The organism is Dehalococcoidia bacterium (assembly GCA_030018455.1).
GTDB lineage: Bacteria > Chloroflexota > Dehalococcoidia > DSTF01 > JALHUB01 > JASEFU01.
The window spans coordinates 1-52,263 of sequence record JASEFU010000011.1 but is presented as its reverse complement, the minus strand read 5'-3'; the positions used below and the strand labels follow the sequence as shown (position 1 = coordinate 52,263).

45 protein-coding genes, 1 other RNA gene and 2 riboswitches are annotated in these 52,263 nt (G+C 65.0%); of the genes, 17 read left to right on the top strand and 29 right to left on the bottom strand.

Annotated elements, in window-relative coordinates; translation table 11 throughout:
* Positions 1 to 199 precede the first annotated feature (199 nt).
* Positions 200 to 1,786: an AAA family ATPase gene (locus tag QME71_10740; protein MDI6858776.1), complete on the top strand. Its 1,587-nt coding sequence runs from the start codon at positions 200 to 202 to the stop codon at positions 1,784 to 1,786.
* A 19-nt stretch (positions 1,787 to 1,805) separates the two neighbouring features.
* Here QME71_10740 and QME71_10735 read toward each other — a convergent pair whose 3' ends face one another.
* The 10 genes from QME71_10735 to QME71_10690 all read right to left on the bottom strand — a co-directional run bounded on the left by QME71_10735 (position 1,806) and on the right by QME71_10690 (position 13,835).
* Positions 1,806 to 3,119, bottom strand: coding sequence for a heterodisulfide reductase-related iron-sulfur binding cluster (locus tag QME71_10735; protein MDI6858775.1), 1,314 nt, complete (start codon positions 3,117 to 3,119; stop codon positions 1,806 to 1,808).
* Positions 3,120 to 4,457, bottom strand: coding sequence for an FAD-binding oxidoreductase (locus QME71_10730; GenBank protein MDI6858774.1), 1,338 nt, complete (start codon positions 4,455 to 4,457; stop codon positions 3,120 to 3,122).
* A complete protein-coding gene (locus tag QME71_10725) occupies positions 4,457 to 5,836 on the bottom strand; it encodes an FAD-binding protein (protein MDI6858773.1) in 1,380 nt (459 codons plus the stop codon). Before QME71_10725 ends, QME71_10730 begins: the two co-directional genes overlap by 1 nt.
* Positions 5,837 to 6,130: 294 nt before the next feature.
* Positions 6,131 to 6,388 (bottom strand): zinc-ribbon domain-containing protein, encoded by a 258-nt coding sequence (locus QME71_10720; GenBank protein ID MDI6858772.1) that lies wholly within the window; start codon positions 6,386 to 6,388, stop codon positions 6,131 to 6,133.
* Between the two features lie 271 nt (positions 6,389 to 6,659).
* Entirely contained in the window at positions 6,660 to 8,018 is a 1,359-nt protein-coding gene (locus QME71_10715; GenBank protein ID MDI6858771.1) for an aminotransferase class III-fold pyridoxal phosphate-dependent enzyme, read from the bottom strand.
* A gap of 35 nt (positions 8,019 to 8,053) precedes the next feature.
* On the bottom strand, positions 8,054 to 9,034 hold the full coding sequence (locus QME71_10710; GenBank protein ID MDI6858770.1) for a dihydrodipicolinate reductase: 981 nt from the start codon (positions 9,032 to 9,034) through the stop codon (positions 8,054 to 8,056).
* Between the two features lie 315 nt (positions 9,035 to 9,349).
* Positions 9,350 to 9,571, bottom strand: a complete 222-nt coding sequence (locus QME71_10705; protein ID MDI6858769.1) for a hypothetical protein — start codon at positions 9,569 to 9,571, stop codon at positions 9,350 to 9,352.
* Positions 9,572 to 9,658: 87 nt separating this feature from the next.
* On the bottom strand, positions 9,659 to 11,119 hold the full coding sequence (locus tag QME71_10700) for a hypothetical protein (protein MDI6858768.1): 1,461 nt from the start codon (positions 11,117 to 11,119) through the stop codon (positions 9,659 to 9,661).
* A 100-nt stretch (positions 11,120 to 11,219) separates the two neighbouring features.
* Entirely contained in the window at positions 11,220 to 12,965 is a 1,746-nt protein-coding gene (locus tag QME71_10695) for an N-acetylmuramoyl-L-alanine amidase (protein MDI6858767.1), read from the bottom strand.
* Positions 12,966 to 13,061: 96 nt separating this feature from the next.
* Positions 13,062 to 13,835, bottom strand: a complete 774-nt coding sequence (locus tag QME71_10690) for a GDSL-type esterase/lipase family protein (protein MDI6858766.1) — start codon at positions 13,833 to 13,835, stop codon at positions 13,062 to 13,064.
* Positions 13,836 to 14,018: 183 nt separating this feature from the next.
* Here QME71_10690 and QME71_10685 point away from each other — a divergent pair, with 183 nt between their 5' ends.
* From QME71_10685 to ssrA, 6 genes are all read left to right on the top strand, one after another.
* Positions 14,019 to 14,213, top strand: a complete 195-nt coding sequence (locus QME71_10685; GenBank protein ID MDI6858765.1) for an Rdx family protein — start codon at positions 14,019 to 14,021, stop codon at positions 14,211 to 14,213.
* A gap of 108 nt (positions 14,214 to 14,321) precedes the next feature.
* Positions 14,322 to 14,948, top strand: coding sequence for a DnaJ domain-containing protein (locus QME71_10680; protein ID MDI6858764.1), 627 nt, complete (start codon positions 14,322 to 14,324; stop codon positions 14,946 to 14,948).
* A 351-nt stretch (positions 14,949 to 15,299) separates the two neighbouring features.
* Complete coding sequence (locus tag QME71_10675) at positions 15,300 to 16,145, top strand: GGDEF domain-containing protein (GenBank protein ID MDI6858763.1); 846 nt, start codon at positions 15,300 to 15,302, stop codon at positions 16,143 to 16,145.
* A gap of 243 nt (positions 16,146 to 16,388) precedes the next feature.
* Positions 16,389 to 17,609, top strand: coding sequence for a S41 family peptidase (locus QME71_10670; protein ID MDI6858762.1), 1,221 nt, complete (start codon positions 16,389 to 16,391; stop codon positions 17,607 to 17,609).
* A gap of 27 nt (positions 17,610 to 17,636) precedes the next feature.
* Positions 17,637 to 18,089 carry an SsrA-binding protein SmpB gene (gene smpB / locus QME71_10665; GenBank protein ID MDI6858761.1) on the top strand — a complete coding sequence of 151 codons (453 nt, stop codon included), beginning with the start codon at positions 17,637 to 17,639 and terminating at the stop codon, positions 18,087 to 18,089.
* 32 nt (positions 18,090 to 18,121) lie between these two features.
* Positions 18,122 to 18,475, top strand: a transfer-messenger RNA (tmRNA) gene (ssrA, locus tag QME71_10660).
* Positions 18,476 to 18,572: 97 nt separating this feature from the next.
* Here the strand turns inward: ssrA and QME71_10655 are convergent.
* Together QME71_10655 and QME71_10650 are read right to left on the bottom strand one after the other, a co-directional pair.
* Entirely contained in the window at positions 18,573 to 18,938 is a 366-nt protein-coding gene (locus tag QME71_10655) for a four-helix bundle copper-binding protein (GenBank protein ID MDI6858760.1), read from the bottom strand.
* Positions 18,939 to 19,102: 164 nt separating this feature from the next.
* Complete coding sequence (locus tag QME71_10650) at positions 19,103 to 19,525, bottom strand: cyclic nucleotide-binding domain-containing protein (GenBank protein ID MDI6858759.1); 423 nt, start codon at positions 19,523 to 19,525, stop codon at positions 19,103 to 19,105.
* A 362-nt stretch (positions 19,526 to 19,887) separates the two neighbouring features.
* Here QME71_10650 and QME71_10645 point away from each other — a divergent pair, with 362 nt between their 5' ends.
* From QME71_10645 to QME71_10625, 5 genes are all read left to right on the top strand, one after another.
* Positions 19,888 to 20,565 (top strand): Crp/Fnr family transcriptional regulator, encoded by a 678-nt coding sequence (locus tag QME71_10645; GenBank protein ID MDI6858758.1) that lies wholly within the window; start codon positions 19,888 to 19,890, stop codon positions 20,563 to 20,565.
* A 19-nt stretch (positions 20,566 to 20,584) separates the two neighbouring features.
* Positions 20,585 to 21,820, top strand: a complete 1,236-nt coding sequence (locus QME71_10640) for an acyl-CoA dehydrogenase family protein (GenBank protein ID MDI6858757.1) — start codon at positions 20,585 to 20,587, stop codon at positions 21,818 to 21,820.
* 131 nt (positions 21,821 to 21,951) lie between these two features.
* Positions 21,952 to 22,149 carry a hypothetical protein gene (locus tag QME71_10635; GenBank protein ID MDI6858756.1) on the top strand — a complete coding sequence of 66 codons (198 nt, stop codon included), beginning with the start codon at positions 21,952 to 21,954 and terminating at the stop codon, positions 22,147 to 22,149.
* Between the two features lie 44 nt (positions 22,150 to 22,193).
* Complete coding sequence (locus QME71_10630) at positions 22,194 to 23,603, top strand: OB-fold domain-containing protein (protein MDI6858755.1); 1,410 nt, start codon at positions 22,194 to 22,196, stop codon at positions 23,601 to 23,603.
* 37 nt (positions 23,604 to 23,640) lie between these two features.
* Positions 23,641 to 24,807: an acetyl-CoA acetyltransferase gene (locus QME71_10625; protein ID MDI6858754.1), complete on the top strand. Its 1,167-nt coding sequence runs from the start codon at positions 23,641 to 23,643 to the stop codon at positions 24,805 to 24,807.
* A 92-nt stretch (positions 24,808 to 24,899) separates the two neighbouring features.
* Here the strand turns inward: QME71_10625 and QME71_10620 are convergent, their stop codons facing one another.
* The 12 genes from QME71_10620 to QME71_10565 all read right to left on the bottom strand — a co-directional run bounded on the left by QME71_10620 (position 24,900) and on the right by QME71_10565 (position 35,909).
* A complete protein-coding gene (locus QME71_10620) occupies positions 24,900 to 25,271 on the bottom strand; it encodes a DUF192 domain-containing protein (protein MDI6858753.1) in 372 nt (123 codons plus the stop codon).
* Entirely contained in the window at positions 25,268 to 26,167 is a 900-nt protein-coding gene (locus QME71_10615) for a type II secretion system F family protein (GenBank protein MDI6858752.1), read from the bottom strand. The genes QME71_10620 and QME71_10615 overlap by 4 nt, the downstream gene beginning before the upstream one ends.
* Before the next feature lie 11 nt (positions 26,168 to 26,178).
* Entirely contained in the window at positions 26,179 to 27,174 is a 996-nt protein-coding gene (locus QME71_10610; GenBank protein MDI6858751.1) for a type II secretion system F family protein, read from the bottom strand.
* A gap of 3 nt (positions 27,175 to 27,177) precedes the next feature.
* Positions 27,178 to 28,539 carry a CpaF family protein gene (locus QME71_10605; GenBank protein MDI6858750.1) on the bottom strand — a complete coding sequence of 454 codons (1,362 nt, stop codon included), beginning with the start codon at positions 28,537 to 28,539 and terminating at the stop codon, positions 27,178 to 27,180.
* A gap of 36 nt (positions 28,540 to 28,575) precedes the next feature.
* The gene (locus QME71_10600) at positions 28,576 to 29,763 is read right to left on the bottom strand and encodes an AAA family ATPase (GenBank protein ID MDI6858749.1); all 1,188 of its coding nucleotides are present in this window, start codon (positions 29,761 to 29,763) and stop codon (positions 28,576 to 28,578) included.
* Positions 29,764 to 29,821: 58 nt separating this feature from the next.
* Positions 29,822 to 30,682 carry a Flp pilus assembly protein CpaB gene (cpaB, locus tag QME71_10595; GenBank protein ID MDI6858748.1) on the bottom strand — a complete coding sequence of 287 codons (861 nt, stop codon included), beginning with the start codon at positions 30,680 to 30,682 and terminating at the stop codon, positions 29,822 to 29,824.
* Between the two features lie 303 nt (positions 30,683 to 30,985).
* A complete protein-coding gene (locus tag QME71_10590; GenBank protein MDI6858747.1) occupies positions 30,986 to 32,143 on the bottom strand; it encodes a hypothetical protein in 1,158 nt (385 codons plus the stop codon).
* 10 nt (positions 32,144 to 32,153) lie between these two features.
* Positions 32,154 to 32,621: a TadE/TadG family type IV pilus assembly protein gene (locus QME71_10585; protein MDI6858746.1), complete on the bottom strand. Its 468-nt coding sequence runs from the start codon at positions 32,619 to 32,621 to the stop codon at positions 32,154 to 32,156.
* Positions 32,622 to 32,731: 110 nt separating this feature from the next.
* Entirely contained in the window at positions 32,732 to 32,911 is a 180-nt protein-coding gene (locus QME71_10580; GenBank protein ID MDI6858745.1) for a Flp family type IVb pilin, read from the bottom strand.
* A 138-nt stretch (positions 32,912 to 33,049) separates the two neighbouring features.
* Positions 33,050 to 33,313: a hypothetical protein gene (locus tag QME71_10575; protein ID MDI6858744.1), complete on the bottom strand. Its 264-nt coding sequence runs from the start codon at positions 33,311 to 33,313 to the stop codon at positions 33,050 to 33,052.
* Positions 33,306 to 33,872 carry a sigma-70 family RNA polymerase sigma factor gene (locus QME71_10570; GenBank protein MDI6858743.1) on the bottom strand — a complete coding sequence of 189 codons (567 nt, stop codon included), beginning with the start codon at positions 33,870 to 33,872 and terminating at the stop codon, positions 33,306 to 33,308. The genes QME71_10575 and QME71_10570 overlap by 8 nt, the downstream gene beginning before the upstream one ends.
* Before the next feature lie 201 nt (positions 33,873 to 34,073).
* Positions 34,074 to 35,909: a VWA domain-containing protein gene (locus tag QME71_10565; GenBank protein ID MDI6858742.1), complete on the bottom strand. Its 1,836-nt coding sequence runs from the start codon at positions 35,907 to 35,909 to the stop codon at positions 34,074 to 34,076.
* 597 nt (positions 35,910 to 36,506) lie between these two features.
* Positions 36,507 to 36,640, top strand: a riboswitch (cyclic di-GMP riboswitch).
* Positions 36,641 to 36,776: 136 nt separating this feature from the next.
* Positions 36,777 to 36,939, top strand: a riboswitch (cyclic di-GMP riboswitch).
* Between the two features lie 96 nt (positions 36,940 to 37,035).
* Between QME71_10565 and QME71_10560 the strand changes: the two genes are divergently transcribed.
* The 4 genes from QME71_10560 (at position 37,036) to QME71_10545 (ending at position 42,599) form a co-directional block, all read left to right on the top strand.
* The gene (locus QME71_10560) at positions 37,036 to 38,454 is read left to right on the top strand and encodes a hypothetical protein (GenBank protein ID MDI6858741.1); all 1,419 of its coding nucleotides are present in this window, start codon (positions 37,036 to 37,038) and stop codon (positions 38,452 to 38,454) included.
* Positions 38,455 to 38,620: 166 nt separating this feature from the next.
* Entirely contained in the window at positions 38,621 to 40,432 is a 1,812-nt protein-coding gene (locus QME71_10555) for a vWA domain-containing protein (protein MDI6858740.1), read from the top strand.
* Positions 40,433 to 40,637: 205 nt separating this feature from the next.
* Entirely contained in the window at positions 40,638 to 41,078 is a 441-nt protein-coding gene (locus QME71_10550) for a hypothetical protein (GenBank protein MDI6858739.1), read from the top strand.
* A 168-nt stretch (positions 41,079 to 41,246) separates the two neighbouring features.
* A complete protein-coding gene (locus tag QME71_10545; GenBank protein ID MDI6858738.1) occupies positions 41,247 to 42,599 on the top strand; it encodes an ATP-binding protein in 1,353 nt (450 codons plus the stop codon).
* Positions 42,600 to 42,677: 78 nt separating this feature from the next.
* Here the strand turns inward: QME71_10545 and QME71_10540 are convergent, their stop codons facing one another.
* Positions 42,678 to 43,634: a CAP domain-containing protein gene (locus tag QME71_10540; GenBank protein ID MDI6858737.1), complete on the bottom strand. Its 957-nt coding sequence runs from the start codon at positions 43,632 to 43,634 to the stop codon at positions 42,678 to 42,680.
* A 197-nt stretch (positions 43,635 to 43,831) separates the two neighbouring features.
* Positions 43,832 to 45,571, bottom strand: coding sequence for a DNA mismatch repair endonuclease MutL (gene mutL / locus QME71_10535; protein MDI6858736.1), 1,740 nt, complete (start codon positions 45,569 to 45,571; stop codon positions 43,832 to 43,834).
* A gap of 70 nt (positions 45,572 to 45,641) precedes the next feature.
* Between mutL and QME71_10530 the strand changes: the two genes are divergently transcribed.
* Positions 45,642 to 47,057: a S8 family serine peptidase gene (locus tag QME71_10530; protein MDI6858735.1), complete on the top strand. Its 1,416-nt coding sequence runs from the start codon at positions 45,642 to 45,644 to the stop codon at positions 47,055 to 47,057.
* Between the two features lie 41 nt (positions 47,058 to 47,098).
* On the opposite strand, the gene mutS is transcribed toward QME71_10530, so the two are convergent.
* The 3 genes from mutS to QME71_10515 all read right to left on the bottom strand — a co-directional run bounded on the left by mutS (position 47,099) and on the right by QME71_10515 (position 52,141).
* Positions 47,099 to 49,711, bottom strand: a complete 2,613-nt coding sequence (mutS, locus tag QME71_10525) for a DNA mismatch repair protein MutS (protein ID MDI6858734.1) — start codon at positions 49,709 to 49,711, stop codon at positions 47,099 to 47,101.
* A gap of 64 nt (positions 49,712 to 49,775) precedes the next feature.
* Positions 49,776 to 51,638 (bottom strand): NADH-ubiquinone oxidoreductase-F iron-sulfur binding region domain-containing protein, encoded by a 1,863-nt coding sequence (locus QME71_10520; GenBank protein ID MDI6858733.1) that lies wholly within the window; start codon positions 51,636 to 51,638, stop codon positions 49,776 to 49,778.
* Positions 51,638 to 52,141: an NAD(P)H-dependent oxidoreductase subunit E gene (locus tag QME71_10515; GenBank protein MDI6858732.1), complete on the bottom strand. Its 504-nt coding sequence runs from the start codon at positions 52,139 to 52,141 to the stop codon at positions 51,638 to 51,640. Before QME71_10515 ends, QME71_10520 begins: the two co-directional genes overlap by 1 nt.
* Between the last annotated feature and the right edge of the window lie 122 nt (positions 52,142 to 52,263).

Sequence of the window (52,263 nt, the reverse complement as noted above, 5' to 3'; positions counted from 1 at the left end):
CGCATTTACAACACCGTGCGCCCTCATCAGGCGCTGAACTACAAGACGCCATGGCAGGTAGTGTGTGAAGAACGACAACTACGGACGGCATAGTGTCACCAATGTACTGAACGAGTACAGCTCCTGGACGCCTCGGCCCGCTGTCACTATCATGGTGGGAGACTGCGTAGCTCCATCTCAGTGAGGCGAAGGACGAATGATGACGCAAGGAAGCCTTCCCCGGCTCATCGAATCCCTCCTGTTGCCGTCCGCGTATCCGCACCCGGTGAAGCAAGTCGATCTCATCCAGACTCATATTTCCTACGTCCTTTTCGCCGGGGAGTACGTCTACAAGGTCAAGAAGCCCGTGAATTTCGGCTTCCTCGACTACTCGACCCTCGAAAAGCGCCGCCTGTACTGTCAGGAAGAGGTTCGCCTCAACCGCCGCCTCTGCCCCGACACCTACCTTGGGGTCGAGCCGATCGCCGCTTCCGGCGATCGCGTCATCATCGGAGGAGGCGGCGAAGCCGTAGAGTACGCGGTCAAGATGCGCCGTTTGCCGCAGCAACGGATGATGGACGTCCTGCTCGATGAGGGCGCCGTGAGCAGCGAGATGCTGACGCGTCTCACGGGCAAGCTCGTCGAGTTTCATCGCACGTCGGAGCGCAGCGGCTACATAGACTCGTTCGGCAGCGAAGAGACGATCAGGTTCAACTGGCGTGAGAACTTCGATCAGACGGGGCCGTACGTAGGCCGCACGATATCGAGGGAGCGCTGGCAGGCGATAAGAGATTGGGTCGAGTCGTTCCTGGGGCGGGAAAGGCGCCTGCTCGAGCGCCGCGTACGGGAGGGGCGCATCCGCGACTGTCACGGCGACCTGCGGACGAACGCCGTCTGCTTCGTCGACGGCGTCTGCGTCTTCGACTGCATCGAGTTCAACGAGCGCTTCCGCTACTCCGACGTCGCCTCCGACGTGGCGTTTCTTGCCATGGACATGGACTTCAAGGGGAACCGCGCGCTCTCGGATGAGATGGTGGGCCTGTATCTCGCCCAGTCGCGCGACACGACGCTTCCCCTCGTGCTCAACTTCTACAAGTGCTACCGCGCGTTCGTCCGGGGGAAGGTGGACGGCTTCCAGATCGACGAGCCGGAGATTCCGGCGTCGCAGCGGGAGGAAGCGGCAGCAGCGGCGGGCCGCTACTTTGACCTGGCGGCAGAGTACTGCGGGCGGTCCTGTCCGCCGCTGCTCATGATGATGGTGGGCGCGACGGGAAGCGGAAAAAGCTATCTGGCGCACGCCTTTGCCGGCCGCCTGGGCGCTGCCGTGATATCGTCCGACGTCATCCGCAAGGAGCTGGCGGGAATCGACCCCTCGCTGCCCCGGATCGAGCCGGTCGGCTCCGGCATCTACTCGCCCGAGTCCACTGCCCGGACGTACGACGAGATGCTGCGGCGCGCCCGCGCCTTCCTGGAACACGGCCACCCGGTAATCCTCGATGCCACGTACCTGCGGCGCGAGCAGCGGGAGGGCCCGCGGAGGATGGCAGAGGACATGGGCGTGCCGTTCCTGGCGATCGAGTGCCTGCTGCCGGAAGCGCTGGTCCATGAGAGGCTGCGGCAGCGGGAGACGCAGCCGTGGAGCCCCTCAGACGGACGTTGGGAGATATACGAGGCGCAACGGTCGCGGGCGGAACCCCCGTCGGAGCTGGGGGACAAGGCGCGCCTCACGGTCGACACCAGCCTGCCGCTCTCGCGGCAACTCGACATGGCGGAAGAGCGGGCGGCGGAGCTGTGTTCCAAGAGGTAAGCGGCGGAAGAGAGCCTGGCTAGTCCCCGTCGAGAGCGCGGTACGCCTCGTCCAGCAGCTCGACGACATGCGCAACGTGCGCCCCTTTCGGTCCGTAGCGGCGGATTCCCGCCTCGAGTTGCATCATGCAGCCCGTGTTCGCCGTCGCGATGATTCTTGCCTTCGTCCCGGCGATGTCCGCCATCTTCTCCTTCAGCAAACGCCACGACATCTCCGGCTGGACGATGTTGTACACACCGCCGCTGCCGCAACAGCGTTCCGGCGTCTCCATCTCCACCAGCTCCAGGCCGGGGATCGCTTGCAGGACCGCCCGCGGCTGCGCCTTCGCGCCCTGCGCATGCGTCAGGTGGCACGAGTCCTGGTAAGTGACGCGTCCCTTCACCTGTCCCATCTTTGAGTCGAAAGGTAGAGAGACGAGGAACTCGTTGATGTCCTTAACGAGGGCCGAAAACTGCGCCGCCTTCTCCGCGTACGCGGGGTCGTCCTTCAGCAGATGGGCGTAGTCCTTCATCGCAGCGCTACAGCCGGCCGCGTTCACGACCACCGCCTCGACGCTCAGAGGCAAGAAGGCGTCGATGTTGCGGCGGGCGAGCTCCCGCGCGCCGTTGAGGTCGCCGGCGTGGACGTGGAGGGCGCCGCAGCACGTCTGCTCCGGCGGCACGATGACCTCGCAGCCGTTCCGCTGGAGAACGCGCACGGTCGCCTCGTTAAGGTTGGGATAAAGGTGCGGCGTAACGCATCCTACGAGCAGCGCCACCCGGTGCGCGGGCGCGCTCGAGTGCGCCGGGGTATACGAAGGCTGCATCTCGGCGGAGCTATCGGCAAGCGGCGGCAGGAAGAGCTCGATGTCGTACAGGTGGCAGGGGAACAACTTGAGGAGGCGGGTGCTGCGGACGAGCCTCTGCAGCCCCACACGCTGGTACAGTCGGAGGAGGCGGACGGCGAAGCGAAGCCGCTGCGGGCGGGCCAGGAAGAACGCCGCGAGGCGCTTTCGCAGGCGCCAGCTCCAGGGCGCCGCTCCCTTCTGCTCGAGCACCATGGCCCGGCTGCGTTCCATGACCCTGCCGAAGGGGACGCCGGACGGGCAGGCGGGCTCGCAGGCGCGGCACTGTATACAGAGGTCTAGGTGCGCGAGCAGGCCCGCGGTCGCCGGCATGCGCCCGTCGGCGACGGCCTGGATGAGTTGGATGCGGCCGCGCGGTGATTCCATCTCGAGGCCCGACATGACGAACGTCGGGCATTCAGTGAGGCAGTAGCCGCAGCGGGTGCATCGCCCCATGTCCTGCGGGTCGGGAGCGTCGACGAAGCTCTTGCCCGGTCCGAAAACGCTCACCTACATCCTCCCCAGGAAACGGCCCGGCGACAGGACGCCCTTCGGGTCGAGCTGGCCCTTGACGTTGCGCATCAGGGGGAAATCGCCTCGCGGCTCCCCCCACACGTCGACCTCGCCCTTGAGCGCAACCGGGCAGCGCTCGATGACGAGGGGCGCGTCCCACTCCCAGGCAGCACTCCGCAGCTCGGCCAGGAGGCGGGCACCGCGCTCCGAGAGGCTCCGCTTGCCGGCCTGCCAGAGAATGTACACGCCGCCGACTCCCGCATGCGCCACCGACTGCCCTTTCACGCGATGACGCGCCGCCAGCGCCTCGACCTCGTCGAGGAAAGCGTCCGTCTGCGAAGGCAGGAGCGCCGCGCGCGTGAGAAGCCCGTCGCCGTTTGCGGGCGGTGCGATGAAGGCGCGCACGTTGCGCCACAGACACTCCTCGCCCTCGCCCTCGAGCCGTTCGGTCGAGGCCGCGCCGTTGTCGCTCGCGAGTTGCGTGGCCTCCCTGAGCGAGCGCTCGACCGCGGCCGGGACACCCGCAGCCGCCGCGAGCACCGCCCATCCCTTCTGTCGGACGCCCGTCCCTTCGAACAAGTCAACGGGGCCGGGACCGGCGACCTCCAGCGCCTCGATCGCGAGATTCCGCTGGTACAGCGCTAGGGCGGCCTTGCAGGCAGCGCCGTGCCCGCGGAAGAAGGCGGCGAGCGTGGCCCTGCTCTCAGGGAGGACGGTAACCTTGAAGGCGGCCTCGACGATCACCCCCAGCGTGCCGAAGGAGCCGAGGTAGAGCTTCGTCATGTCGTAGCCGGCGACGTTCTTGACCACTCGCCCGCCCGTCTTCGTAACGCTGCCGTCGGCGAGGGCGACCCGCAGCCCCAGCGTCCAGTCGCGCGGCCAGCCGTAAGCGTGACGCGACGGCCCGCCCGCGTTGGACGCCAGTATGCCGCCGATGGTCGCCGTCTCCGGCTGCGGCGGGTCGAACGGGAGGTACTGGCCGCTCTTCGCCAGGTGGTCCTGAAGGTCGCCCAGCCGCATGCCTGCCTGGACGACGACGGTGAGGTCTTCCGGCGCGTGGTCGACGATGGCATTGAGGCGGGTGACGTCGAGGGCGATATCGTAGCGGCGGGGGACGTTGCCCAGCGCCATCGACGTGCCGCCGCCCCAGGGGATGACCGCCGCGTCCAGGCGCGTCGCTTCCGCGAGCACCGACGCGACTCCGTGGTCGTCGCGCGCCAGGACGGCGAGCTGCGGCGTCACGCCGTCGACCGCGTACCGTTCGAGCCCCCCCGTCAGCACGTCGTCGGCGGGCAGGAGCGAGCGCATAGCATCGAGCAGCGATTCTTCGGCCATCACTCAGCCGCCGCTTTCGTGGGGAATATCTTGCCCGGGTTGAACATCTCGGCGCCGAACGCTTTGCGCATCCGCAGCATGGGCGAGAGGTCGGCGTCGTCGAACAGGAAGCGCATGAACTCGCGCTTTTCCAGGCCCACGCCGTGCTCGCCGGTGATGCTGCCGCCCGCCTCGACGCATAGGCGCATGATCTCTTCGCCGGCGGCCATCACCTTCTGCACCGTCTCCGGCTGCGAGCCGTCGAAGACGAAGGTGGGGTGAAGGTTGCCGTCACCGGCGTGGAAGGAGCTGGAGTGCATCAGCCCGTACTTCTGGCTGATCTCGCCCACCTGCCGCAGCACCTGTGGCAGTTTCGAGCGGGGGCTGACGCCGTCGAGGACGTAGTAGTTGCGGGCGATGCGCCCCACGGTCCCGAGGGCGGCGCGGCGTCCCTCCCAGATGACCGCTCGCTCCGCCGCCTCGGTGGCGACGGTTATCGCCGCCGGGCCGCTCGCTTCCAGCACCTCGCGTATCGCCGGGCCGCGCACGGCCACGTTCTCCTCCAGCCCTTCGACCTCGACGATGAGGCTAGCGGTGACCGCGGGCTCGCCGCCTCCGGCCAGCAGGCGCGCCAGCGCCTCGAAGTGGCTCATCTCCATGCACTGGGGCACGATCCCCTTCGCGATCATCTGTGAGACGGCGCCCGCCGCGTCGACCACGTCCTTGAACTGGGCCACGAGCGTATAGCCGGTCTCGGGGACGGGCATGAGGCGCACAGTGGCCTTAGTGACCATCGCCAGGGTGCCCTCGGAGCCGGTGACCAGGCCCGTGAGGTCGTAGCCGGGGATGTCGCGCGTCTTGCCGCCGACCTCGACGATAGAGCCGTCGGCGAGGACGAGTTCGAGGCCGAGGATGTGGTTCGTGGTGACGCCGTACGCGAGGCAGTGCGGCCCGCCCGCGTTCTCGGCGACGTTGCCGCCGATGGTGCAGACGCGGTAGCTTGACGGGTCGGGCGCGAAGAAGAGGCCGCGCTTGCGGGCAGCGCGGTCGAGCTGGAAGTTGATGACGCCCGCTTCGACGACGGCGAGGCGGTTGACGGCGTCGAGCTCGAGGATGCGGTTCATGCGGGTGAGCACGATAACGATACCGCCCTCGACGGGGACGCAGCCGCCGCTAAGCCCGGTGCCGGCGCCGCGGGGCACGATGGGAACATTGAGCCGGGCGGCGAGCCGGATAATAGCGGCGACCTGCTGCGGCGTCTTGGGGAGGACGACGACGTCGGGGAGGGCGGTCTCGATAGTGGCGTCGTACTCGAAGGTGATGAGGTCTTCGGGCGCGTGGAAGACGGCGTCGTCGCCGACGATCTGCTTCAGTTCTTTGACGGCCTGCTTATCGAGCATGACGCCCCTCGACCCGTTTCGCGGTCCTGGGGCCAGTCTAGCACGGGGGAACGTTAGCTTCTATTCGCGTAGCGGCGGCCACGTCGCACGCTGCCTGCGGCGGCGGCTCGCGGCCTTTCTTTTGGGGTTGGGGGACACCCCCAGACCCCCGGCAGGGGGCGCTGCCCCCTGCACCCCCGGCGGCCGGCGCTACGCCTCTTTGCGAAGTATCTCGACGCCGCAGTGGGGGCAGAAGCGCGCGCCCTTCACATCACGTAGCCAGGGCTTCCAGCCCCGGCGCCGCCATCGATGGCGCTACCCCTCCGCGCGCGGTATCTCCACCCCGCAGTGGGGGCAGAAGCGCGCGCCCGTCGGCGGCAGGGGCTGCCCGCAGCCGGGGCACTGGGTTGAGAGCCGGGCGCCGCAATTGGCGCAGAACTGCCAGTGCGCTGGCGCCTCCGACTGGCATTCGGCGCACTCTTGGATGAAGCGGTGGAACTCGTCGAGGCGCTCGATGAGGCGCTGCCTGTCGGCCCGCGACGAGGGTTTGCGTGTGCGCCGTCTCTCCGTCATCTCTCTCCTCCCGCCTCTATTGTAGGATGCGGGGCGAGACGCGCAATAGTCGGCGCTGCCGCTGCTGGCAACATGAGCGCTCTTCTTCCCACCCGCCCACCCAGAACGGTTGTTTGGAGTCAGGGTTATGGGGTGCTTGACGGCCAATACTCGCTGACACGGTATGGCCCCACTTTGCGCGTACTAGTTCTTGGTTTGCTAGTGGTTGAATCAATGATCGCAGACCATTACTCGGTGCTCTAGACGTCCGCGTGCCAGCCACTTGGGTGTACTAAGGCCGCCTTTCGAGTCGCAGATTTCCCAAAGTCGCCTCCAGGGCGGAGAGGGTGGCGTCGATGTCTGACTCCGTGTGCACCGCCGACATCATGCCCCCCGTCCGCATGAAATCGACCCCTCGATTGATCATCTCCTGACGGAACGCCGTCGCCACCGGCCCCGGCGTCTGCGGCACCGTCGCGCCCGGGCGTTCCTCCCAGTTCCACAGGTACCCGTCGATGGGCTCCGGACAGTCCACGCCTATCGTAATGTGGAACATCGATGAGAACGTGTAGGCGACGCCCTTCGCGCCCGCCTGCCGCATGATGTGGTTCGCCTCCTGACACAGCCGCTTCGCCAGGTCGGCCGCCCGCTGCTGGGCGTCCCCATCGCAGATGTGCGACAGCATTGCGACGCCCGCCGCCGCCGACAAAGGGTTCGCATTGAACGTGCCCGGATGACTGATGCGACGCCGCAGGTTCCACTCCGGGTCGTCGCGGAACTCGATGCGCGCCAGGATGTCCTCGCGGCCGACGACGGCGGCCCCCGGAATGCCCCCGCTGACTATCTTCCCCAGGGTCGTCAGGTCGGGCGTGACGCCGAAGTAGGCCTGGGCGCCGCCGGGGCAGACGCGGAAGCCGGTCACCACCTCGTCGAAGATGAGAACGACGTTGTGTTGCTGCGTCTGCTCGCGCAGGAAGGGGAGGAAGTCGGGGTCGATGGGTATCGTGCCCGCGGAGGCGCCCGTGGGCTCGAGGATGACGGCGGCGATATCGGGGTCGGAGGCGAGCGTCCGCTCCAGCTCCTCGCGTCCGTTCTGGGGCAGGATGACCTGCTGTCCGAGGAAGGCGTCGGGCACGCCGGGCGAGCGGGGCACCGTCTCCTCCGGCGACGTGAGGCCGACGACGCTGTCGTTCCAGCCGTGGAAGTTGAGGGCGAACCGCACCAACTTGTTTCGTCCCGTGAAGGCGCGGGCGAGTCGCACGGCCATCATGGTGGCCTCCGTGCCGCATGTGGTGAAGCGGACCGTCTCCGCGGAGGGAACGAGGCGCTTGATCCAGCCCGCCCACTCCATCTCCAGCTCGTGACAGGCGCCGTAGTGGGTGCCCCTCTGCACCTGGCGCGTGACGGCCTCGACGAGCACGGGATGGGCGTGGCCGAGGAGCAGGGCGCCATGGCCCATCACGTAGTCGATGAGCTCGTTGCCGTCGACGTCCCACTTGCGGGAGCCGGCGGCGCGCTCGACGTAGATGGGGAACGGCTCGAAGTAGCGGATGTCGTGGGTGACGCCGTTGGGGAACTCGCGCAGCGCCTGCTCGTGCAGGGCGGCGGAACGCGGGTGCAGCGCGCGGTAACGTTCGACAGTGCTCGTCATGCGCCCCTCTCTTTCGCTAACGTCGGGCGGGCCGGTCATTCCGGCGGCGTATCGAAGGCCGTCACCAGCGCCAGCTCGGCCATGGTGACGAGGCCGGGCGCGGAGCGAACGACAGCGGGAATAGCATTGACGACGACGCCCGCGGTGGCGAGGTCGCCCTGGACGCCGCCGGGAAGGACGGCGCGCACGGGCGGGCGGCCGTCGATGATTATCTCGTCGCGGGCGTTCAGCGCGTCCTTCGCCATCTGCAGGTCGAGATGGATCACTTCGCGGCCCTTGACCCAGGCGCTCACTACCTGGTGGACGCCGGCGGCGAGGCCGTTGGGGGCGATGACAGGCTCCAGCGTCTGCTCGACGACATCGAGCTGCCAACCGAGGCCGCGGGCGATGAGCTGCGCCGACTCGCGGAGGCCGGCGTGCCCGAAGTGTCCGGCTTCCTGTCGACGGCGGAACTCGTCGAGCGTAATGCCCACGCCGACCTTCCGCTGGAGTTGCAGCCGGCGCTTGCTGACGTCGACGACGCGCCACGCCTCGATGCGGCGCACCTCCTGGCAGGCGGCCGTGAGGGCTAGGACCAGCGTGTCCATGACGAAGCCGGGGTTGACGCCGCTGCCGACGACGGTGACGCCGTTCGCCTTCGCTTCACTGTCGAGCTCGGCGGCGAGGCCGGGGTAGTTGTCCCAGGGGCAGGCAAGCTCCTCGCAGGTGGAGATGCAGTTCTTGCCCGCGCGAACGATGTCGAGCAGCTGCGGGCGCACCTCTTCCAGCCAAGACGCGGTCGAGTGCAGGACGACGTCCGCGGGCGTGGACGCAAGGACGGACGGGGCATCGGGCGCGACGGTGATGCCGAGAGGCGAGTCGAGGCCGGCCAGCGCGGCGATGTCCTTGCCGACGAGACCGTCGGCGATATCGATGGCGCCCACCGGCCGCAGCGAGGGGCGTCGCGCGGTCAGGCGCAGTATCTCCAGTCCGATGGGTCCCAGCCCGAAGTGGATAGTGCGGTACTGCTCGGTCAAGGGGGCTCCCGTTTCTAGGCGGACTCCTGCCGCGTCCTCAAGACAGGGCCGATGGCTTCATGATATGTGTGGGCGCGGCAGTGTCAAGGGCAGGGGAGGCTGTTGACATAACACGGCACCCCTTTGGGGGAGTCCAGAGGGGTGCCCCCTCTGGCGGGGTTCAAGGGGTGTCCCCTTGAGATTCCAGATTGACTCGTCTAGGGTGGGAGGGTGGGAAGAATCACGGCTGCTTGCCCGTCGGAACAAGGGGAGCGCCTCGAAGCTGGGATGGTGCTGTCGATGCCGTTGGAGGCGAAAGTGGATCAAACCCGAGGCTCAGCCAGCGCGGGCGGCCACCGGACAATCGAAGTGCGTCAGGTCATCGATGAGCTCTTCGTCGCAGTACTCGCCCGCCGTCTCGCCGGGGTCGGGAAGACGGAGCCCGAGCTCCGCGAAGTCGCGCCGCGTGAGAGGACGTTGGCAGGCGCGGCAGCAAAACAGGGGAAGTCCCCGTGCGTCGAGGAGAATGCCTTCTGATCGATAGTCGCGGACGGGCATCGTGTCTCCTCCTCAAGAACCGCCGCTGCCTGCCAAGATCAAAACGCGCGTCGGGCGGGAATCTTGCACCGCGTTGGGGGGAGCATTTCACGGCCCGCGAATCCTCACGTACCGACCGCTGGAGTATTTCAGGACGCAGTCGTCGGTCGAGACGTCGGGGGGGATGGGATCTCGCCGCTCGAGGAGATGGACGGCGACGTCATCGTACAGCAGGTTCAGCGTCATCCTGGTCGAACTGCCGTGGTAGTCGAAGAGAGGGCTTTCGATCAGGTAGATCTGTCCCGGCGAGGAGCGCCCACACAGTAGGGGCGTTTCGTGGAACAGTTTGCTGTACTCGTTCGCCTGCCTGCCGATCCAGGCCTGGTTGTTGCGGACTTCGCCCGCCAGGAAGACGCCCCCAACAATCAGGACTCCGGCTGCAAAGGTGAACGACGGCAGCGGCCCGAGACGGTCCCTCATCTCCCCGAACACGGGCGATAGCATGAGGACGGCGAACCCGGCGAGGGGAATGGAGGCGGCATAGGTGTAGCGCGCCTCGATGCCCGACTCGAAGAAGGAGTATGGCAGCAGGGCGACGATGACCCAGGTGAAGAAGAGGGCGCGGACACGCTTTCGGGCAGCTAGCGTCCAGACGCCGAGCGCAATGAACGCCAACGCGGTTGCCACCTGCAACTCCCGCGCCCACTCGATCTCAGCCTCCGGGAAGGGAAACGTAATCCAGCGCAGGTAGCCCCACATGTTCTCAAAGAAATGCCACCCGAAACGGTACAGCCCGCCCTCTGCCGCAGCCTCGTACTCTTGGACGTAGAGGAACACGAAGTACGCGGCGGCGAGGCTGACGAATGGCCCTAACTCCCAGAGCCGGCGCCGAAGGTCGCCAACGGACCGCGGCGGACGCAGCGCCAGCGCCAGACCCGCAAGTATCGCCGGAAGAGTGACGCACGACTCCTTCGAGAGCAGCGCGAGGAGGAACGCCAGCAGAGCGGCCGCATAGAATAGCGCCGCCCTTTGCGTGCCGCGCAGATAGGCGACAAACGCCACGAGGGAAATGAGGTAGAAGCACGCCGCCAGCAACTCCGTCACCCCCGATATCCACGTCACTGCAAAACCGTAGGCGGGAAGGACGAGGAACAGGAGGGCAGCCGTCAGGCCCGTCGCCCGCGAGGCGCCGATCTGCCGCATCAGCACGATCAGCAGGGCAGCGTTCGTCGCGTGGAGGACGATGTTGACGGCGTGATAGGGCTCCGGACCAAGGCCGAAGAGACGCCAGGCGACAAGAAAGTACACGTCGATAAGGGGCCGCCAGAAGGGCGTCGGATAGTCAAGAACCGTGCCCGCGGGAAAGGAAAACGCCTGCTTGAGGAATTGGGGAACGTTCCCGGTGTCCGCAGCCTGAAGCCAGACGTAGTCGTCCAGGGCAAAGAAGTCGTCGATGTGCGGCCAGTAAGTGGCGAGGGCAACGGCGAAGAACAGCGCCGGGGAGAAAAGGAAAGCGCGCCTGCCCCAGACAACGGCCGCTGTCTCCGGTGTTCGCTGCAGCTTCTTCATGTGATGTCCCGTTGCCTTGCTGCGACAATGGTGGGCGCAATTCGACCTTCGCGCAACTCAAGTGTTCAACGTGACGCGGGGGTATGCGGGATACGCGGGGCTAGTTCTTGGTGACGCCGGGCACGCCGATAATCCGCTTCGTAGGCGGCGTTACCGAAGAGACGAAAGTGTGGTTGCTCTCGAAGGCGCCCTCGTTGCCGGTGCGTGGGTCCTTCGCGCGCACGTGGAAGGTGTAGCGGCCCGGTTTGGTCAGCCTGAAGGTGGCGGAGGTATCGGAAGAAAATGCGGACCAATCGGGGCGCTTGTCGGACGTGAACCCGCTGATGTAGTACACCTCATCAGTGTCGAGATTGGGGACCCACCCTTCGAGATAGTAGGAGAAGACCGCCGAGGAAGCCTCGTAGGGCTTCCAGGTGAAAGAGACGCTGCCGCTCTCTATCTCCGCGGCGGTGGGCACCCGCGTTATCTGTGCCAGCGGCGGCACCTTCGCCTGCGACGCGATCTCGCTCGCCACCGTCTCGCGCCATTCTGGCAGCCGCGCGTACGCGTAGCGTCCGGGACAGGCCGTCTGGCCACACTCGCAGTGGCCGGCGATGTTCGGCATGTTCACGACCTTACCGTAATTCACCATAAGGAAATCCGACCGCTCGGTGGGGAAAATGTAGTGGCGCCGGCACGACCAGACGAGGAAGTCGATAAGCGCTTTCACCATGTTCTGCTCTTCCGTCGTCCCAAAGGCGTTAACGTCGAAGTTGCCGATAAGGGACACGCCAGCCGAGCCCTCATTGACGTTATAGGCATGGCCCGCGACCACGTCAGGACTGATTATCTCCCTTCCGTCGCCTATGCCGCTGTCGCGGCCGCGCCGCCCTTCATACACGCGCCCAAAGCGGTCGATAAGCGCGTTGTAACCGATGTCGCCCCAACCACGCGTAATCGCATGGTAGTAGTAGATGGCGCGCACATCCTGCACAGCCTGGTCGGGCGTGTAGACGGGGTAAGGATAATTAGGGTCCTGCGTGCCGGTAGCGAGCGTTGCCGTATGATGTACGACGATTTTCTTGGTGGGGACGTACATGCGGGGCCAGACCTCGGTGCCGTAGCGGTCGAAGCGGTAGCCGTCGTACGCTCCCCATTCCTCTCGCGAGAGGAGCTGTTCGGCGTCGAATGGCGCCTCCAGCTTCCAGGCTTCGCTGCTGGTCGCGGGCGCGCGCGTCGTGGGTGTGGGGGTGCGGGTGCGCAAGGCCGCGATGCTGTACTCCGGCGACGACGACACGTCGATGGCGGTGATGACGACGCGATTCAGAACGGGGGGCGACGCGCTGCTCGGGTCGAAGCGGGCGCGGTATTGGAGATAACGGGCCCGGTCGACGGAGGCGAGGGCGAGGAATGTCTCGCCCCGCGGGTTTTCCTCCGGCGTGGCCTCGATCCACAGCGGTTGCCAGGGCGACCAGTCGCTTCCGTTCGAGGAGCTCCTGATCTCGAAGCTGAGGGCCTGCGGATCGCCTTCGCCTTTCCAGTGAATGCCCACGTGCGTCGGCGCTATGTTCGTCCTTGCGATTGGGGAAGTCAGAGTGCCTTCGACGGAAGCTGCTGCGGCCCTCAGGACGGGGGCCCCCTGCGCGCTCGACCACTTGAGGGCGCGCAAGTCCCCCTGGGCAAGCTGAGAGGGGGAGTGGACCACGTCTTCGGCAACAACCGGAGCGCTCGAGGGGCTGCCTGCTCCGGCGGGGCTGCGGCGCCAGGGGAGCATGAGGGCCGTCCCTCCGCCGACGGCCACCGCAGATGCAGCACCCCCCAACAGACGGCGCCGCGAGACTTTCCTCTGCCAGAACCCCTCAGTCACCTCAGCCTCCGCAGCGCTTCCCTGTCTCAGCCTCCTGCTAGTCGCCGTTACCTTAGCCGCCCGACCATCGAATGTCAACCCAGGAGGGGCCTGTTTCTACTTTTCCAGCGCCCGCTCCAACAGGGACGCGATCAGGGCGTGACCGGCCTCATTTGGGGCGCGGCCGCCTCCCTCATCGAGCGGCGCCGTCAGTTCCTGCGTTCTTCCCCTGAATTCGCCGGCGATGTCGACAAGCGTGGCATCGACGCCCGGCATACGCGCTGCCTCTTCGAGGATTTCGTTGAGAGCCGAATAAAGTTCCTCTCCCGTCTCACTACGCTCTGCCGTCGGGAAGGGGTAGAAGTAGTTGATGACCAGGACGTCCGTTTCCGGACCGGCGGCCACGCGCAGGGCTCTCAGGACTGCGGGGACGTTCAGGCGCGCTTCGTTCAACATCCCGTGGAAGGCCGCCTCGCACTCACGGTCGTCCAGGGTCGCGGGCGGGCGGCAGGGCCCATCTTCCAGCAGAAGCGACATCGCCTCCTCGCCGCCGATCTGGAGCGTGATGGCAATGGTGTCATTGTCTGGCGATTCATCCTGATTGCGGAACCTCAGCTCCGCCAGAGCCTTGGCGAGCTGTCCATCGCCGATCATCGACGCCGTGGTCTCGTTCTCGACGGCGAGGCTACGCAGGGACAGTTGCTCTTCCGTCTCTTCTTGAAGAAAGGCGTGGAAGAGGGAGGCATAGCTCTTTTCATAATCGCCGCCCCCAGCGCCCGCGGCGTAGCTGCCGCCCAGCGCCACGTAAGCGCGCCTTTCGGTCGTAGGACAGCCGGCCAAGATGGGGACAGAGATAATAAGCAGCAGGAGCGGCAGCACAGGATGTTTCAAGAAACGCTCTCCCTGCATTTCGCCGACGATGCGGCCCCGATTGACAAGGCCCCTCTCCGGCCTATCATTTCCTGCGAGAGGACTCAGCCTATTAACACACAGAGAGGAGAAATGGACAAGATGACGGCCGAAAAGGAGAGACTGACGATCGAAATCGAGTATTGCAGACCTTGAAACTATTTGTTGCGGGCCGCCTGGATGGCGGCGGAACTGCTGGCGGAGATGGGCGAATGGGTGGACTCGCTGCGGCTGGTGCCGTCGGGAGGAGGCAGGTTCGAGGTGTCGGTGAACGGAGAAGTGGTGTACTCGAAGGCGGCCACGGGGCGGTTCCCCGAGCTTTCCGAGATCCAGGGGAAAGTGCGGCCGTTGTTGACATAACGCTGTATGCCCTCTAATGGGGTCTCTTCTCCGCCAGGGCTGAAACTTTCCGCTCCAGCGCACGTTCTTCTCTTTTGAGAAGCGAACGTGACCCTTGGGAGCGAGGAAATGAGCGGGGAAGACTACTACGCAGTTATGCGGCTGGCGCCCAGCGCCGACCACGTGATGGTAGGGCAGACGTATTGGCACCTGGCGCGCAAGTACCAGTCGGAGATGGACGAAGACCCCAGCGCGAAGAGACGTCTGGAGGAGCTCAACAGGGCATTTGCGGTGCTCGGCAATCCGCTCGAGAGGGCAGCGTATGACGCCGCACGCGCCGCCGAGGCAAGACGCGACAGGGAACGCATAACGCACCAGAAGCGGGTGAGCATCGAGGTATCCTACTGGCGTCTGCCGGCGTGGCAGGGTGTGATGGCAGCCACCGGAGGTATCGCGCTCGCAGCACTGGCCTTTCTCGCCGGCGCTTCGCCCGCGGCGACACTGGCCCTGGCGGCAGTGACGGTGACGGCCGCTTTGCTCCCCATGAGAGACGAGTGGAAGCCGTCTGCCAGCAAGCACGAAGCCTGGTCCTCACGAGGGGAGCGTGAACTCATAGCGCTCGAGCTGGAGAGGTCTACGGCGGCAGTAGTCGCGCGCTGGAGGGAGACGGCCTCGCGTCCGCAAGACCCGCTCACACCGTCGCGTCTCGGCCTCGACCAAGCCTCCGCCAATCCGCGCGATCACATAGACCTTTAGAAGAGGCGACCTCTGTGCCCCGGAGAAGGGGCCGGGGAAATCGCTCGCCTTTCGTGTTCAGGTGATCGCACTATTGTAGTTATGTCTGATTGACGCTGCATGTAAGTCTACATAACGCTCCATACCGATCATTAGACTCCCGCTGAAAGCCCCTCCCGCCGTCAAGGTGAGGGGTCGCGCGGTCGATACTCTATTGGGAGCGGAACCTGCGGAGGGCGTCAACAAAGCGTCTCCGTCCAGGAGCGAGACAATCGTTGGGCCTGCATTCCAGGACCGACGGCGGCCGAGCGGCGAAGACTCTCCTCCATACGTCCGCGGACCGCTCAAGATGAACCCCCGGGGGGCGAAACGATGACGATTTCAGGCAGCAAAGACGAGTGGCGCTCGCAACCGCTGCCTGCCGAAGCCGACCTTCCTGAGAGCAATTTTCCGGCGCCGGCGGCCGCCTGGGCGACAAAGGCCGGCGGCCTGCTGGTGTTCGCGCTCCTCCTCGTCTGGTCACAGCTCGGAGGCCATTACTTTTCGGGCGTCGTCGACCACGCGGTCGAAGCGGCGCTGGTGCTCACGGCGGCCGCCTTCACCGCGATGCTCGCGGCGCGCTCGGGCAGAGCGAACGTGACGTTGGAGAGAGCCTATTCTGAACATCTAGAAAAGCTCAGCGACAGCCTTCGGCACATTGCCTACCATGACAGCCTCACCGGCCTCTACAACCACCGCTATTTCCACGAACAGCTCCCCCATGAGCTCGAACGAGCGTCGAGATACGGCCACGAGCTGTCGATCGTGATGCTTGACGTCAACCACTTCAAGGAGGTCAACGACCGCTACGGCCATTTGATGGGCGACCAGCTTCTGACCTTCCTTGGGCGCCTGATCCTGGAAAACGTGAGGGTCTCGGACACGGCGGCTCGGTATGGAGGGGACGAGTTCGCCATCATCCTTCCCGAGACTGATGGCCCGTCGGCCCGGATGACGGCCGCAAAGCTCGCCGAGATGATATCCAAACGCCGCGACTGGGGTGGCGGACTGCTGCAGAAGGTGGCGCTACAGGTCTCCTACGGCGTCGCCACCTACCCCGGAGACGCTACCACCGTAGAAGGCCTCCTCGTCCACGCCGACCGCGCGCTCTATGCATCCAGGTCACTGCCTTTGAGAAGGACCCCGCTGCCATCGACCCGCAGGCGCAAATCGGCTTGACCTTGTGCCCGTCCCCTCGACTCGAGCAGTACTGGAGGGGCGCGCAGTATGCACGATTATGTCAAGTCTCCCCTGCCCACCGTCAGCGACGCGAGTCTGGCCCTTCCCTTCCGACCGGGCTGCCGGGGGCGAATACTGCGCCGCGCGGCAAAAGCGGCCGAAAACGAAATTGTCACCGCGATCGCCAGATGCTAGACTTGACTGAGCCGAGAGAAAGCCCGCAGTAAGAAGGAGCGCCCGCCCATGTCAAAAGCCCTCAGGCCCATCCTGGTCTCCCTTCTTGTTATCGCCCTCGTCGGACTCTCTTTCGGCCTCGGCATCGCCGTCGAACGGCAGGCCGGCGATGATTCCGGTGCGGCGGTAAGCACGCCGGAGGACGCGCCCGACTTCGACGCCCTTTACGAGATTTACGGCCTCCTCCGCCGGCATTATGTCGACCAGGACATCCTCGACAACCAGACGCTCTACGAGGCAGCGATCAACGGCATGCTCAAGGTCCTCTCCGACTCCGGCACCTACTATGTCGACCCGACGACTTACAACATCAACGTCATGCCTTCCGGCACCTTCGAAGGTATAGGGGCAACGGTTGCCGAGCAGCAGGGCAAGATCATCATCGTGGCGCCCATCGCTGATACCCCCGCTCAGCGCGCCGGCATCCGCTCCGGCGACGCCATCCTCGAAGTCGACGGCGAGTCCACGGAGGGGTGGACGGTCGAGAAGGCAGTGATGCGCATCAGAGGGCCGCGCGGCACTACCGTGAGGTTGAAGGTGGAGCACAGCGACGGCGTCATAGAGGACCTGGAGCTGACCCGCGACGAGATCAAGATCGAGAGCGTGTCCCGCGAGCCTCCCGCCGGCGTGTTCAGGGACGCAAACGGCAACGAAGTCACCGACCTGGCCTACGTGCACATCCGCGAGTTCACGTCGCTCACGCAATCGCAGCTCGAACCGATCCTGCAGGAGATAAGCGACGGCGGCTACAAAGGACTGATTCTCGACCTGCGCAGCAACCCCGGCGGCCTGCTCGAAGCGACGGTAGACGTGGCCGATATGTTCCTCGACGGCGGCATCATACTGGTGCAGGTGGAACAGGAGGAAGAAGAGAAGGTGTTCGAGGCCGAGCCCGGCGGACCGGCGACAAAGATACCGATGGTCGTCCTCGTCAACCGGTTCAGCGCCAGCGGCGCCGAAGTTCTCGCCGCCGCCCTCCAGGACAACGGCCGCGCTCCCCTTCTGGGCGAGAAAACGTTCGGCAAGGGGACAGTGAACATCCCTCAGGAACTCAGCGATGACCGGGGAGCGCTCTTCGTAACCGTCGCCCGCTGGCTCACACCCGACCGCATCCTCATCGACGGCGTCGGCATCCGGCCGGACATCGAGGTGACGCTGTCTGACGAGGACATCGATATGCGGCGCGACGGCCAGCTCCTGGCGGCCATCGAGTACCTCCGCGGCGAGTAGCTCTCCCTTTTCAGCGGAGCGGCAGCCATGGCAGAGAAGGTCATCACCTTCAACCGCAAAGCGCTCCACGAGTACCACGTCCTCGACACATACGAGGCCGGGCTTGCCCTCACCGGCACCGAGATCAAGTCGATTCGCGAGGGGCGCGTCAACATCCGCGACGCCTATGCCCGCCCCGAAGACGGCGAGATGTGGCTGCACGGCGCGCACATTGCCCAGTACCCGCCGGCGGGACGCTTCAATCACGAGCCGGGCCGCAAGCGGAAGCTGCTCCTCCACCGCTGGCAGATCGAAGAGCTGAGCAGCGCCGTCGAGGAGAAGGGGCTCACGCTGGTGCCGCTGCGCCTCTATCTAAAGAACGGCCGCGCGAAGCTGGAACTGGCGCTTGTGCGCGGCCGGCGCGTCCACGACAAGCGGGAGCGCATCGCTCAGCGCGAGGCGGAGCGGCAGATCGAGCGGGCGCTGCGCCATCGACGCTAGCAAACGCAGTTGCAGTCGAGTATAATATTCGTGGGGACGAAAGGGTTCGACAGGGAACGACGGACCTGGATTGCAAGCCGAGGTGCCATCACCCTCGAAAAACAGGTGGCAGAAAAATAACCGGCGAACGTGAGTTTGCCCTCGCTGCCTAACTGAGGCAGCGACGCTTTCCGCAGCCTCTCCTCGATGGGCCGCGGACAAGCGCCGACTAGTCGAGGTGCTGCGGCCCGGACGTCGATAAGGGCCGCTCAAGACTAATCGACTGGCCGGGCGGAATCCGGTCGGCAGGAGCCCGCCAGGCAAGACCAAAGAGCCGGCTAAGCTTGTAGGAGATTCAGGGCGTTCTTCTTCTGGACGGGGAGTTCAATTCTCCCCCGTCTCCACCAATTTCAAATACGCGCAGCCGTTCCGGCAGCCCGGAGCGGCTGCTTCACAGTACGTACCACCCCGTCGCCGTCACGCGAGACTGCGGTCCCCCTTGCCCTAGGCGGCGCGGCGCATCCTCGCCATGACGCGGCACGACTGCGCGCACGTCCGGCATGCGTCCGCACACTGCTGCATCATCGAATCGTTGGGGTCGACCTCGAGGCAGCTCTGCGCGCACCTGTCACAAATGTCGGCGCAGATGCCGCAGATCTCGGGATGGAACTGCGAGCCGCGGGCCATGTAGAGCGCGCTCAGGGCGCAGATGTTCTCGCAGTCCATCAGCAGCCTGATGTGGCCCGGCTCGACGTGTTTTCCCCCCATCTCCAGACAGTGGGAAATCGTTTGGGAGCAGGCCCTGTAACAATCCAGGGAATCGTTGATCGCCCGCTCCATCTCCATGCTCGTCTGCATCTGGTGAGCCATGACGGCGCCTCCCTCCACAGAGATTCCTGACTGAGGTCAGTTTAAGTGGGCGGGAGGAGGCGAGTCATTGACGGCCCGACAAACGGCTGTGGGACGGAACAGGATGCCTCATGAAAGAATGACGCGGCCCTGCAGTGCGGCGTCAAAGCCGGGCCGGGGAACGCCTAAAGCGCTGGTGACTGGTACTCTCGCAGCCGGCGGCTAAGGACCGGCAGCATCTGCACCGCGATGTAGGGGTTGCTTCGCAGCTCCGCAAGGAAGTCCCAGCGTGAGAGGACCAGGCACTCCGTGTCCATGACCGCCCGGACGCTGGCGGAACGGGGGTACGAGTCGAGGATCGCCATTTCGCCGAAGAACTCGCCTGGGCCCAGCGTGGCGATAATCTTCTCTCCTGAGTCCGCGTTCCGGACCACGTCAACGCTCCCGGAGCGGATAATGTAGAATGCAACCGCCATCTCGCCTTCCTTGACGATCATCTCGCCCCTCTTGTACGGCCGCACTATGACCGCTGACGCGAGGCGCTTGAGGTCGCGTCTGCTCATCTCTGAAAAGAGGGGCACCTCGGCAAGTGTGTCCTCGACGCTCATCGTCGTCCTATCTCCTCTCTCTCCCTGTAGAGGACAATCTTATCGCAGACCGAACGCAGTGCGCCACACCCGCGTTAGAGTATTATGTCTACTACCGTTCCCCTCCAAGGACGACGCTTTCTTTGCCCGCTCCAACGTCTCTATCCGCCTCTGAATCGAGTCCACTTCGCGCTGCAACTCAGCGTTGCGCGCCATGGCAAGCATTTCCTCAAACATTCGTCTCCTCCTCAGACCTTATCACCTTAATATAGGGCCAACAGGCGCGCTGCTCTGTGAGGCAGTCCACCCGCGATGGGTCAAGCGCTTCACATTAAAGAAAAAGGGAGTAGGATGTGCTACAGGACATGCGAAGGGGGCAGCACATGACGGTTAGCGCCATCTCCCGGGTACCGCTGTTCGCCCAGCTGTCGAAGGACGACCTGCAGGCGCTGGCAGAGAAGGCGCAACGGCGCCGCTTCCGCTCGGGCCAGGTCATCTTCCACAAGGACGACCCGGGAACGCACTTCTACCTTGTCCTCGAAGGGAAGGTGCGCATCTCCTTCCCTTCTCCCCAGGGCGACGAAATAACCCTCGCCATCCTCGGGTCGGGCGAACTGTTCGGGGAATTCTCCTTGCTGGACGGCGAGCCGCGTTCGGCGACGGCTACGGCGGCTGAAGACGTCTGGGCGCTAACGGTGAGCCAGCATGACTTCGTGTCGTGGCTTACGAGCAGGCCATCGGCAGCCATCGCCCTTCTGCGCGTGCTGAGCCGCCGCCTGAGGCGCTCCGATGAGCTCCTGGGCGACACGGCGTTCCTGAACGTGCCCGGCCGGCTGGCGAAGAAGCTGCTGGAGCTGGCGGAACTCTACGGCCGCGAGACGCCGCAGGGCCGTCCCGTAGAAATACGCTTGACTCAGGAAGAGCTCGGGAGCACCATCGGCGTGACGCGGGAGAGCGTGAACAAGTACCTCCGATACTTCAGCTCGAAAGGATGGGTGGACCTCAAGAAGGGAAAGATCACCGTCCTGAACATGAGCGCGTTGCAGGAGCAGGTCTATTAGCCCTGACGGGCAGGAGGAGATCATGGAAAGCTTGTTGACGGCGGAGCAACGGAAGCTTCGGGATGAGGTGCGGGCCTTCGTGCGCGATGAGGTGCCTCGCCAGCTCATCCTCGACATGGACGCGGGCAAGGTATCGTACCCGCGCGAGTTCCTGGAGGCGGCGGCGCGCCACCGCCTTCTGGGACTGCGCTTCCCCGAGAAGTATGGCGGCCGCGGCCTCAAGTGGACGGACGAGATCATCGCGCTGGAGGAGATAGGCGTCCTCAGCACGAGCCTCCCCTGCCTTTACGGCCTCGTGAGCATCGTCGGCGAAGGGCTGAATGTCTTCGGCACGGAGGAGCAGAAGGAGCGCTGGCTGCGCCCCGTCCTCGAGGGGAAACTCGGTGTCGCCGAGGCGCTGACAGAACCCCGCGGCGGCTCCGACTTCTTCGGGGCGACGACGAGGGCGGAGAAGAACGGTGACTTCTGGCTCCTCAACGGACAGAAGCGCTTCATCGTCGGCGCCGAAGGCGCTGACTACTTCTTCGTGTACGCGCGCAGCCGGCAGGACGCCACCCCTCACGAATCGCTCAGCTCGTTCATCGTTGAGCGCGGCCCGGGCGTCGAAGTCCACCACGTGTACGGTCTCATGGGCATGCGCGGCGGCGGCACGGGGCGCGTCTACTTCCGCGATGCGAAAGTGCCCCTGCAAAACCTCATCGGGCCCGAACACGGCGGAGCGCTCGTCTTCAACCAGATGATGATACCGGAACGCATGACGAGCGCGGCCGGCGCCCTTGGCGGCGCTCGCGCGGCCCTCGACATCGCCGCCCGCTACGCCGACCGCAGGAAGGCTTTCGGGGAGAAGATCCGCCGCTTCCAGGGCGTCAGCTTCAAGATCGCCGACAGCATTACGATGCTCGATGCCGCGCACGCCCTCGTCTACGCGGCGGCGCACGCCATCGATAACGGCGACGACCCGGGCCGCGTGCGGCGCCTCGTGTCGGAGGCAAAGAAGTTCTGCACCGACGCTTCGTGGCAGGTGATAAACAACGCCATGCAGATAATGGGCGGCATCGGCTACACGAACGTCTACCCTATCGAACGGATGCTGCGCGACGGCCGCCTGCTGACGATATGGACGGGCACCAACGAGATTATGAACCTGCTCATCCAGCACGAGTACTACCGCGAGCTGGGGTCGCCTGCCCCCGTGCGCAACGTGGAGGCGGACGCCCCGGACGCGGAGCTGCCGGAAGAGAAGGTCTACGAGTAGCGCCGCTGAAGGCGCGTCCAGCGGGTCGGTTCTGAGTGTCCGCTCCACAATGCCGGAAATTCAGAACGGAATTGTCTGCTTCGCGTTTGCAGAGTACGATCTGGCCAGAGAGTCGCAACGGGAGGTGAGACGTGGCGGTGAAGAAACGCGCCGGTCCCCGGCAGCGCCGGCCTCGCGCAGGCCCGCGCCGTGCCCAGAAGCAGGAGCGCAAGGCCGAAGCCCAACCGGAGGCCGCGTGCGAGAAAGGCTTTCTCTTCGATCCCTACTGGGACGAGGTGTTCGCGGCATACTACGACCCGACGCTGAGGACGTGCTGCACCATCCGATGATCCGCATTCATCGATCAGCGTTCCTCTAACGAAAGGAGGCTTCAGTGGCCAACATCGCATCATTCGGCGCCTACGTGCCCCTCTATCGCCTTCCCCGCCAGAAGATCGGTGACGCCTGGGGCATACCGGCTGTGCCCGGCGAGCGGGCGGTCGCGAACGCCGACGAAGACAGCATCACGATGGCCGCCGCTGCCGGGCTCGATTGCCTCGCGGGTGTCGACCTGACGAGCGTCGACGGCGTCTTCTTCGCGACCACGACCGCGCCCTACGTGGAAAAGCAGTCGGCGGGCGTCATCGCGCAGGCCCTTGACCTGCGGCGCGATATCAACACCGCCGACTTCACGGGCTCGCTGAGGGCCGCCACGACTGCCGTGCGAGCCGCCATCGACGCCGTCGATAGCGGCTCGGCGGGCAGCATACTCGTCGTTGCCGCCGACTGCCGTCTCGGCGAGCCGGAGTCGATGTGGGAGCAGCTCCTTGGTGACGGCGCGGGCGCTGTCCTCATCAGCAAGAGCGGTCCGGTAAAGATCGCCGCATCATACTCGCTTGCCGGCGAGCAGATCGGGCCCTGGCGGCGCAGCGAAGACCGTTACATCCGCTCCTTCGAGGCGAAAGCGGAAACGCAATACGGATACGCCGCCGCCGTCATCGAAGCCGGAAGGTCGCTGATGGAGAAACAGGGGGTGGCCGCCGGCGATATCGCGAAGGCTGTCATCACCGCCGCCGATCCCCGTAGCCACATGACCGTCGGACGGACGCTCGGCTTCCAGCCGCAGCAACTCCAGGACACACTCTTCCTCTCCGTGGGCAGCCCCGGGGCGGCCCTCGTGCTCCTCATGCTCGCCGGAGCGCTCGAGCAGGCAAAGGCGGGGGAGAAGCTGCTGGTGGTCAACCACGGCGACGGCGCCGACGCCCTGCTGCTGGAAGTGACCGGCGAAATACCGGCAGCCCCTGGCAGGAAGGGCCTCATCGGCCACATTTTTCAGCGGCGCGAGCTGCCCGCATACACTTCGTACGCTCACTTTCGCCATCTGATGGAACGCGACATCCGCGTACCCGGCGGGTCGCCTGTCACCTACTGGCGTGACACGCGCCAGGAGCTCAACTTTCACGGAGCCCGCTGCCTGAGCTGCGGCGTCATCCAATACCCACCGCCGCGCATCTGCGGCGAGTGCCACTCCAAGGACAAGTTTGAGGACGTGAAGCTGTCACGCAAAGGAAGCGTCTTCACGTTCACGCTGGATCACCTCTCGGAAGGCCAGTACCTCAACGTTCCCATCCCCCGCCTGGTCATCGACCTCGAGGGAGGGGGCCGCGTCTTCCTGGAGATGACGGACGGCGACCCACAGGAAGTCAAGATCGGCCTGCCGGTGGAAGTGACGTTCCGGCGTCTGCATGAGGGCGCCAACTTCCACAACTACTACTGGAAGGCCCGGCCTCTGCCCCAATCGTAGGGGTGCCGGATAGCTTTTCTCAGAGAGGAGAGTTCTCATGGGAAGCATTGCAGACAAGGCGGCGATAATCGGCGTCGGTTGCACCAAGTTCGGCGAGCTCTGGGAGAAGGACGTCGAGGACCTAATGGTCGAGGCGGCGCACGAGGCCCTCGACGACGCCGGCATTACCGTCGATGATATCGAGGCCGCGTGGGTGGGAGTGCTCTACAACTTCACAGGCATCAGCGGCAGCACGTTCGGCGAGCCGATGAAGCTCTTCGGCAAGCCGGTGACGCGGGTCGAGAACTTCTGCGCCTCGGGAATGGACGCCTTCCGCAACGCCTGCTACGCCGTCGCTTCGGGAGTGTACGACATCGTGGTCGCCTGCGGCGTCGAGAAGCTGATGGACACCGGCAGCTCCGGCCTGCCCATGAGCGACTTCGGGCACCCGGTCATCGGCGGCATCAGCGCTCCCGGCCTCTTCGCGCTGGCGGCGACGCGCTGCTTCCACGAGTACGGCTGGACGAAGGAAGACCTGGCGCGGGTGGCGATAAAGAACCACAAGAACGGCGCGCTGCATCCGAAAGCCCACTTCCGCCGCCCGATCACAATGGAGGACGCCCTTAACGCCCCCATGATCGCCTGGCCGCTGGGACGCTTCGACTGCTGCGCCATGTCGGACGGCGCGGCGGCGGTAGTAATAACGCGGCCCGAGCTTGCAAAGACGAGCAAACACAAGGACGACTACGTTCTCGTAAAGGCGAACGCCCTCGCCCTTGCGAGCGTGCAGCCCATGTTCCGCAACTCCTTCGACTACCTGGGCTTCCCGGCCACGCAGGCGGCGGCAAGGCTGGCCTATGAGGAAGCGGGGGTGAAAAACCCGGCCAAGGAAATAAGCTTCGCTGAAGTGCATGACTGCTTCACGATCACGGAGATACTGAACTGCCAGGACCTCCAGTTCTGCGAGCAAGGACAAGGGGCGTCGTTCGTCGCCGAGGGCCACACGGAGGTTGACGGGACACTGCCGGTGAACCCCAGCGGCGGGCTGAAGTGCTTTGGGCACCCCATCGGAGCGACCGGCTGCCGGATGATCTACGAGGTGACGAAGCAGTTGCAGGGTCGCGCGGACGGGGCGCAAGTGAAGGACGCGCGGCTGGGGCTGGCGCACAACCTGGGCGGGCCCGCATCAGTCTGCTCCGTCACCATCCTCGGCCGCAACGACTAGGCGACACAATCCGGAAACGCTCCGGGAGAGGCTTGTTGCTGCAGCGCAGGCCTCTCTTTATGTTCTCGCGCTGACAGCTAGACGGCGAAGAGCTACGCGGCGGAGAATTCGAGCCGGTCGCTGCGCTCCGTCTGCGACGCTCCGATGGCGCCCACCGGCAGCTCGATCGTATAGCGCGTCCCACGTGGAGAAAACGCCAGCCGCCACGGCTTCACGTTTTCCGCCGTCTTCAAAACGACGCCTTCCCTGCTCACGAACACGACATCGATGGGAAAGCGCATGAAGAACGTGTGGATGCTCGACCCGGGGGCAATCACCAGACCATCGCCCTCGGGCAGGCTGCCTCGCCCCAGCAGGCCGATCATCCGGCTCAGGAAGCGGTCCGCCAGCCGCGCTTGCGCCGCAAGCGTTCGTCCCTTGCCCTTGTTCTCGACCCTGACGTAGCGGGCGTGGGGGATAATCACTGCATGTAGGTTTCGTAGAGCTGGATGACGGCCGGCCCGAGGATAACGATGAACAGCGTCGGGAAGATGCAGAGCACCAACGGGAAGATCATCTTCACCGGCGCCTGGTTCGCCAGCTCTTCCGCCCGCTGTCGGCGCCGCGTACGCATCTGCTCCGACTGAACGCGCAGCACCTGCCCGATGCTCGTGCCCATCTGCTCCGCCTGGATTATAGCATTGACGAAGATGGAGAGGTCGGGGATCGCGGTGCGCTCCGCGAGGTCGCGCAGCGCCTCAGCGCGCGAGCGGCCCATGCCGATCTCACGCAGCGTCTTCGAGAGCTCCTCGGCAAACGGCCCCTCGACCTTTTCGGCCACACGCGCCAGAGCGGCGTCCAATCCCAGCCCCGCCTCGACACAGGTGGTGATCAGGTCGAACGAGTCAGGCAGAGCCTTGATGATAGCGGTGCGCCTCTGGTTTATCCGGTTTTTCAGCCAGAGCGTGGGCAGGAACACGCCCACGCCGGCCATCACAACGGCGATGCCGAGGACCTTCGAGTCGACTCCGCCGTACATGGCGATGCCGACCGCGAGGCCGAGGCCAGACAGCACGGCCGCCGCCAGCGCGGTGATGATCAGGTATCCTTCCAGCGTCGTCGGTTCGCCCGCGCGCTCCAGCCTCGCCCTCAGCCGCATCACGAAGGACTGCGGAAGCAGGGCGAAGAATCTCTCGGCTGCGACGTCGAGTATTGGGCCGATGATACGCTCGCCGAAGGAAGGCACCTTGGCTTCACCACTGGCCCGTCCAAGGCCGATGAGCGCCACGCGGGCGCGGACCGCATCATGGCCCGGGCCAGCGAACGCCATGACCAGCAAGTAAACGCTCACGAAGACCGACGCTGCAGCAATTATCGCCATGACTCCTCCGGTCATACCTCAATCTTCAGGATGCGGCGGATGAGAAGTATTCCCATTCCCTCCAGCACTCCCGCCGCCACAAGCGCTATCCGGCCCGCGTTCGTGGTGAAGAGACTCGCAACGTAGCTCTCGCCCATCATGCTGCCGACTAACGTGAGTATGCCGATGATTGCCACCGGCAGGCCGCCCACTATGTAGCCCGACATGCGCTGCTGCGCTGTCAGGGTGCGTATCTCTCCCTTGATGCGCGCCCTCTCTCGCATAGTGTGCGCGACCGTATCCAGGACTTCCGCCAGGTTCCCGCCGACCGTGCGCTGAATGAGGATGGCGGTGACCACGATATCAAGGTCGTTGCTCTTGACGCGGTCGTTCAGCGCGATAAGGGCCTCTTCGAAGCTCGCGCCCACGTTCACGTCGTTGATCGTCTGCTTGAATTCCGTCGCGAGAGGCGGCGCGAGCTGCTCCGCGGCTAGGTCGAGGCTCTGCAGCAGGCCGAACCCGGAACGAAGCGAATTGGAGACGAGACCGAGCGCCTCCACAAGCTGGTCGTTAAACTTCGACAGGCGGCTCTCTATTCGCCGCGACAGATAGAACTTGGGGAGCATGTAACCGACCGCGCCCACACCCAGGGCGATGACGAGGTTGACGCCGCCGCTCCCCATCAAAACAAGCACAGCCGCGAACAGCACGAGGGCAGCCGCTACTCGGAGGCTGAGGTACTCGCCCACTCTCAGCTTCAGATCGGCGCGCTCCAGGTCCCGCGCTACCGAGTCCACCCACTCTTTGCCCGAGAGAAGGTCGGCGATGAACGAAAACCTGCTGAGCTCGGTGCGCCTCAGCGCCGAAGAAACGAACGATCCAGCAAGAGGCGCGCGGTTAACGACGTGGTCAAGGCGCCGCCGCACTTTGCGGTCCTTCTTCTCCATCACCATTTCGTGCAACATGATGAAGAAGAGCAGGACGGTGACCATCACCGAAACGGCGGCCATAGCGGGCAACACGTTCATCCTTTACCACTCTCCTGCGCCGAATATGTCATGCGGAAGCTGAATCCCGGCGATGGCGAACTTCTCCGCAAACTGCGGCCTTATCCCTGTCGGCCGGAAGTCGCCCACGATCCGACCCTCGCCGTCGATACCCCGTTGCTCAAAGCGGAAGAGCTCCTGCATCGTCACCACCTGCCCCTCCATCCCCGTTATCTCCGAGACGGAGGTGATCTTCCTCGATCCGTCGGGAAGGCGCGCGATCTGGACGACGACGTGAAGGGCGGACGACATTTGCTCACGTATCGCGCGTATGGGCAGGTCCAACCCGGCCATCAGGATCATGTTTTCGATGCGCGCGAGCGCGTCGCGAGGAGAGTTGGCGTGGATCGTGGTCAGAGAGCCCTCGTGGCCCGTGTTCATCGCCTGCATCATGTCGAACGCCTCAGACCCGCGGACCTCACCTATGAGGATGCGGTCGGGGCGCATGCGGAGGCTGTTCCGGACAAGGTCTCTCTGAGTCACTTCGCCCTTCCCCTCGAGGCTCGGCGGGCGCGCCTCGAGGCTCACCACGTGTCCCTGTTGCAGCTTCAGCTCCGTCGGGTCCTCGATAGTAATGATGCGCTCGCTGTCAGGGATGAAAGCGGAGAGAGCGTTGAGCAGTGTCGTCTTTCCACTGCCCGTCCCGCCTGATATGACGATGTTCAGCCGCACCTGGATGCAGGCGCGCAGGAATTCGGCCAGCTCCCTCGTCAGGGTGCCGGTAGCGATGAGGTCTTCTATTGTCATCTTGTCCTGGCGGAACTTTCGAATGGTGATGGTGGGGCTGCGCGGGGCCACGGGCGGAATGATGATGTTCACACGAGAGCCATCTGCGAGCCGGGCGTCGACCATAGGAGACGATTCGTCGACTCGCCGGCCCAAAGGCGCGATTATGCGCTCGGCGATGCGGAGGATGTGATTGTTGTCGCGAAACCGCACGGGGCTCAGGTAGAGGCGGCCCTCTTTCTCATAGAAGACAGTGTCCGGCGCGTTGACCATGACTTCCGAGACGGCGGCGTCCTTGATAAGGGGCTCGATAGGCCCAAGACCGAGGACCTCATCGGCGACGGCAGTCACAAGCTCGTCGCGGGTCATGCCAACGATGCCGGGCATCTCCTGAGCGATGAGAGTGCGGGCAGCGTTCTCCACCGACTCACGCGCCTTCACCGGGTCCAGCCCGTCAAGGCGGCTCGGATCGAGCTCTTCTATGAGCCGCTGGTGCAGCTTGTACTTCAATTCCGTGAGGGCTTCGTTGGTCTGCATCAGGCGCGAGGAGGTGCTGCCGCGCTGGGCGCCTCGTTCCTCATCTGCGCCTGTTCTTCTTGGCTGCCACTGAAACTGTGTCATGGCCCGTCCCCGACTCTCTGTTATTGAATGCTGAAACTACCGTCCCAGGAACTTCTCGAGGAAGCCCTTCTTCTCCGGAGCAGCGCCGCTTAACGCGTAGGCAAGATCGGTAATGCTTCGCGAGACGCGCGCGTACGGTTTCGTGACGATTACGGGCTGGCCAAGCTGGGTGCTGGTGGCCACGTTGAGGTCGTGAGGGATGCGCCAGAACACCGGGTATTCGAGCACGCGCTCGACGTCCTCTTCCCGCAGTGTGTTGGCGGCTGTCGAATGGTTGACCGTCAACTTGACCTTGTCTTCGGACACGGAGGCGCTCTGGAGCATCTCCAGGGCGAGCGCCGTGTCCTTTATGCTGGCGATATCCATACTCGTCACCAGCAGGATAAGTGCGGCGGCCTCGAGAGCGGCCGCGACGATCTCGTTGAACGTGCCCGGTGTGTCGACGATCACGTAATCGTGCGATTGCGCGAGCAAATCGATGATCTTCGTAATCTGCGGCGGCGTGACGTTGCGCCATTCCGTCGGGTGCAGCGGCGCCGGCAGGATCATGACCCCCGTGTGATGCCGGACAAGATAGTCCCGTACCGTGTCCCTGTCCATCTCATTGATGTGCCGTGCCAGGTCGGCTATGCTCTGCTCCACCGCGATGTCCATCATGATGGCGACGTCGCCGAACCGCGTGTCCATGTCGACAAGGGTAACGCTGCTGCCTGTCGCCTTCAGGAGGGCCGTGGCCAGGTTCGTCGCGATGGTCGTCTTGCCGATCCCGCCCTTGGCGCCGAACACGGTTATAACGGTCCCCCGGGCCGGCGCAGCTCTATGCTCCCCCGAAAACCGGAGGCGCCTCTTCTCCTCCTGTTCGAGGACGCCGTAGATGGCGCGCGTGAGTTCCTCCGGCTTCAGCGGCTTGATGATATAGTCCCTGGCTCCCGCGACCATTGCCCGTCTTACGGAGGCCGCATCGGCCAGAGACGAGTAGACTATGACGGGGGCATCAGGGATGGCGTCGATGAGCGATTCCACTGTCTGAAGGGCGCGCGCTACCGGCTCTTCTACGCTGACGAGGAAGATGTCGGGCGGCGATTCTTTCGCCACGGTTACCGCTTCGATGCCGTAGCCCGCTTCACCGACGACCGCGAAATGCGCCAGGGTAAGCGCCCGCTTGGTGTCGGCGCGAGCGCCAAGATCGGCGTCTACAATCAAGCACTCCGGAGTCCTAGCCATCTGCCCCCCAGATCCCTCCAGACCGAACCAAACCGATGATTGCTGGCCCCCGTCCGGGCTACTGCGCCCTCGGGGGCGGCGGCACGAAGCCGGCCGGCAGAAGCTCCGTTTCGATGATCGGCCGAACGTCCGGCGTTTCAGAATCGCCAAAACCGCGGACGATAGCCCGCAGAGTCCCGTTCGCTTCCGCGAGGAAAAGCCATTCCGCCTGCTCAGGCTGCACCAGGAGAGTCAGCGTGGTCGCCTCGGGGTCGGGCTCCGCCTCGGAGGCGCGGGCGCGCTGTCCCTGGTTCGCGGAGGCGTTTGCAGCGCCGTTCGTGTCTTCTTCCGGCGGCACGTCGGCTATCGTCTGCGCGACGGCAAGCACCTCGACATTCTGAAGGATAGTGCGCACTAGGTACGCTTCGCGTTCTTCGCCCTTCTGGTCCTCCACATTGAAGACGGCCAGAATGTCCACGTAGTCGCCAGGGAGGACTAGGCCGCCGGCGCTCAGCACCTGATCGGCCTTTATGGAAATGGCGCGCATCCCGCTCGGTATGACGAAGGCGAGGGCGTCCGTCTCCTGCTCTCCGCGTAATGAGACCGTCTTGGCGGAGGTCACCTGCTCGTCGATCTCGATGGGGTAGCGCGTGACCCTGCCGACCGCGTCCTCAAGGTCTTCATACACCGTCGTCATCTTGGCGCTGACAGGGACGCTTTTGAGTTTCACCATCTCGGCCGTGATCTGCGTTCGCGCAGGGATCTCGACGGCTGCGACGACGATCTCCGCGGACGTTTCCGAGCTGGCCTTATCGGTCGTGCCGCCTTGATTGAGCGCCACGTAGACAAGGACGGCGCTAAGGGCCGCGGAGACCAAGGCCAGCATTAGGAACCGACGGTTGATCCGGCCTCCTGGTGCACCGGCTCCTGCTCTAGCCATGGGACTACCTCCAGTCTTGGATGGATGTCATGCCGTATTTCTTGTGGCAGACGCGAGGCCGGACATCTCGCCGGCCAGACCTATAAAAGTATCGGCCGCAACCACCTCCCCTTGAACCCCGTCGGTCGATGTTTTCACCAGTCTGTCGCCCTTCGGCGCGTATCGCCTCCGGAATGGCTTTTCGCGTGACCGAGGGACGACCCTGAGGCAAAGTTGTCTTGAACCTTGCCGCGGCGAGCCACTCATCTAACCGGCGGCATAGGTCGACAACCGTAGGCGCGCGATCGACTCCCGCCCCAATCCTTAATCATTCTGGACCAGCTTGATCCTGAGCGGCGCCAGCACGTTGTCGCTCTCCCCCACCAGGTTCGCCGGAGTGACTGTAGCATGCTCAAGGAACACCCCGTAGACCTGCGTATCGGAAGGAGGACCCGTGCGGTCCCAGAAAGCGACGTACATCGAAGCGATGCCGATGATCGTGACCGGCTCGCTCGATCCGCTGGGCAGGTGATCGATGATCGGGATCATGGCGACGCGCCCCATGCCGTTGGTTATCGGGTTGCGGTCGCAGCCCTCACGCACACCGTCCTCGTAAGGGTTGTAGGCGCCCGTCACGGTGCCTCTCGTCGGATCAGTCGGGTCAAGCTCGAACTCCACGTCGCACCAGCCGTAGCCCATCGGATCGCTGATGCCGTCGCTCTTTTCGTATTCGTAGTAGTCATTGAGCGCCTTGCGAGTGGGCTGGCCGACATTTCCGGGCTTTGTGTTCGTAACGATGTCGTCCCCCTCCCGCCAGACGTTTGCGTCCTCCGTCACGCACCCGGCCATGATCAGCGCCACATAGCCGTTGGTGCCCGTTTGCCCCAGGTCGAGGATGCGAAAGTTGCCCTCCACCTGGAGGCCCGTCATCGTTTTCATGACGTAGACCTCGCCGGGCTCAACACCCAGATAGGTCCCGTCGCTGGGGTCGAGATCGTTCGGATCGCCGAGGATGCCCCAGGGGCAGATGGGACCGCCGGCCGAATGAACCACTCTCGCCGTCGCCTCCCGTTCCACGGGGAGACTGGTAAGCCCGAGAACCCGGGCGAAGAACGTCCCGGAGGAGCGATCGACGCGGGCAGAGATGGTGTCGGTGACGCCGTCACCATTCGCGTCGCTGAAAGTACAGCAATCGAAGTGCTCCGGCTGTACACCGTTTCTTGTCGCCCATTCGCGCGCCTTATCGGCGGCGGCAGCAGTATTCGGGGGGTCGCTAAGGAGCTCCTGGGCGCCGGCCAGTACGGCGGCGTCGACGTCGTTCTGAGCGTCTCGCAGGTCTCTCATGAAAATGCCCATGTCCACAGCCAGCGCCGTGAAGCCCATAACCGCCGTGACAAGCACGGCGGTCAACGTAAGGATCTGAGCGCGCTCTCGGCGCAGTCCTTTTCTAATCAGCGAGCGCATTCCTCTTAAATAGCGCATGTTCCACCCCCTACTCCAGCCGCATGTCCGCTACCGTCTCCATGTGAAGAGGTCCCGCTATGCCGCTCACAAACGCACCCAGGGGCGTGATGTAGTCGTAGTCATACGTCATCTTGACTCGCACGGGGTCGCCGGTATCGCCGCCCGCGCCCTCGACGCCAACCGCGAGGTCCGCCCTCGGCAGACCGGACGCGGTGCTGCAACTGCGGCCAGCTATGGACGACTTGTCAGCCGGGTCCACGGTCGCGCAGGAGGCGGGGCTCGCCAGGGTGCCGGCGGTGCCCGGCTCGGCGTAGACGGCGCCTACGCGCGCACCTTCTCGCGCGGCGTTGGTGATAGTGATCCAGCCACGCAGCCCCATGCCGAAGTCGACAATCGCGAAGACGACGACGAGGAAGATAGGCAGAACGAGCGCGAACTCGACCAGACTCTGGCCCCCATGTGTTCTCAGCAGCCGGCGGCCTGTTTTCGCTGTCATCCTCTTCATCGTTATCACCACCAACCTATTGTGGGTGGCGGAGAGGGCACCCGGCTCTCTCCACCACCCTGGTTTCAGCTACTTCGTGGGCACCAGCAACACGAGTGCCGCTAGGCCACACCACCGATCGCGTCTGCGACCGCGGTGAAGGCGTCCTTGATCTCCGGCCCGAGTGCGAGCAGGGCCACGATGGCGACGATGGAGACGAGCGCCAGGATCAGGCCGTACTCGGCCATCGTCTGGGCAGTCTCTTCGCGAAGCCAGCTAACCAGTCTGTGAACGAAACTCATCTTGTTTCCTCCTTGTTCGTTTGGCAGAATTCATATTCCGTCTCGCGGCGGGTCCCCTCTTCAAGGACCCCCGATTCGACCCAACTCGGTTTCTCTTTTCTTCTCTCACCTCCTCCGCCAGCTAGAGCCTCTTGAATGCTATAAGTCCTCGTGCCCCTCGGCCGGCGGCGCGGCATACTCCCTTGCCGCGGAAGAGCGCTCCAGCAACCGGCGGCGCGTCTCCCTCTGGAACGCCGGCGATGGCACTCTCTCCGGCGGCAGCGGCCGTATCATCGCCGCTATCTCCAGCAGCGCCTTCAGCTCTTCCCGGTAGTGCGGGTAGATTGCCAGGCACGCTTCCATGTCTTCTCCTCTCCTCATCGCTTCCAGGCAGTCCGCCAAGGCTTCCACGATGCTAGGCAACTTCGTCCACCTTCATCATCTTGCGCAGCGCGCAGAGCGCGCGGTGCTGAATGACCCGAACGGCGGGTACGCTCTTCCCGAGGATCTCCGCTACTTCCCGGTAATCCAGCTCCTCGACGAAGCGAAGGATTATGACTTGACGCTGGTCGTCGCCGAGACGCAGGATCGCCTGGCGCACCTTCTCCTCCTCCGCCTGGCGCTCGGCAACCGCCTCCGGATTGCGCGGCAGCCCCTCGTCGACTATCGATTCGTAAAGCGGGGTGTCCCCCTTCCTGCTGCGGAGATGGCTTACCGCCAGGTTGTGCGCTATGCGCAGCAGCCAGGACGCGAACGGCGCCCCTCTCAGCTGGAAGCGGTCGATCGCTTCCCAGGCCTGGAGGAACGTCTGCGCTGTAAGGTCTTCCGCTTCCTTGGTGTGATTCACGAGGTAGTAGATGTGGCGGTAGACGCGTATCACGTTGCGGTCGTAAAGCTCAGCGAACGCTTCCGTGTCGCGCGTTATCGCCCGTCGTATCAGCAGCCGCTCATCGGTCACAGGCGGCTTGTCCAGCTTTAGCACGGCGCGCTCCTCGCAGGCTAACAGGTATGCCGTTAGTCCTACCCCTTAAGTGGTAGTCCCTAAGGGGTTCCACTTAAGTATCGGCAGCTAGGGCGAGGTCTGTAGTGGCAGACCGATGAAATGAACGAGGCGCCGAACGAAAGCGGACGCCGGCCCAAGCGGGGGTCTTCCGCGTTGCGGTTGGGACTCGAAGCGGCCGGATCAGGCCGATTCACGCATCGTGCTGATGTCGGAGCAGGAAGCGCCGAAGCCCCGTAGCGCCTCGCCTATCGCCGCGTCCGTGGCCCGCTCCTCCTCTGTCTGGGGCACCACGAGTGTGAAGATAAGGCGGTGAGAGCCGAGCGTGACCTCGTCACCGTCCTCGAGGACGAGCCAGCCGCCGCTTGTCCCCTCGGAGGCGATGACGCTGAGTCGCGTCAGCTTGTGGAAGATCAGTTTCCGGCTCTGGTGCAGCCAGGCTCGTGCTTCCTCGGGCCCGATCCGGCCGTCGTCCTCCGGCAAGACGATGGTGCACCAGGGAGCGCTGCCGATGCTCACCGGCCTGCTGCCGATGAGGTACTCCTGCTGCTGCCCGCCTGACACAACTACAATCCTTCCCAGCCGCTCTTCTTTGGTCTCCGCCTCCGGTTCCGGCTCTGGCTCATCGAGCTGCGTCCAGTCGCCGAAACTGGCGCCGTGTGAGGCCGTCGACCACGGACGCAGACGAACCTCGACGGCGCGCTTGGGAATGCGGCGAAGATGCCGCCGCCGGAACACGAAGCCGCCAGCGATTCCCAGGACGAGCAGGACGCCGGCAGCGGCCAGCAGCAGCACGGGCTGCCCCCCGCCTGATGGGGGCGCAACGACGCTGAAGGCCACCTCGGCGCGGCTCACGCCGCCCGCGGCCCTCGCCTCTACTGCCAGCACGTGCCCCCCGGCGACGAGCGACGCGGGGTCCAGCGAAAGCTCGTAGGGGGGCGATGTCTTTTCGACGACCACCGCGCCGTCAACGAGGAAGACCAGGCTTTCCAGCTCGCCCTCGGTGTCCACTACGGCCGCCACCGAGATCGCCGAATCGATCTCGTCGCCCTCGGCGAGTCCCGACAGGGAGACCGACGGCGGCGCAGGCGGCGGGGTCTCGACAGCCGTCAGCGTCGCCGTGGTGGAAACCGAGGCCCCGTTCACGACGACCGAGAGCTCCAGCGACAGCGGCTTGCTGCGGTCCGAGACGGGAGAAGTGAGACGCAGCACATACTGGCTCCGCAGAACGTTGCCGATCTCAGAGTAAAGCTGACTGAGCCCTTCCGCCGTCGGCGTCTCGAGGAACCGCGCCCTGCTGGCCTGTGCTACCGCTGTCAGGTACTCTCGGTCTATCTCCGTGCCGAGGCCTATCGTATAGGTGGGAACGCCAGCGGCGCTCACGGCGGCAATCGAGTCGTCGCGGGTGACCCTGCTCATGCCGCCGTAGTCGACGCCGTCGCTGAGCAGGATGATGACGCGACGCGGTGAAGGCGCAGCGGCGGCCCTGGCTGCGGCGTCCGCGGCCGCCTGATAGAGGGCGGTGTTGCCGAGCGCTGTCAGGCCGTCGATGGCGCGGATTACGGCTTCCTTATCGGCGGTGAAGTCTTGCACGAGGGAAACGCTGTCGCTGAAGGTGATGACGGCGACGCTGTCCTGCGGCGACAGGCCCTGTACGAACTCGGCGGCGGCGAGGCGCGCCTGCGCAAGCGGCTCGCCCTCCATGCTGCCGCTCACGTCGACGACGAGCGCGACGGCCAGGGAAACGTCGGAGTCGAGAGCGGTCCGCAGGTCGTCGATGCGGGCGGGCTCCCCGCCGACGCGCGCCTGGAATGAGTCGCCGGTGAGGCCCGGCACCGGACGGCCGGCGGCGTCGAGCACGTTGACGACGGCGCCCAGCGCGGGGAAGGCGCTTTCGTCAAGGCTAACGATGTCGACCGAATACTCGTCGGCGGAAGCGGGCGCAGCGTGCAGCACGCAAGCGAGCGCGACAAGCAGCACGTTGGCGAGCAAAAGGACGCGTCTCCGTCTCAGCGTCATGCCATAAGACCCATTCTTGCTTACAGTATCCGTCTCTCTCCAGACGCATTCAGCCGGTCGCCAGGTCGTCTACCGGCGATCGTATTGTCGTCTGACGCCGCTGGGCAGTGGCTCTATCCTATGGCCATGCATGCGCCACGCGGTCGAAAAGGGCGAACGCGCTGTCTCCCAACAACGCAACGGTGCCCACGACCACGAGGAACACCAAGCTAAGGATGAGGCTATATTCAGCGAGCGCCTGGCCGCTTTCATCGTCAATTCTGTCCAAATCCCGGACCATCCCTACCCCCCGTCTCACCTGCGCCTGTAACGAACGCAGGTAGGCTGCGTTTGAGTTTTGATGAACGGTGCCAGCGGGTGTACTTGACAACCTATCGGTTCTGTGACAACATGACATTAGTTTCTACCCACTGGAAGGCTGGTTGGCGAGCAACACACCGTTCCACTAATATTCTCGACTTTTTTCCATCGGCCTGTAACTCGCAAGGAGGCGTAGGGGCCTGAAACAGGGACCTTGCGGAAGCGGGGTAAGGCGGCAGCCGGGGCCAGGATAGGCCCCCAGCAAAGCAGCCTCAGGCACCTCAAAAAAAGAATACGCCTCCGAAAAGGCAAGGCATGGGAAACTGTGCCAGCAGGCGATATCAGGCCTGCCTCCCCCTCAGGGGGAGCGCAAAGTCACGGGTCTAAGCCCCCCTACGGGTTACCGGGGGTATGACGGCCGGACTATCGAAGGGCTAGCTTGGGAAGTCCTTCAGCCCGCCGCTTCAATCGAAGGACGGCGGGCCGGCTTCTAGGGGCTGAGGGACCCGGAGCGGGGGAGGCGGGGCCCTAAGCCGGTCCCTTGGCCCCTTTTACAGGAAGAATACGTCTCCGAAAGGGCAAAGGCCGGGAAACCGGCCGGCGCAAAGCTACGGGTCTACGGTTCCCCGCCGAGAAGGGACGCATCGGGCGGCAATCTGGAGAGACGGTCTCTCCGTCCAAGAAGGGACGCATTGGGCAGAGCTGGAACTAGGGTCGCCGGGCTGCCGAAGAGCTGCTTCGGAGGGTTCAGCCGTCGTCTTCGCGTCTCTGAAAAGAGAGGGCTGAAGCCGGCGGCTTTTGTTATCGAGTCGGGGAGGGTGTGAAGATGAAGGACAGATTACAGATGGGGCGGCTAACGCTGGCATGGGCAGCGTCACTGGCCGCAATCTTTGCCGTCGCGGCGGTCGCCTCGCTGATCCTCTCTGGGATACTGGGCGGGTCCGCTGAAAGGGCTGCTGCCTCGCCGGGCAACATCCAGTACACGCTCGAGGGCCAGATATACGGAGACGGTTACACGACAGGAAACCTGTGCGCTGGAACCGGCTCTGGAGACTGCTGGCACGACGGCGACAACGTGCCGCACCGGCTGACCATGAAAGGGTTAACGGCCGGGAGCACGTATAGCGGTTGCCTTCAAATCCAGCACGACTACAAAGACAATGTTGGAGTCGTCGGCTACGACAACTTCAACTCGATTGGTAGCGGAGACGGATCAGCCAGCGCCATCAGCATTGCCTCTCTCGGCGAGTCTCCAGGGGGCGGAGGCCGTACGGTTATCACCTATGACGTTGTCTTCACCGCGCTGGCTTCGACCGTCCAACTCGACTGGAACGCGCAACTGGGGCCGGAGGCCCATCTCTGGAACGGCGCTAGCTTGCACGTGCGGCTCGTTCGCGGCATAGAGTGTGAGAGCATTGGCAACAAAGAAGTGCCGCTGCCCGTAAATCAGTTGACTCCTTTGACACCAACTCCGACCGTCACCAATACCCCTACACCTACCGAGACTAACACTCCCACACCGACCGATACGGCAACACCCACGCCGACCGATACAGCGACGCCCACGCCCACGAACACGGCAACGCCCACGCCCACGGACACAGCGACGCCGACGCCCACGAACACGGCGACGCCCACGCCCACGAACACGGCGACGCCCACACCGACCGACACGGCGACGCCTACCCCCACGAACACGGCAACGCCTACGCCCACGAACACGGCAACGCCTACGCCCACGAACACGGCAACGCCTACGCCTACGGACACGGCGACGCCTACGCCTACGGACACGGCGACGCCTACGCCTACGGACACGGCGACGCCCACGCCTACGGACACGGCAACGCCGACAGAAACCAGCACGCCGACGGCAACGCCTACCGGGACTCTTACGCCCACGGCGACGCCGACTGCCACCGATACGCCTACCGCCACTCCAACAAGCACCAGCACGCCCACAAAGACGTCCACGCCGCCCGAGCGCGACACACGGACGCCAACGCCCACGCGCACGTCCACGCCTGCCTTCACGGCGACACCGGCCGCGACCATCGTCCCGCCCGCGGCCACGCCCACGCTCGTACGGGAGGTCATCCCTGTCGAGAGGCTGCCGGGGGCCGGGGCCGGCGATGGCGGAGGCTTTGCCTGGAGCAGCGCGGCCGGCGTTGTGACCGCGCTGTCCGGCATCTCGCTGATGCTGGTCGGGCTCAGGCTCCGGGGGAACCCGCGCCGGCGAAGCTAGAAGTCGCCTCCTGGGGAGGCTGAGGAAGGTTGAGTAGAACAAGTGGCTGGCTGCCCGCGTAGTAACGGGCGGCCAGCCTTGAGAAAGGGGCAGGCTGCGGCATCGCGCCCGCTGCCATGCCGCCGCCGAGATTCACATCGCAAGCTCAAAATCGAGGGAGATAGGGGTGAGCAAAGCACGGATTTCTAGCCCGCTCTGGTTGAACGCTCTCTTCGTAGCGGGGGCGCTGATGCTCGCGCTATCGCTGTCGTTTCTCGCGGGCAGAGGTGCCGCGGCTCGAAACTCCATCGAGCCGCTCATGCCCTCTAACGCCGAGCTTTGCCCCGTTCCCATCGACATCGCCCTCGTGTTCGACCGAACGAGCAGCATGAGCGACAGCAACAAGCTGCAACTCGCCCGCGAAGCGGCGAAACACTTGGTCGACGTGCTGGACGCGGACGGCGACGGCTCCATATCGCCGCATCACATGGCGATCGTTAGCTTCCACGACGGCTACGCGTCGGTGGATAGAACGCTGACCGATAACGCCGTTCTTCTTAAGAGCACCCTTGATGGCTTCACGAGCGGCAGCGGCCACACCAACATCGGCGAAGCGATATGGCGGGCGCAGGCGCAGCTTGCGGGTTCAAGCCCGGCGGTACCGGACTACATCGTCCTCATGTCCGACGGCGCCGGAAACCGCCCGCTCAACGTTAAGCTCCCCGGCCTCGAGAACGACGTCTACCTGGACGTGAACGATGACGGCGTGGTGAACAGCGCCGATGACCTCAGCGTCGACTATCCGGGGGAAAGGGATACAGGCCCTGACAAGCCCGACTTCGTGGTGCAGAACGGCAAATTGATTATCGACGATGGCGACCCCGATAACTCGTGGTGCAGCGTCATCGACGTCGATAGCACGGGGCCCTGCTGGCCAACTTCTTCTGACAACTACAGTTTCGACAGTGACATCGCGTCACAGATAGGTCCCGGCATAACGCCCAACTTCGAGATTCGATACGCGCTCGTCCGCGTGGACAGCAACGGCGATAACGTGATCGATGCCGTGCTCATTAATAGCGACGGCAGCGTGGACGGCAACGACAACGGCAATGACGCCTACCACCGCTACCACGCCTCTCAGGCCAAGTACGCCGGATCAACAATCTTTGTCCTTGGCTACGACATAGGCACGTCGCAAAACGAGGCGCTCTTGCAGCAGCTTGCATCTTCTCCCGCCCACTTCATCTCCGTCCCCGACCCCGAAGACATCGAGGAAGCCTTTGAGCAGCTAATCTGGGAGCTTTGCCCCACGACTCCCACGGCAACCGCCACCAACACGCCGCCGGCTACGGCGACAGCCACGAAGACATCGACACCTACCGCCACCGCGACGCGGACCCCTACTGCGACGCCAACTGCCACGAGAACGCCCACGTCGACGGCGACGGCGACGGCCACGCCCACGGCGACCGCGACCAGCACCTCAACAGCCACCAGCACGCCCACAGCCACCGAGACGGGCACGCCCGTCCCGACAGCAACGGCGACATTTACTCCCACGGGCACGGCCACGCCTCCTCCTACGAGCACATCGACTCCTCCACCCACCGCTACGTCCTCGCCCGCGGCAACGGACACGCCCGTACCCACAGCGACGTCTTCGCCCAGCCCAACCGCGACGGCAACGGCCACGCCGACAAGGACGCACACGCCCGAGGAACCCACGGACACTCCTCGGCCCACCAGCACGCCGCGACCGACCTCGACGGCGACGAGCGCGCCCACGTCGACGCCGGTGAGGGAAACGCTGCCGCTGCAGACGACGCCTACACCCCGACCGTCGCCGGGTGCGCGCGCCCTACCCACGACAGGGACGGGTTCCAATGGTTCGCCATGGTCGGGCCTGGCCGGCACAGCTTCGGCCACGGCGGTTGTTGCCGTGATGGGCAGCCTCTGGCTCCTCGGCAACGCCTGGCGGCGCAGGCAGGAACGCTAGGCCCCGCGAGCACCTGAACTGATCCGTTGAGGAGGGCTCCACGAGGGCCCTCCTCCTTCCTGTCCGCCCGCCCTGAAGCCGCTGATTCCTCACGATCCTTCAGGATAGGACGCCTTCTTGCCGATACTTCCATAAGACAGGGGTGCTTGGTGCCGGCAGCAAATGTCACGCTGGGCACCCCGCTCGTTGACAGCAGGAGGTCTTGATGCTGCGACCGCTCATGCGTCGCCTCCGCCAGCAATCGATGGACTCGCGCGTGCGTGAAGCCCTGGAGGCGGGAATCGGACTCTACCACAACCACTGGGACCTCAAGGGGCAGGAGCAGGGCGGTCTACGACCGGAGGAAGCGGGCCGGACCGCTCTCGAGTGGTGCCGCCACACGATGGCCCGGATGCGCCGCCCCTATGGGCTCGACTACGTTACTTTCGCTCTCGCTCTGCTCGATGAGAACAACCAGGAGCTCGCGCGCATGAGTTTCGGCGTACTGCGCCCGGCCGATTTCTACAACGAAGGCGCAGCCGTCCAGAGAATCGACCAAGCCGTCCGCGCGTGGCTGACTGCGGGCCACTTCGAGCGTGCGTCCGACCTGTCCGCTGTCATATTCAGTTGGGGCGATATAACGCGTGAGCTGCTTCTGGCCGGCTGAGAAGCCGGAGGACGCTCGCCGATGGAGGGCCGGACCGCGGTGTTTATGAAGCGGGAGGGGTGGCGGATTGGTCCAGCGTTTACGTTGTGAATACGGCAGTTTACGAGACTCGGCTCGTCGGCGGAGGGCATTACGAATCCGCCGGCGGGAAACGATAGGAACACGACCATGCAAACAATCGAACTGGGACGGGGCGTCGCCGAAAATGACCGCGGTAGTCCGCCGGTCGTCTTCGCCCCTCAGCCGCAGACTGTCGAGGAGACGGGACTCCACTCCGGCCTCCTTCTTGATCTATGCATCAAATGCGTCTATTTCGCCGGGCGTCCCACCGGACGCCAGATCGCGAACCACATGGCGCTGCCCTTCCCGATCGTGGAAGAGCTGCTCGACTTCCTGAAGCGAGAGCAGTTCACGGAGGTAGTGGGAAGCGCCGGCGCCGGAGAGCAGCAATACAAGTACGCGCTGACCGTCAAGGGCATGGAGAAGGCGGAGGAGGTGCTTCATCGCGGGCAGTACAACGGCCCCGCTCCCGTCTCCTTCGAGCAGTACGTTGACATCCAGAAAAGACAGTCGGTGCGCGGACTGCACATCAGCAAAGAGGTCATCACGCGGGAGCTGTCGCACCTCATCCTCGACGAGACCACCCTTTACGCCATCGGCGCGGCGGTGAACTCCGGCCGTTCGCTCCTGCTGTACGGAAACTCGGGAAACGGAAAAAGCACGGCCGCAGCCACCATCGGCAGGATGCTCCCGGGCCAGGTACTGATCCCGTACGCGTTCGAATACAACGGCCACATCATCCGTGTGTTCGATCCGCGCGTTCACGTGGAGGTCCCCGACGATCTTCTTCCCGACAGACGCATCGCCGAGAACGGCAATCATTTGGCGGAAGGCAACGAGCGCCGCCGCGATCGCCGGTGGGTGAAGGCGCTGCGGCCGGTCGTGATGGCGGGCGGCTCACTGAGCCTGCAGGACCTGGAGCTCCGCTACTCCGACGTGTCGAAGTTCTATGTCGCCCCCTTGCAGGTGAAGGCGAACGGCGGCGTCCTCGTTATCGACGACTTCGGGCGGCAACTCATCGAGCCCAAAGAGCTGCTGAACCGCTGGATCCTGCCGCTAGAACAGGGCGTCGACCACCTCACGTTGCACACAGGCGACACGATCGTCATCCCGTTCGATCTCCTGCTCGTCTTCTCGACCAACCTGCCGCCGCGCCAGCTCGGCGACGAAGCCTTCTTCCGGCGCATCCGTCACAAGATCGAGTTGCCGGACCCCTCGCAGGAGAACTTTATCCGTATCTTCCAGCAGGTTTGCGAGTCGAAGAACATCCCCTCGCAGGATGGGACGCTGGACTATCTGCTGGAGCACCACTACATCAACAAGGGCCGCGGTTTCCGCGGCTGCCACCCGCGGGACATCCTCGAGCTGGTGGAATCGATCGCCAACTACCGCGATGAGCCGCCGAGCCTGACCCGCGAACTCGTCGATCTCGCCTGCAGCTTCTACTTCGTCGACCTCTAGCGCGACGCGACAACGACGAGCGGCAACGCCCGGCGGCCGAAGACGCCGGCGCCCTCGATTCTCCTCAGAGAGCGGCTTCTAGTAGCCCACGAATATCAGGGTGAAGTACTTCATTCCTGCGGCATCGACGGCAGCGCCGACGCCGATCAGGCTGTAGTGGGGACTAAGGATGTTCTCGCGATGCCCCTGGCTCGCCATCCAGTCCTGCAGGGCCACGGCCACCGCTTCGCTGTCCGGGTAGTTGTTGCGCGCAAGGTTTTCGCCCGCCCAGCCGTAGGGTATCCCGTAGCGGTCCATTATCGTGAAAGCCGTGTCCCCCGTCGGGCTGGTGTGGGAGAAGTAGTTGTTCGCAGCCATGTCGTTGGAACGCTCGCGCGCGACTCCGACGAGTCGTCCGTCGAGCTGAAGGGGCGCCAGTCCCGCCGCCTGTCGCTGAGCGTTCACTCCCGCCAGGATGTCTGCTTCGAACGCGGTGAGCGTGGCGGGAGGAGGAGGCGGAGGAGGAGGCGGGACCGGAGTCGCGGTGGGAGCCGGTGGCGGCGCAACAGGCGTGGCGGTGGGCGGAGGAGGCGGCACCGGGGTCGCAGCCGCAGGCGCGGGAGGTGGCGGTTCAACGACCGCAGCCGTCGGCCGGGGGGCAGTCACACCGCCATCGACACCGCCTTCCCGATCACCGCTTCCGCCCTCCGGCGGCGCTGCCGCAGCCACGAGTTCGGGCGGCGGAGCGCCGGACGGAGTTAGCAGCGCGGGATACGGCGCCTCCAGCGCAAAGGCATCGGCGCCGCTCCCCGCCAGGCGGAAGTCGAACGTCTGCAAATCGACCTCACCGCTTGCGGTCGATACCCTGTCGGCGCCGGGCCGGGCAGATGAGGCCCCGACAGCCGACGGCCCGCCCGCGGATGTGGTCGATTCCCCAAGGAAGAAGGCGGAGGAGACGACAAGGAGCGTTATGCCGGCGGCGATAAGAAGCGAACTCAGGAGCCCTCGCCCCAGACTAACGCCGCCGGTCACGTCGAAACTCGAGCCTCTTGACATTGACACCCTTCCCTTCGCCTCTCCGTGTTCCGCTTCCTAGGAATTGTCGACCGGATCAGGGGAGTCCTTTAGGGGAGAACCCTTAAGGGAGAGGGATTCTCGTCATAGCGATGCCCGACGGGAGCGAATGCAGATTCTGCCGTCACCCTATCTGTGGGAAGTATGTGTCTGAAGGGGAAGCCGGAAGAAAGGGTGGACTAGCGGCGGCGGAACTCGCGCGCGAGGGCGTCCGCGCTGAGGTGGATCATTGTCGGACGCCCGTGCGGGCACGTCCCCGGCGATTGCGTCTCTTCGAGCTGCCGCAGCAGCTCCCGCATCTCATCCGGGCTGAGCGCCTGCCCCGCCCGCACGGCGCCGTGGCAGGCAAGCGACATCGCGACCCGCTCGCGGCCGTCTGCCGCTTTGTCCTCAGCCTCCAGGAGGTCGAGGAACCGCAGCACCGCAGCGGCGATGTCTTTGTCGCCGAGCGCTGCCGGCACAGCGCGCACCAGGCAGGTCTTGTCGCCGAACGGCTCGATGACAAACCCCTGCTCGGTCAGCGCCTCGGCCAGCTCCGAGATCAGCGCTCGCTGTCTGAGGGAGAGTTCGACGGCGACGGGTTCGAGGAGGGCCTGCTTGTCTGGAGGGACGCTGCCGGCGGCGAGAAAGCGCTCGAAAAGGATGCGCTCGTGGGCAGCGTGCTGATCGACGAGATAGAGTCCCTGCGGCCCTTCTGCCGCGACGTACGTCAGCCCCACCTGTCCGAGTGCGCGTAGAACGGGAAGTTGACGCGTCAACGCGGGCTGTTCAGCCGGGCCCGCGCCCATCGCGCGCGCCTCTGGGCTCCCGTCAAGCATCCGTTCCTGCCGCGCTTCGCCTTCGGTCAGCGACACGCGCGTCGGCCAGGAAGGAGACCAGGCCTTGGTCGACACGTCGGGGATGGGCGAGTACTTCGAGATCGTGCGCCGGACCTTGCGCTGCAGCGTCGAGAAAACGTCGCGTTCGCGCCGCAGCCGTACCTCCGTCTTCGCGGGGTGCACGTTGACGTCCACCTCCGAGGGGCGGATACGAAGGTCGATTACGGCGATGGGGTAGCGGCCTGCCATAAGCATGCCCCTGTACGCCTCCTCGACGGCGAAGGCGAGGGGACGGTTCCGCACCCAGCGGCGGTTGATGAAGAGGCTGATGTAGCTCCGGGTGGCGCGCGAAAGGCCCGCCGGGCTGACGAGGCCGCTGATGGCTGCAGTCCGCGCTTCCTCGTCTGGCTCGTCGTCTTGCAGCGGCAGCAGTTGCTCCGCCACCTGGTAGCCGTAAACGCCTGCGGCAGCCTCGATGAGGCGCCCGCTGCCCGGGGTGCTTAGCGTCAGGCGGCCGTCCGTGAGCAGCGAGAAGCGCACCTCCGGATAGGCGAGCGCGTAGTGGCCCGTCAGGTTCGCTATCTGCCCCGCCTCCGACTGCGGCGACCGCAGGAACTTGAGGCGGGCCGGCTGGCGGCGAAAGAGGCCTCTTACGGTGACGGTCGTGCCCGGCGGAGTTCCGACCGGCTCGCACGCGACGACGCTTCCATCTGTCGCCCGCAAGACGGCCCCCGCATCGGCGATGGCGGGACGCGACGTCATCTCCACGTCGGCGACGGCGGCGATGCTCGGCAGCGCTTCCCCGCGGAAGCCGAGAGTCGCTATCTGCTCCAGGTCGCTCTCGCTTAGCAGCTTACTCGTGGCGTGCCGCTCGAAGGCGAGGGGCAAGTCGCCGGCGGCGATGCCGCAACCGTCGTCGCTCACCCTGATGAAATCGATGCCGCCGCGCCCGATCTCCACACGTATCTGCCGTGCCCCCGCGTCGAGCGCGTTCTCCACCAGCTCCTTGACCACCGAGGCCGGTCGCTCGATCACTTCGCCAGCAGCGATCTTCGCCACCGTTTCGGGAGAGAGTTTGCGGATGGGCAGTGACTTGCTCATTTTCCGCCAATTGTAGCACGCCGCGCTTGTGCAATCGCCCTGAGAACGTTATGGTACGAGCAGATCGGAAATGGAAGACGGTAAAGGCGTGAAGGCGCGCGCGAGGAGCCGCTTTTTCTTCCTGGTTCTCTTTCTTGCAGTCTGCCTGACGGAATCACTGTGGGGTGCCACGCACGACATCCTCAGAGCCCCCGGCGCCTCGACGGCCCTCGCTCTCGACGCCTCCGATGCCGTGCCCGGCGAGATACTGGTGAAATTCCGCGAGCCGGTCAGGGCCGCGGCATACGCCCCGGTGCACTTGGCGCTCGGTCACCAGCAATTGGGCCGCATCGATGAGCTGGGGATTGCCCGCGTGGGTGTACCGAACATTGGGGAAGCCATCGCAGTGTACGAAAGGCTGCCCGGCGTCGAGTTCGCGGAGCCGAACTACATAGTGCGCACCGATCTCACGCCCAACGATCCGCTCTTCGCCACGCGCCAGCAGTGGTACTACGACCTGATAGAGGCACCCGCGGCGTGGGACGTCGCCCTCGGCAGTCCCACGGTCACCGTCGCCGTTCTCGACACGGGAGTAGGCATAGAACACCCCGATCTCGCCGCCGCCATATGGACGAACCCCGACGAGACCGAAGGGAACCGCCGCGATGACGACGACAACGGCTGCGTCGATGACGTTCATGGCTGTAGCTTTGCCGTCAGCACCAGCCCGTCCTGTCGCTACCGGGCTACCCCAAACAACGACATCGACGACGACACGGGGCACGGCACCTTTGCGGCAGGGGTAATCGCCGGCCAGGGCGATAACCGTCTGGGGATCACGGGCGTCGCCCCCGGCGTCAAGATCATGCCGGTCAAGGTGCTCGACTGCACCGGCGCGGGAAGCACTTCGGCGGCGGCGGCGGGAGTGCTGTATGCAGCCAGGATGGGGGCCGACGTCATCAACATCAGCTTCGGCGGCGAAAGTGAATCTTTGACGATGAAGGACGCCCTGACAGAGGCGCACGACACCTATGGCGTCGTCATCGTCGCTTCCGCCGGCAACACCGCCACTTCGCGCACCACTTTCCCTGCCCGGCTCGACAACGTCATCGCCGTCTCCGCCAGCGACCGCAGGAATCCCGACACAAAGGCGCCCTTCAGCAACTGGGGACCCGAAGTGGATGTGACAGCGCCCGGCGTCGACATAGTGAGCACGATACCGTCACAGCTTTGCGGCGAGATCTTCGCCTGTCTCAGCAGCCAGCCTTACGCCTCAGCCAGCGGCACTTCTTTTTCGGCCGCGCTCGTATCGGGCACGGCGGCGCTCATCATCTCGAAGAACCCGCACCTCCTGCCTGACCAAGTTGCCGGGCAGTTGACCCGAACCGCCCAAGACCTGCCGGACGGCATTTACGCGAACTGGGACGGCGCGGGCCGCGTCCAGGCCGCGAAAGCTTTGACGCCGATCACTTACCGCGTGAACGTGGGCGGCATAACCAGGAACTAACGCCTCGTCCCCGGACCGTTTGCGGCGCAGCAAACGTGAGACTATCCCTCCCGCGCCCGTCCGCGCAGCTCGTAAAGTCGCGCAATCGCCTCCAGCGGAGTCATCGAATCGATATCCAGGTCTGCCAGCTCTTCCAGCAGCTTCGAGGGCGGCGCCAGCAGGGGCAACTGCTGCCTCTCTTCGCGGCGGCGCCGTCCCTCCACGGGCGAACGCCCGTCGGTTGACTCGAGGGCCGCGAGCACTTCGCGCGCCCGCTGCAGTACTGCTTTCGGGAGTCCCGCCAACTCCGCCACGTGAATGCCGTAGCTCTTATCGGCGCCCCCGGGCAAGATCCGGTGCAGGAAGACCACGCGGCCGCCTTCTTCCGTTACCGCCACGTTGTAGTTCTTCACCCGCGGCAGCGACGACGCAAGCTCCACCATCTCGTGGAAGTGGGTCGCGAAGAGCGTCTTCGCCGCCCGCGCGCCGACGTTATGCAGGTGCTCGACTACGGCGCGCGCGATAGCGAGGCCGTCGTACGTGCTCGTGCCGCGCCCGATCTCGTCGAGGACGACAAGCGACCGGGGCGTCGCGTTGTTGAGGATATTGGCCGTCTCCAGCATCTCCACCATGAAGGTCGACTGGCCAGAGACGATGTCCTCCTGCGCACCCACGCGCGTGAAGATGCGGTCGACCAGGCCTATGCGCGCGGAGGCGGCGGGCACGTAGCTGCCGGTCTGCGCCATGAGCACGATGAGGGCCACCTGTCGTATGTAGGTCGACTTGCCCGCCATGTTGGGGCCCGTCAGGACGACGATCTGCGTCTCGCTGTTCGAGAGTTCGGCGTCGTTGGGGACGAAGGCGCCCGCAGCAAGCGCCCGCTCGACCACGGGGTGACGCCCGTCCCGGATAACGATCTCATCGCCTTCTGTGAGCTCGGGCCGGCAATAGCCGTACCTGGCCGCCGCCTCGGCGAGCGCCATCCAAACGTCGGTCTCGGCGATAGCGCGCGCCACAGCGAGGACCTGTTCGCTCGCGGCTGCCACCTGGCTGCACACCTGACGGAAGACCGCCGACTCCAGCTCGCTGATCCGCTCGCGGGCGTCGAGCACGCGGCTCTCGTACTCCTTCAGCTCGTCGGTCACGAAGCGCTCGCCGCCCACCAGCGTCTGCCGCCGCTGGTAGTCCTCGGGCACGAGGCCCAGGTTTGCCTTGCTGACTTCGATGTAGTAACCGAAGACCCGGTTGTATCCCACCTTCAGCGATTTAATCCCCGTGCGCGCCTTTTCCCGCGACTCCATGCCCGCCAGATATTCGCGGGCGCCGGCGAGCGCCGACCTCAGGCGGTCCAGCTCAGGGGAAAAGCCGCGCCGCACGACGCCGCCCTCGTCGAAAGTCGATGCCGGGTCGTCCTCTATCGCCTGCGCGATCAGCCCCGCGGTTTCCGGAAGCGGCCGCAGGCGCTCGCGCATTTCTCCCACGACGCTCTCGCCTTCCCCTTCCTCAAGCAGTTGCCGCAGTTCGGGCACGAGCTCGAGTCCCCGCCTGAGCGCGACCAGGTCGCGCGGGCTTGCCAGTCCGCTTCCTATGCGGGCCACCAGGCGCTCGATGTCCGGCATCTTCGCCAGCGCTTCGGCCGCCTTGCTCCGGCGGAGGGCGCTCTCGTGGAACCACGCCACGCCGTCCTGCCTCCGGCGCAGCAGTGTTATGTCTAGTAGCGGCTGCCCTATCCAGCGACGCAGCAGCCTGGCGCCCAGGGGGCTGCGCGTCAGGTCGAGCGTCGCCGCGAGCGAGTTCTCCGGCCGCCGGTCGCGCCCTCCCTCGAACAGCTCCAGATTGCGCGCCGCCTGAGCGTCGAGCAGCATGGACCCGCTCGCGTTGTACGTGGAAAGGGAGTGAACGATGGAAAGAGCCGCCTTCTGGTTTTCCTTGAGGTAGTGGATCACGGCGCCCGCGGCGGCGACGGCCAGCGGCAGGCGCTCGCACCCGAACGCCTCCAGCGACGCCACCCGGAAGTGCTCGATCAACTCCCTGCGCGCGTTCTCGACCTCGAACCAGTACGGCTCGAGGTAGGTGACGGCCGCCGGCGACGCGACGGGTTCCGCGCCCTCCGGCAGCAGCAGCTCGGCGGGACGCAGGCGGGCAAGCTCGGCGGCCACATCGTCGGCATCGAGCTGCGCCACCGCGAACTCGCCGGTGCTTATATCAACGTACGCTATCCCCGCCTGTTCCGGACCGCGCCCTCCCCGCGTTGCTCCTCGCGACGGTCTCTTCTCGTCGCCGCTCTCGCGCGCGAGCGCCACGAGGTAGTTGTTGGCCCGCTCGTCGAGCATGTGGCCTTCAAGCACGGTTCCCGGCGTCACCACCCGCACGACCTCCCGCTCCACCAGCCCCTTCGACGTCGCGGGGTCGGTCATCTGCTCGCAGATCGCCACCTTGTAGCCCTTGCCCACCAGCCTTGCGAGGTAAGTGTCCAGCGCGTGATACGGTATGCCGGCGAGCGGCACACGCAGGTTCTTCCCCATCGGCTTGGAGGTGAGTGTTATGTCGAGCTCGCGCGCGCACAGCTTCGCGTCATCGTCAAACGTCTCGTAGAAGTCCCCGAGACGGAAGAGAACGATCGCGTGGGGATACCGCCGCTTGATGTCGAGGTACTGACGCCGGATGGGGGTCAAAGCGCTCCCTCGCCGATGGAGTCGGCGTCATTTTACATCAAGCGGGGTCGTACGTGGAGAGCGATCAGCAGGGGAGCTGGTCGACGAGCTGTATAGCGTCCGGGGCGATTTCGCGGCAGGCGCCGCACTTGATGCAGCGCTCCTGGCTGATGTGATAGCTGCCGGTCTCGCTCTTGAGGATGGCCTCGGTGGGGCATATGGCCGCCGCCTCCGGCAGCTTGTCGCTCTCGCCCGCCGCTTCGTAGCGGATGAGGCCGCGACACACTCGGGCCGGGCAGCGCTTCTCGAAGATGTGCGCCTTGAGCTCGTCCATGAAGAATTCGAGCGTGTTCATCACCACCGTCGGCGCCGCCTGCCCGTGGACGCAGTTGGCGTAGCGCATCGTGTCGCCGAGGAGGCGCATCTTGTCGATGTCGTCGGGGCGCCCTTCTCCCCTGGCGATGCGACGCAAGATATCGACCAGCCGCTGTGTGCCGCCGCGACAGGTCGTGCAGCGGCCGCACGATTCCTCTTCGGCAAAGCGCTCGAAGTGCAGGCACAGGTCGACGATGCAGGCGGAATCGTCGACCATGACGATGCCGCCGCCGCCCATCTGGACGTTGTGGGGTCGAAACTCCTCCGGCTCCAGCGGCAGACCCTGCGTCAGCTCCGCAGGCAGGATTCCCGCCAGGGGGCCGCCGGGCTGAATAGCTTTGAGTTCGCGGCCTGCCGGCAGGCCGCCGCCCATCTCGTAGATCAGGCGGGCCACGGGCGTGCCGAGGGGCACTTCCACGACGCCGACCCGCTGTATGTGGCCGGAGAGGCTGAACATCTTGGTGCCGGCGTTGCGCTCCGTCCCGACGGAGCAGTACGCATCCAGCCCGTTGCGGAAGAGGAGGCTGACGTCGGCGTAGGTCTCGACATTGTTGACGTTTGTCGGTTTCGCGAAGACGCCGGACTGCGCCGGGAAGGGAGGCCTGATCTTCGGCATGCCCCGCGAGTCCTCGATGGAAGCGATCAGGCCCGTCTCCTCGCCGCACACGTAGCTGCCGGCGCCCCGCACCACCTCCATGTCGAACGAGAGGCCGCTGCCCAGTATGTTGTCGCCCAGCAGGCCGCGCTCCCGCGCCTGGCGGATCGCCGTCCACACTCGTGTGTAGGCGAGGGGGTACTCGTGACGCAGGTACATGAAGCCGTAGCTCGCGCCCGTAGCGTGGGCGGCAATAGCCATGCCCTCGATAATAGCGTGCGGGTCGCCCTCAAGCAGCACGCGGTTCACGAACGCGCCCGGGTCGCCCTCGTCAGCGTTGCAGATGAGGTACTTCGGCGAGCCTTTCGCGGTGCGTAGGAACTCCCACTTACGTCCGGTCGGGAAGTCGGAGCCGCTGCGGCCGCGCAGGGTCGAATCGAGCACCTGTTTGATCACGTCCTCCGGCGACATGCCCCTCAGGACGGCGTCGAGTCCCGAATAGCCGCCGTTAGCGATGTAGTGGTCGATGTTCTCGGGGTCGATGACGCCGGTCCGCGCCATGAGGCGTCGCTCCTGGGGTATCCAGAAGGGCAGCTCGTCGAGGGAAGGAATGCTATCGGCGCCCGGCCCCGATACGACCGCTACCGCCAGATCGCGGCAGACCCCGTCCTTCGCCAGCGCCTCCTCCACAAGCTGCGCGACCCTCTCGGCGGTGACCCGGCCGTAGAGCACGCTGCTGCCGCCGGGCTTCGTGATGCGGATAAGCGGCTCTTCGTAGCAGAGCCCGTTGCAGGCGGTGATGCCGATGTCGATCTCAAGCTTTCGACGCTTGATCTCGCCCCGCAGCTCAGCGAGCGTGTCCTCGACGCCGGCGGCGATGCTGCACGTGGCGACGGAAACGGTGACGCGGGGTCGCGCCGGCGCCTCGACGGCTTTCCAGGCCTCTTCTGCCGCCTTCCGCAGCTCCTGGTAGCCCATCACGATTCCGCCTTCTTCCGCGATCCGCGTCCGGTCGCGCCGTCGCGCTTGAGCTCTCTGGCCAACCGGATGACATCGCTGACTGTGAGCGGTCCGCGCACCTTGCCGTTCACGTAGAGTAGCGGCGCGGCAACGCAGCTACCGTCGCATTGCGCCTCGCGCAGGCCGATCTTGCCGTCGGGAGTGTCCTCGCCCAGTTTGATGCCGAGCACGGCCTCCAGCGCGGCCAGCATGTTGGCGCTGCCCTTCAACCGGCAGGCGGGGCCGCTGCACCAGCCGATGGCGACTTCGGGCGGCGGGGTCGTGCGGAACTCAACGTAGAAGCTGATCATGCCGTAGACGCGAGCGGGCGTCGTGCGGAAGCGTCGCGCTATGGCGGGGACGGCGTCAACGGGGATGTAGCCGTAATGCTCCTGGAGCTTGTGCAATGCCCCCAGCAGGTCGCCGTCGTTGGGCTTGAACTCGGAGATTAGCTGCTCGACTTCGGCGGCTTCCAGAGTCAACGAAGCTTCTTTCTAGGCCTGTGACCACGACTCATACTATATGTGAAATCTGTTACGTTCAAGACGCTGTACTCGTCCGGTACATTCCGTACACTCACCCCCTTTCCGCTTGTTTCTTGAGC

Bases quoted from the DNA above. Each gene is read 5' to 3' on its own strand.
- QME71_10740 (MDI6858776.1), top strand. From the start codon at position 200: ATGACGCAAGGAAGCCTTCCCCGGCTCATCGAATCCCTCCTGTTGCCG.
- QME71_10650 (MDI6858759.1), bottom strand. From the start codon at position 19,525: ATGAGCGTCGAGGACACACTTGCCGAGGTGCCCCTCTTTTCAGAGATG.
- QME71_10520 (MDI6858733.1), bottom strand. From the start codon at position 51,638: ATGGGCTACCAGGAGCTGCGGAAGGCGGCAGAAGAGGCCTGGAAAGCC.
- QME71_10670 (MDI6858762.1), top strand. From the start codon at position 16,389: ATGTCAAAAGCCCTCAGGCCCATCCTGGTCTCCCTTCTTGTTATCGCC.
- QME71_10720 (MDI6858772.1), bottom strand. From the start codon at position 6,388: ATGACGGAGAGACGGCGCACACGCAAACCCTCGTCGCGGGCCGACAGG.
- QME71_10680 (MDI6858764.1), top strand. From the start codon at position 14,322: ATGAGCGGGGAAGACTACTACGCAGTTATGCGGCTGGCGCCCAGCGCC.
- QME71_10590 (MDI6858747.1), bottom strand. From the start codon at position 32,143: ATGCGCTATTTAAGAGGAATGCGCTCGCTGATTAGAAAAGGACTGCGC.
- mutL (MDI6858736.1), bottom strand. From the start codon at position 45,571: ATGAGCAAGTCACTGCCCATCCGCAAACTCTCTCCCGAAACGGTGGCG.
- QME71_10550 (MDI6858739.1), top strand. From the start codon at position 40,638: ATGCTGCGACCGCTCATGCGTCGCCTCCGCCAGCAATCGATGGACTCG.
- QME71_10565 (MDI6858742.1), bottom strand. From the start codon at position 35,909: ATGACGCTGAGACGGAGACGCGTCCTTTTGCTCGCCAACGTGCTGCTT.
- QME71_10730 (MDI6858774.1), bottom strand. From the start codon at position 4,457: ATGGCCGAAGAATCGCTGCTCGATGCTATGCGCTCGCTCCTGCCCGCC.
- QME71_10600 (MDI6858749.1), bottom strand. From the start codon at position 29,763: ATGGCTAGGACTCCGGAGTGCTTGATTGTAGACGCCGATCTTGGCGCT.
- QME71_10580 (MDI6858745.1), bottom strand. From the start codon at position 32,911: ATGAGTTTCGTTCACAGACTGGTTAGCTGGCTTCGCGAAGAGACTGCC.
- QME71_10700 (MDI6858768.1), bottom strand. From the start codon at position 11,119: ATGAAGAAGCTGCAGCGAACACCGGAGACAGCGGCCGTTGTCTGGGGC.
- QME71_10585 (MDI6858746.1), bottom strand. From the start codon at position 32,621: ATGACAGCGAAAACAGGCCGCCGGCTGCTGAGAACACATGGGGGCCAG.
- QME71_10530 (MDI6858735.1), top strand. From the start codon at position 45,642: ATGGAAGACGGTAAAGGCGTGAAGGCGCGCGCGAGGAGCCGCTTTTTC.
- QME71_10615 (MDI6858752.1), bottom strand. From the start codon at position 26,167: ATGGCGATAATTGCTGCAGCGTCGGTCTTCGTGAGCGTTTACTTGCTG.
- QME71_10655 (MDI6858760.1), bottom strand. From the start codon at position 18,938: ATGGCTCACCAGATGCAGACGAGCATGGAGATGGAGCGGGCGATCAAC.
- QME71_10705 (MDI6858769.1), bottom strand. From the start codon at position 9,571: ATGCCCGTCCGCGACTATCGATCAGAAGGCATTCTCCTCGACGCACGG.
- QME71_10625 (MDI6858754.1), top strand. From the start codon at position 23,641: ATGGGAAGCATTGCAGACAAGGCGGCGATAATCGGCGTCGGTTGCACC.
- QME71_10675 (MDI6858763.1), top strand. From the start codon at position 15,300: ATGACGATTTCAGGCAGCAAAGACGAGTGGCGCTCGCAACCGCTGCCT.
- QME71_10605 (MDI6858750.1), bottom strand. From the start codon at position 28,539: ATGACACAGTTTCAGTGGCAGCCAAGAAGAACAGGCGCAGATGAGGAA.
- smpB (MDI6858761.1), top strand. From the start codon at position 17,637: ATGGCAGAGAAGGTCATCACCTTCAACCGCAAAGCGCTCCACGAGTAC.
- QME71_10610 (MDI6858751.1), bottom strand. From the start codon at position 27,174: ATGAACGTGTTGCCCGCTATGGCCGCCGTTTCGGTGATGGTCACCGTC.
- QME71_10540 (MDI6858737.1), bottom strand. From the start codon at position 43,634: ATGTCAAGAGGCTCGAGTTTCGACGTGACCGGCGGCGTTAGTCTGGGG.
- QME71_10645 (MDI6858758.1), top strand. From the start codon at position 19,888: ATGACGGTTAGCGCCATCTCCCGGGTACCGCTGTTCGCCCAGCTGTCG.
- QME71_10715 (MDI6858771.1), bottom strand. From the start codon at position 8,018: ATGACGAGCACTGTCGAACGTTACCGCGCGCTGCACCCGCGTTCCGCC.
- QME71_10545 (MDI6858738.1), top strand. From the start codon at position 41,247: ATGCAAACAATCGAACTGGGACGGGGCGTCGCCGAAAATGACCGCGGT.
- cpaB (MDI6858748.1), bottom strand. From the start codon at position 30,682: ATGGCTAGAGCAGGAGCCGGTGCACCAGGAGGCCGGATCAACCGTCGG.
- QME71_10560 (MDI6858741.1), top strand. From the start codon at position 37,036: ATGAAGGACAGATTACAGATGGGGCGGCTAACGCTGGCATGGGCAGCG.
- QME71_10725 (MDI6858773.1), bottom strand. From the start codon at position 5,836: ATGCTCGATAAGCAGGCCGTCAAAGAACTGAAGCAGATCGTCGGCGAC.